Here is a 48499-nt window from a genome sequence, read left to right as displayed (position 1 = left end):
TAATCCGCAAAGGTCAACAGACCCATAGAACATTAAACAGGATTGTGCATGCTTCGCTTAATACAAACACTACTTGCCACCAGCCTACTATTTACAGGTTTTATGGCGCAAAGTTACGAAATTGAAGATTTAGGCGGTGGCCTCCACCCTTTATTGACGACAGACACCGCTCGGTATTTTTAATCACTCCACAAGGTGCAATAGTTACCGACCCACTAAATAAAAAAGCTGCCACGTGGTTAAAGGAGCAAATTAAAACTCGCTATAACGTACCCGTTAAATACGTTGTATACAGCCATAATCACAGCGACCATATTTACGGCGCAGAGGTATTTAAAAGCACGCACACTACCTTTGTTGCGCACAAACTTACCGCGCAAGATATTAAAAACACGAAAATAAAAACGGTTATGCCTAACCTTACCTTTGATGACGAACTAATACTTACCCTTGGCGGCTCAACTTTAAAACTTAACTACCACGGCCCTAACGATGGCCGAGGCTCGGTAAGTATGCTGTTCGAAAAACAAAAAATATTATTTGTGGTCGACTGGATAGTTATTGGCAGAATGCCATGGCAAAAACTATGGAGCTACGATATTCAAGGTATGATTAATTCAACCCAAGCGGTTTTAAATTACGACTTTAATACCTTTGTGGGCGGCCATGCCGATATGGGTAATAAAGCCGATGTTGCACGTTATTTAAGTTATATAGAGCAACTGTACAACCAAGTAACCGCCGCAGCGCTTGCAGGGCAAAGCCTAGAGCAAATAAAACAAAACGTTAAGCTCGATGAGTTTTCAGATTTAAAGCAATATAAAGCATGGCTGCCACTTAATATTGAGGGCGTATACGAGCGCCTTATGGAAGAGTCGGGCATGGGCTGGCGCAGCGATTTATAAATTGTATGTGTATGCACTTGTTGCTTAAATACAAGTGCATACGTATTCACATTGAATTAACACTGCAAGCTTGTGATAGTGCACTTTTTGTATGCTAAGGCGCCACCATGAAATTAGTTGCTTTACTGTTTAGCTTATCAATATTTGTAGTGCATACCAGCTATGCAAACACGGCCAAAGTGCAAGTAAGCAAGGGCCATATTGAGGTGATCGACAATATAGAATCACAGTTTGTAAAAAACCGTTTTTTAAATGTATGGTTACCGCCAGGTTACAGCAAAAACACCACCTACGATGTACTTTACATGCACGATGGCCGCATGCTGTTTGATGCCAATAGCACATGGAACAAGCAAGAGTGGCGCGTAGATGAAGTAGCCGGCTCATTAATAGAGCAAGGCAAAGTACGCCCATTTATTGTGGTAGGCATTCCAAACGCCGTAGAAAACCGCCACAGCGAATACTACCCACAGCAACCGTTTGAGGCCTTGAGCAAACAAAAGCAAAACGCCCTATACCAGTTAGAAAAATACCCAGGCCACAAATTATTTGCCTCTAAGGTTTACTCAGACAACTACTCACGCTTTTTAGTTAAAGAAGTTATTCCTTATATAGAGTCTAACTACAACGTAAATAAAGGCGCGCAGCACCGCTATATTGGTGGCTCTAGCATGGGTGGGCTTATATCGTGGTATACACTACTTAATTACCCTAACGAATTTGCCGGCGCTATTTGTATGTCGACCCACTGGCCAGGTATTTTTAGCCACGACGACGAAGTATTTGCCGAGTTTAAAAATTACATTGCCAACAACATCGCCAAGCTGAGTAACCAAAAAGTATACTTTGATTATGGCGACAGCACTTTAGATGCCATGTACCCTAAGCTACAAGCGCAAATTGACGCGCTATTTATGGCGCAACAATACCCAGCAAAGCTATGGCAAAGCCAGTATTTCCCGGGGGAAGATCACACCGAAAACGCATGGGCAAAGCGCCTACACATTCCCCTTGAGTTTATGTTTAGAAAAACCAAACAAGCTGCCCCCGAGTAATCATTTATACCAATTCGTTTGATTAAGTGATCTATTTTGAGGATGGGTATTATAAGTAATACGCCCTTTCAGTAATCACAAAAAAGTGGCTTAACGTTCATTGCGTTAAGCCGCTTTTTTAATGCACTTTTAAACCTAATTAACCAAATAACTAACTAAAATCGACCACCACTTCATAGCGCCCTGGCTTGTCGTTTACATCGTAAACCCAGCCGTGGCGTTTTATTATTTTTTCGCTTAATTGCAGGCCTAGTCCGTACCCTATGCTGGCGTGTTTTGCTGAAGGCGAGCTCGCTTTAGGGGCCTCGTCCTGCTTACTACAATTAACAATAGTCACTTTACTGCCTTGCTGCGTAATATGTACTTGGCCAAATTGGGTATGTTGGTAGGCATTACGAATTAAATTAGTCAGTACAATGTGGCACGCAGTAGCATCGGTTGTAATAACGCTCTCTTGCTGGGTGTTTAAAACCACCTCAACGTGCTTAGCATTAAGCAGGTAATTAAGCTCGTTACTCAGGGTCGTTATTTTATCACTAAGGTTTACAGGTTCTGGACTACTTTGCTGATCTTCGTTGCGACTTAGCCATAATAACGTATCGGTTAAATCGCTCATGGTTAAACCGGCGCGCTCTATACGCTCAAGTGTAAGCTGCTGTTTATCACTTAACGGGGCTTTTTCGCTCAGCCGATTGAGTAACTCAACGTTACTGCGAATAACCGAAATTGGCGTACGCAGCTCGTGGCTGGCATAGCTTAAAAAGCGCTGCTCACGCTCTACGCTTTCATTTGCCGAAAGTAAGCTGCTGCGTATTAATGTGGCTAAAGTGTTTAGTTCGTTATATGTAAAATCGGGCGGTGTTTGCTGCAGATTAGTTTGGTTTAACGATTTAGCCCAGCCCCTTAACGACTCCACTGGCTTGGCTATTTTTTTCATTACCATAAACAAAAAAAACGCAAATAACACAATGGCAGCAATGCCTGTAATGGCAATCCAAAGCATGCGTTGTTCGGGCTCTATATTAGCGAGCAATTGTGGTTTGTCTTTTTCGAGCATAATGCGCGATATATAACGCGGCTCGCCTTCGGGGTTTGGATAATACACCACAAAAAATAAATTTTGCGGCATAGAAAACATCGAAGGCCTGTCTTTTGTTTTATGTAAAAGCCCCACCTCTGTTGGTTTTTTAAAACGCTGCTGAATTGACGCAGGCATGTCTTCCCAGCGGCTTGCTATATTAAATCCCACCAGCTCTTTTGTTTCCCCTGGCTTTACTTCTGTGGTTTGCGAAAGCTTTAACATCACCCCGTTTAAGCCTTTATCTAGCCCATCAATAAAGTAATTTACACTTAAAAACGAAAAGCCAATGGCCATAGCAGAGCTAAGCACCACCATACTGGCAAAAAAGTAGAGCCTTAAACTAGGCCTTATTTTCATTGTGGTTGCCCTTCATTTGCTGTTATTGCAAAGCCCACACTAGGAATGGTTTCAAGTGTAACTTGGTGTGTGGTTGCTTCTAATTGCTTACGCAAATGATGCACATGCACTTTTAAACTGTTGCTGTCGGGCTGCTCTTCGCCCCATATAGCTTGCATAATGCTACTGCGCGTAACAGGCTGCGGCGCATGGCGTACTAAGGTTTCTAGCAATTTAAATGCAATGGGCGATAACTTTAATGTTTGCCCCTCTACATCGGCACTGCGCTTTGCTAAATCTAAATTTAAATTAGCTAAGGTGAGGCGTTTTGCCTCACCACTTTTGCGCTTTGCCAGCACTTGTACCCGCGCTACTAGCTCTTTCATGGCGAAGGGTTTTACTAAATAGTCGTCGCTACCGGCGGCAAAGCCCTCTAGTTTGTTATCGAGGCTATCGCGTGCGGTCAACATTAATACCGGAATATCTTTACCTTGTTCACGCAATGTTTTGCACATTGTTAAGCCGTCCATTTTGGGCATGTTTACATCTAAAATAATCATTTGATAATCATTAATTTGCAGTAAATTTAAGCCCAAAACGCCGTTGCTTGCATGGTCACACTCAATGTCTTCTATATCGAGGTAATCAACAATTGTTGTTGCCAGGTCTATGTCGTCTTCAACCAGTAGTACGTTTATCATTAAGAGGCAGCTCCTTGGGTGCGTTTACCACTTAAAAAGTCTAACACATTGGCAAGTAAGCGCTTAATGTCTATTTGAATCATTAATAATGCCGGAATAAGGATTAATGTAATAACCGTGGCAAACAAAATACCATAACCAAGTGATGCCGCAGCAGGGATTAAAAACTGTGCCTGCATTGAGGTTTCGCTTAATAACGGCACTAAGCCCGCATAGGTGGTAATTGAGGTAAGCATTACCGCGCGCAGGCGGCTTGTACACGACTCTACAATGGCATCGTGCGTGCTCATGCCTTCATCTTTTACCAGCTCGTTAAAGCGCGATACCAATAATAGGCTGTCGTTTACAACCACCCCACTGAGCGCCAAAATACCATTTAAAGAAAGTATGCTGATGGTTAAGTCGTTCCACCAATGGCCTAAAATAGCCCCCACAATACCAAAGGGAATCGCCACCATAATCAACATAGGTTGAATGTACGATTTAAGCGGAATCGCCAGCAATACGTAAATAACTAATAACGCGGCTATAAACATAGTGGCCATTGAGCCTGTTGTTTCGTCTTGCTCTTCGGCTTCTCCGGCAAAGTGAATACTTAAGTTAGGAAATTGCGCGTTAAGCTCAGGTACTAAGTCGCGGCTTAAGTTAGCAACTAATTCGTTAGATGCCACAATGTTTTTATCTACTTGTGCGCTTAAGTAAATTGCACGTAGGCCATCAATGCGGGTTATTTCATCTTGCTGATATTCGCTACTTATATTGGCTACGTTAACCAAAGGTACTACGGTGCCATCGGGTAACCTAATACGCGATTGCATAATATCGGCTGGTGTTTTACGGGCGTTTTCTGGGTAACGTACACGTACTTTTACTTCGTCTTTATCGCGCTGGTAACGCTGTACAATTGCTCCACCAAAAGCTTGTAAAACCTGCTCTGATAGGCTCGCCGTATCCATACCTAAAGCGCGCCCTTGTGCATTTAAGGTAAATTTAAGCTGTGGCTGACCTGGGTTTAAATTATCGTCTATGCCATTAACACCAGCAGTATTTTGTAAGCGCTCTTTAAACAGTGCGCCTGCGGCCATTACGGTTTCGTCATCCCACGCTTTTAACTCTACTTTAAAGTTATCGACCATTTTACGTGTAGCCAATACTTGTAGCTTTTTGCTGCCCTCTGGCATACCGGCAAGGCGCTGCCATTCTTGTGCAAATTCGCTTGCAGTAAAGTCGCCCTCGTTTAATAGCTCAACACTTACCGTACCGCTAGTATCGCTACTGCTCACTAATTGTAAGCTCGTTATTTCGCTCTCTTGCGAGTCAAACTTATCCATTAAATTTTGCTGGGCTTGTAGTGCACTTTGCTCAAGCGCTAACAAGTTTTTATTAGTTTGCCCATACGCTGCATCGTTTTGCATAACAAGTTCAGCGGTTACGGTATCGCCGGCAATACTTGGGAAAAAACCTACTTTTACTGCACCGGTCATAGGCATGCCAACAACCAGAATAAAAAAGGCCACAAATGCGGCAACAATGGCGTATCTAAATCGTAACGAGTATTCAATAACGCGGCGGTACACTTTATCGCTAAACCAAGTTAGGCCGTTGTCGGCGCCGTGCTGCACCTTTGACCACAAGCCACTAAGACCCGACTTTAACTGGCGTTTAGTGCTTACGTGGGCTAAATGCGACGGTAAAATAAGTTTTGATTCAACAACCGAAAGCAGTAAACAAATCGTCACTACGGTCGCAAACTGTGAGTAAATTTTACCTAAATTGCCAGATACATTCGAAAGCGCAACAAACGCAGCTACCGTGGTTAATACCCCAAATATGGTGGGGACAGCTACCTTCATGGTGCCTAAAATCGTGTTATTAAGGGTGTCGCCGTGTTTTTTGCGAGTGGTGTAAATACTCTCCCCTACAACCACGGCATCGTCGACCACGATCCCCAGCGCCATAATAAAACCAAAGGTGGTCATTTCATTTATGGTCAGTGCGGTGTAGCTGTCGGTCATAAAGTACAGTGTGCCAAAAAATACAAATGGCAAGCCACCTGCAACCCATAGTGCAACGCGTACATTTAAAAATATCGCTAAAATAACAAACACCATAATAATACCGGTTACGGCATTTTTAGTAAGCAGCGATAGGCGCTCGGTGATCATGGTGCTTTTGTCGTGCCAGCTTTCAAGCTCTACATTTTGCGGTAATAAGCCCCGCTCGTGCCATGTATCAATTACGCTTTGTGCTTGCTCAACTATGGTGGTTATATCGCTATTTTCATCCATTAAAATTTCAATGCCTACGGCATTTTTCTGGTTATAACGACTTAGTGAGTTGGTATCTTCTGCGAATGTGTCGGTAACGGTTGCTACATCACCTAATTTAATTTGTGTGCCTGATTGCGTTGTAAGTAACACTATATTGGCAAAGTCGCGCTGCCAGTAAGCTTGGTCTGCCGCTTTTAGGCGCATAATTTTATTGCTATCGCGCAAGCTAGTAGAAAGCGGGCTCGATGATTCGTTGTTAATCACCTCGCTTACATCGCTAATAGTTAAACCGTAGGCTTGTAGTTTGCCTTCGTCGATTTCTACCGACATCATAGGGTCAAGCACGCCCGATTGCTCTACATCGCTAATGCCCGATTTAGCTAATAAATCGACTTTTAGTTTTTCACCTAGGTTTTGCAACGTATGGCGGTCGGCATCACCAAATAATTGTAAAGTTAATGCGTGATCTTGCCTGCGCGCTTTGTCGATCACCGGCTCTTCGGCATCTGCCGGAAAGTTATTTATGGCATCAACTTGGTTTTTAACATCGGTGAGTAGCTCATCAAGCGAGTAATCGGTTTTTTTCTCAATGCTTACATGACTGCCGCTGGCATCGGATGTAGAGGTAATGCGCTTAATACCGGGTACGGTTTCAAGGGCTTCTTCTACTTTTAGGGCGATGCCTTCTTCTGCTTGTAAGGCATCGCCACTGTCGTAAACCACCGATACTGAAATAGTATCTGGCTCAAGGCTTGGAAACGCCTCTTTACGCAAAGTAGAAAGCGACATTATGCCCATAACTATTACGCTAATGAGTAATAAATTGGCGGCCACTGAGTTGTTAGCAAACCAGCTAATAATGCCGTGCAAAGGGTTAGTATTATTAGGTAGTTGCGGTGCTTGATGCGGGCTCATTATGGCATCTCCTCAACAATTGGGTTTACTAACATATCGTTTAAGTAGCTTACGAGTGGGCGAGCCACCACACGTAAATTAGTGTGTCCTTCAATAGGAGAGATATAAACGTAATCACCGCGCTCAAATAGTTTTTGCGCTTGAATGCTCATTAACGTGTTTTGCTCGTTTACGTACCAAATTAAGCCCTCTTGCGATACTGCTGAGGCGGGTAATTTAATTACGTTGTTAAGCGCTTTGCCGGCAATTTGTACCGCTAAAAATGTACCTGGTAGCAATGGTGTTGCTTGCTCAAAAGGTTTGTCTAGCGCAACCACTACACTGCGCTGGCGTGAGCTATCGTCAAGATGCTGCTCAAAACGAGCAATGTAACCTTGCCACTGATTCTGTGTTGTTACATCACTTAAAATAACCTCGCCCGACTTATCGCTTGCCAGGTTTTGCCATTGGCTTAATGAAAGCGGTACGCTAATTTCTACTTTGTCGGTGCTGTTTAATGTAGCCAGTGTATCGCCAATGCTTACGTAAGTGCCTAAATCTACATCGCGCGATAAAATAACAGCATCAAACGGCGCACTTATATGGGTGTTTTTTTCATCACGCTGCGCAGTTTGTAGTGCGTATTGGGCGTTATCGGCCGTTGCTTGGGCGGCTTCTAGCTGTAGCGTTCTAAATACTAAAGGTGAGCTTGGCGCTTGTGTTACACCCGAGCGCTGCCATTCACGCTTTGCTTGGTTTCCTAAGTCTTGCTCTTCTTGTAGGGCAAGTTTGGCATCTGCCAATGTGGCTTTAGCGCTCGCGACTGCTTGTAAGTATTCGGTGTTATCTATTTGTGCAAGCACTTGGCCCTTTTTAACTACATTACCGGTAGCAAATTGCTCGCTCATATTGGTTATTTCGCCCTTAACTTGTGCTTTTAAGCTAAGTGCCCAGTGTGCTTTAGCCTCACCGTGGCCGCTAACATAGGCTTGATACGTACTTGGCACAGCATTTATAACCGATACATTGGGTGCCACAGATTTAGCCGGTTCTGGCTTTGGGCCATTTGCTTGCTGCGCCATTTTTTGGCCGTTATATGAAATAGCAAGCCCTATACAAACAATGGCAACAAGAGTTACAACAACAGGTACTGGCGAAATTTTCATGACGATACTCCAAGGCCCAAGGCAAGGCCTAAATCTATACGGTTAGTTAAAAGGGTGTAATTTATTTGGCTAAGCTGAGCTTGTAGGTCGTACACCTGCTGCTGCACGGTTAGTAGGTCTAAAATATCAACCAAACCTTGCTGGTATTTGCTTTGGTAGTTGCTATAACTGCGCTTAGCACTGGCAAGTGCTTTACTAATTTGTAGCTGCTGCTGTGTTAATGATTGCTCTTGGCCTAGTGCGTTTTCTACTTCGTTTACGGCGCTAAGTAGCGTGTCTTGGTATTCCCAAAACGCCTGTTCGGCATTTAATTTTGCAATATCAACTTGTGCACGAAGTGCCCCGCCTTGAAACAAGGGCGCACTTAAACTGCCTAATAAGTTCCATACTGGGCTGGTTAATAATGCTTGGCTGGGTGTAGTTGCTAAATCGCTAAGCGATGCCGAAAGCGTAATGCTTGGCAGTAAATCTTTGTAAGCTACATCCACTAAATAACGTTTAGATTGAATATTGTAATAGGCACTTTGTAAATCGGGGCGACGCGCTAAATCTTGCTCTGGTAACGCGCTTAGCGGCTCAATAACCTCAGGTAAAACAGAGGTAGTAGGTAAGTTTTCAAGTTTATCAGCGCCCACTAATAATACTAAAGCGCGTTTAGCTTGTGCTATTTGCTCTTGGTAATCGGCAATAGTGGCTCGGGTTGAAGCGGTATTTGTACGCGCGGTATCAAGGGCTTCTAAATCACCTAAACCATATTGGTAACGCTCAACAATACTTTGCTCGTTATTTTCTAAAACCGTTAAGCGCTGCTGCTCTATGTTAAGTAAATCTTGCTGCAAAATAATGTTTAAATACGTGCGCATCACGCTGGCTACTAAGGTGTCTTTAGCGCCTTGGTAAGTGGCCTGATTACTGGCTATGGTCATGTCTTGCGCGGCTACGTTATCAGCAATTTTTTGCCATACGTCGGCTTCCCAGCTAACCCCTAGCGATGAGCTGTACTTTGTGCCAGTTGTTTCGTTGTGCTGAGCGTCAAAATCGGCATCTACACTAAACCACTGGCTTGCTGCGGTAACATCGCGCTGCGCATAAGCAAGTTTTAGCGCCACATGCACTTGGTTAAATGAAGGGTTATTTGCAACGGCTTGGTTAATAAGCGAATCAAGCCCCGCTATATTCACTAAATCAGAGATATAACTTACCTCGGTTGCATCATCTTGTGTGTATTGCCAATTTGCATGCTGCTTTAGCGATTGCTCGGTGCTATTACCTGTATAGCTTGGCTGGCTACTACACGCAGCAAGCGTGCAGCTAAGTGCAAGCAATAAAACCGTTGAGCGCTTTTTAAAATAAACCATTTAACTGTGCCTAATTTACATCATTACACACAGTGTATTAGGGCAAGGGTTAAGGATGGGTTAAAAGGGGTTAACTTACTTTAGACAAATTAGTATTTGCCTCGTTTAGCCAAATTACGTAGCCTTTGGCAAAAATACTCACTTAAAACTCATATGCATAAATTAATTTTTACCCTTTTTTTAATACTCCCCACGTTATTGCAGGCTCAAGTAACCTTAAGTGATAAAACCATTATATACAGTGGCCAAATCAACAAACAAAATAACAATACGGCAGCTGAGCTTTTAAAAACTAACCCTACAATTAATACATTTACGATTACCAGCGGCGGCGGAAACATAGATTTAGGGATGGACTTAGCCGAATTAATTTTGGCGCATAAGCTAACAGTAAACATAAAGCAGTTTTGCTTTTCGTCGTGTGCTAATTATGTGTTGCTTGCTGGCCACCCTACTACAATTGAGCCCAATACAATTATTGGCTGGCATGGGGATGCAGCCTCAGCTAAGTGGTTAGATAGTGATATTGATGCCATGGTAAAGCATTTAAAAGAGCCACAAAAAAGCCAAAAGTGGCAGACATTACGCGCCCATTACGATGAGGTAATTGCTAAAGCAAGCTTGCGCGAAAAAGCTTTTTACACAAAGCTAAATGTAAATCACGACCTACTCACAGTAGGGCTAAAACCCAGTTTACGCAGCGCCGCCATAAAGCAACGTGCGCGTGGCTGGACGTACTCACCTAAGGTGCTTAACTATTTTGGAATTAGCAATATTAGCTATAATAATTGGCAACCTCGTTCAGCTAAAAACTTTCCGCTGCTTATTATTAGCGACTTAAACTAATAACCATCCCCCTCTTTACTAATCTCATTTTTACTCACAATAAAGCCCTGTTAATAGCAGGGTTTTGTGTTTTAGCTGCCTTATAAGTACTTTGTGGATACTCACTATTAATATGACAAATACTTTACACACTTTAAAACCTAATTGATATGCGTTATCATTCGCAACATCATTAACTTTTAATATTAACAATAATGAACAAGCTAATTAAATTTACCCCAATATTATGCGCGCTTGCGTTGGCTGGTTGTGGCGGGGGCTCTGGTAATACTGCTCCACAGTTTTCTCAACCTAATTTAAGTTTTACTGTAAACGAAGACACCACTTTTTCAGGCCAAGTAACAGCCACCGACGATGACGCCTTAAGCTATACGCTTGCCAATGCACCAAGCAATGGCATCATAGCAGTTGAAGCAAACGGTGAATTTACCTACACACCATTTAGTAATTATTTTGGAGAAGACACAGCAACCATTAGCGCAAGCGATGGCAGCTTAACGGCAAATGTAGTGATACGTTTTAGCGTAGAAAATGTTAATGATGCCCCGCAGCTCCTCACTACTAATGTATTTGTTACCTCTTCAACCACCACTCAAGGGGTTATTACTACACAAGACTTAGATGGCGACACCGTAACTATTAGCTTAATAACACCACCGAGTAATGGCGTAATGAGCATAAATAGCACCACGGGTGAATTTACCTATGAGGCTCAATCTCTAAGCAGCATTGATGAGCAATTTGAAATTAGCTACACAGATGGTCTAATTAGCGAGCCGTTAACTGCAATTATTTCACTAAGCCCTTCTTATGTAACTAACGAAGATAAACTTAATTATTATTACAGCTCTAGTCTGTCGCACTTAAAACAAGCCGACGAGTTAAGCGCAAATATTGCCGATGAACTTTCTCGATATGAGGTATACGCAACCCAAGCTGCGGCCTATGCACGTGCAGGATTTTTAGATACTGCTAACGACTATTTAGCGCTTATAAACGAGCAAACAGCGCGTTCTTCGGCACTAAAAGATGTGGCACAAGCACTAGACGAAATAGGCCAAACAGAACAAGCAAACGATTACCGTGACCAAGCGGTGGCGGCCTACAACCAATACTTAGCTGATAAAGGCTTTGATAACATTGCCTCATCAGACGCATCAGCCCTTTATTCTTTAGTAAAAAGCTATTTAGCTGCTGATCAAGTTTCGCAAGCAAGTAATTTGTTAAATACAATTTCATTATACGCAGAGCAAGTACGCGAAGACGAATACACCTCAAGCTATGGCTACTTTTTAAATGGCGTACGCTTATCAATAGATGACGCCCTACAAAGCTATGCGCAAAGCCTAGATGAAAGCGATTTAACGCAAGCCAAATTGCTTGCTAATAACTACGCGCAACTTGCAGTAAAAACAGGTTACAGGCTAGTACGTAGCGGCGAATACGAAGGCCAACCATACGAGCAATACAAAACGCTACATGGTGCATGGGCTGCGCAATACCTTTATAGAGCTGGCGAATTTGAAGCGGCAAAAGACTATACTAACCAAGTACTTGCCATGTATGGTTCAACGGGTTTTGATAGTAACTACGCATACTCTGCATCGCCTTATAGCGCCGCTACTTTAGATAACTACACTTACCCTATTCAATTTTTAGCAGGCTTAATTGAAGGCCTTTACCAAAGCGACGAAAACCCAGCAATAACGCTATCAGACAGCGAAACCGATATAAACAACGCGCAAGAGCAAGTGTATGGTTTTAATATAGCTAATCGCCTGCTTGGTGGTGAAGATATAACGAGTGCCGCAGCTCAAGCTCGCAGCTTTTTTACAGAAAATGGTGATTACAACGAATTTTTTAGAGCGCTAACATCGCTTGATAACGTCCCTGGCACAGGCCTAATTTTAAGTGAAGCCGGCAGAAACGATCTAGCACAGCAAGTATTTACCTATGCTGGCGACTTTATAGCCTCGGATGACTACATAAGCAAAGAATCATCAACCACGCTTTTAACCGGTTCCAAGGGCTGTAAATTGTTAGTTGATTTAACTGCGCAAGTCGGTGGTGATACAGCAAATGCCGCTAATAAATGCTTAACCATGCTTAATACGCTCAATGCAGGCGATATACGTACGCTAAGTAATACCTCATCAATTGCAGCTCATAATCAAGTAATAGTATCGCTTATTAAAGGCGGCTTATCGGAGCAAGTAGCTGGTGTACACAATCAACTACTTAGCTACATTGCCCTAGATGAAGATACCGAAGACAGGTTTGAAGCCCGCTTAGAAACCTTAGGTTACTTAGTTAATGCAAACCAAACATCACTGGCAAGTACCACTTTAAATGATGCTATTACTGAAATAACCCCTGAGCTAAATGCATTAACAAGCGATCAGCTAGAAACTATTTTAGCCGCTGTTAAAGCCGAAGTAATTGGCTTAGAGGAAGCTCAAACAGGTGAATTTGAGCGTTATTCTATGCTTTCAAGCATGGGCACTAACGCGGCGAATATTAGCGATTTTTCAGCAAACTATAGCAATGCAAAAACACAAGCTAGCACGCTTTTAAATACACTTGAGCCTCTTATTTTAAACTTTGCCGATACAATTATTGCCGACAACATGGAAGATTTAGTAAACAGTTTTACGCTAATTAACGATACCACTAAAGCACAAAGCTTAATAAATAATGGCGTTAATGGCGAAGCCGATCAGCTTGAGCTTTACATAGGCATGACCAACTTAGTCGCCTCTCGTGATGACTTTAAAGGCATAGCTATTGCCAGCGTAGATACAGACCACGACGGCTTACCTAACTTCTTTTTACCTAACACCAGCGATGAAGATATAGCCTTAGCTGGATTAATTGCCGACCAAGACGCCGATAACGATGGCGTAATTGATAGCGAAGACACTACCCCACTAGGTATTTAACTAAGAGCCGTAATAAATGCAGACACCGACTACCCTCGCGTGTCTGCTTTTGCTTTCTCAGGGTGTATACGCCGCAGAGCAGCAACAGCAGACCGAACCAAAAACACAGCCATGTAACGACCTTAAAAATGAGCAAAAAGAGCGTTGTGAAGCACTTGAGCACATTGAAGTAAAAGGCCAGTACATAGGCATAGAAGTACCCGAAGTTATTGGGCGTTCTTACTTAAATCGTGACTTTATAAATGCCACACCTAAAGGCAACGGCGATATAAACGAGCTTATTGCATTGCTCCCTGGTGTACAGCTAAGCAACGAGGCTTACTCTATTGGTAGTTTGGCAGAAATCAGCGCACCAGAAATATCAATCTCAGGCGCGCAGCCATGGCAAACTGGCTTTTCATTAGATGGACTAAACTACAATAACCGCATAGACCCGGGTAGCAGCAGCCGCTTAAGCTCTTCATCAAACGATGTATCGGGCGGCGTGCAAAGCATGAATGTAAACTCCGATGTAGTTGAATCAATCACAGTGTACGACCATAACATTCCGGCTGAGTTTGGTGGCTTTTCGGGTGGCATTGTTGATAGTAAAACCAAAAGCGTATTTATCAATGACAGTTTTAGCTTTGGTGTGCGGGGTAATCAAAGTAGCTGGGGGAGTTATCACTTTATAGAAGCCGATCAAGACAGCTCTCAGCAAAATGTTGATCAAAGCACACTTGAAACGCCTAAGTATGAAAAAATCAGCTATAACCTGCGTGCTAATAAACAAATTAATAAGCGCCATGGCGTAATGATGAGTGTTAGTTACTTAACCAGCGACATCAGCGATTTGTCGTTAGGGGAAGTTAAAACGCAAAGCCGTAAAAACATAAATGCCATTGTTAAATATGGTTATCGCAATGGCTGGGTAGACGCATTAGATTTAACTCTAATGTATTCACCTTACGAAGTAGATGACTTTATAACCGACGCCAAAGACAGCGACTTCCATTTAGAAGGCGGCGCCGTAGGCGCGGTCGCATCACTTACCCAGCACTTTGATTTTGCAACCTGGCGCAGTAACCTTAATTTTAGTATGAGTGATAGCAGCCGAGAAGGCCCAGCGCACTTTTATAACTGGCTGCAAGCTAAAGGCAAAGATTGGGGACAATATGCCGACCAAGGCGATGCGCAAACGCGCTACTCTCGCCAAGGAGGCTATGGCGCTTTAGATAACACCCAATACACCACCAGCTGGAAAAACACGCTAAATTTCAATTCATTTGAATTTGCAGGAACTGAGCATAATATTAAGGCCGGTATAGAGCTTATTCGCCAAGAAGTAGAGCGCGAACGCATACAAAATAGCTACAACTACGACTCCCCTATTATATGGTCTAGCGCTAGTACACCACTTAATTGCAGTGGTTACACGCTTGACTGCCAAGCGCTTGAAACCACTATATCTATTGACGAACTTGCAGCGCAGCTAGGGGGCGAAATTGATTTTAACAACCAAGATCACATAACAGCGTACAGCAACAATGTAACAGCCACCGCGCAGTATTTTAATGGCCGCTTAGTAACCCCAGCAGAGTATATAAATGTAGCGTTAAATCGCGCCTCGTTTTATGCAACAGATAGCATCACCTTAGGGCAATTAAGCTTAAATTTAGGTATGCGCTATGAATACGATGACTTTTTAGCTAATCACAATATTGCGCCACGTCTATCCCTTGGTTACGATGTATTTAACAACAACCGCACTATTATTAGCGCAGGGGTTAACCGCTATTACGACTCAGCCATTATTGGTTATAAAGTAAAAGAGCAGCAGCGTTTTTCATACCGAGAGTACCGCCCAATTGAAAACGGCTACCTTCAAGGGTGGCTACCGTCTAACTACACCGGCGCGTTTAAATACCGCTTTGATGATGTAAATACCCCCTACGATGACGAACTCGCATTAGGCATTGCGCATTCATTTGAAAAAGCAGGCAATATATCTCTCAAATATGTAAAACGTAAAAAGCATCAGCAATTTTCTCAAGTTACCGATGAAGAAGCAGCTAGTGATGGCTATAAATACATTTATATGACTAACGAGGGTGATGGCAGCTCAGAGCGCTACTCTATCTCGTGGAGTGCACAATTTGGTAAACACTCTTTATGGGCCAATGCCTCCTATGCTGAAAACAAAGTTTCAAACGACGAATACAGCGCTAGTGCAGAAAATACCCCCCTTGATGAACTCGTTTATTATCTCAATGCACAAGGCGAAGGCGAGCTTGTAACGCTTGGGCAGCTAGAGCAAATACGCACCAACTTTGGCACCCCAGTGTCAGGTGCGCTTGGCTGGAATGTTGATTGGAACAGCTCATTTAGTACAGGCTTAAATGTTACCTACAGTGACAGCTACACCAGCGCGGTAAGTACCGGGGCTAGCGAAAGTATTGGGCTTGAGCAAAGCTGTACAAGTTGCCCTGTAGAATCAAGCTTAGTTGATGTATACGAAGAGCAAGAAATACGCGCCAGAACCATGCTAGGGCTAAGTTTACGCTATAGCCATAACCTCACAAAAACCCAATCTATTGACATAAGAGCGGATATTTCTAATTTATTAAATGCCCGCACTTACACAGTAAACGAAGGAGCATCAGGTATTGAGCCCGGGCGTATGTTTTGGGTAGGAGTTAGCTATAACTATGATTAGGTTATTAAGCATTTTTTTACTGTGCTCATTTAGCTTAAACGCCAAATCAACAAGTAGTAACGATTTACGCTCACTTTATAGTAAAGGCCAAGCTCATTGGCCTGCTATTCAAACCAGTGACGGAAGAAGCGTTGAGCCCATGTCGCTTTTGCCTGTAGCATCGCCTAAACCTGAGCACGTTGCACTAGGCGATAAGCTTTTTCACGATGTGCAGCTTTCACGTAATAATACCGTTAGCTGCGCAACCTGCCATGAACGCGACAAAGGCTTTCATGATGGCCGTACAACAGCCATAGGCATTGACGAGCAAATAGGCACGCGTAACACCCCCGCTATTTTTGGTATTGATCAATGGCAACATTTTTTTTGGGATGGACGCGCAAGCACCGCTGAGCAGCAAGCGCTTATGCCAATAGAAAACCCAATTGAAATGGACTTAGATCCAAAAATAGCTTTAGCCCGAGTAAATAAAGATAAGAGTTACCGAGCATTTAATAAAAGCGCTTTTAATAGCAGCACGTTAACCACTGAGCAAATGGCTAAAGCCTTAGTTGCGTTTGAGCGCACATTAGCAGCGCCAAATAGCCGCTATAAAACTTTTTTAACGCAGCTTAATAAAAATCCACAGCAAGCAGTTAGTAGCCTAAGTGATAGTGAGTTAAATGGCCTGCACCTATTTAGAACTAAAGCTAAATGCATGACTTGCCATAACGGCGCACTACTTAGCGACAACCAATTCCATGGCACAGGGCTGCATTATTACGGCCGCCGTTTTGAAGATAAAGGCCGCTACGATGCCACCCACAACCCTGAGCATATTGGCCAATTTAGAACCCCATCGCTATTAGGGTTAATGCAAACATTCCCGTGGATGCATAACGGCTTATTTGACGATTTGGCCGGCATTGTCGCCTTATATAACCATGGCGGAGTAAGGCCCAGACCACGAAAAAACCAACTAAACGACCCACACTTCCCTAAAACCACCGACCTGCTTATAAAGCTTAATTTAACCAAGCAAGAACAAGCCGACCTAGTGGCATTTTTACGCATATTATAAATAGTAAGCAACTCACCTAAAGTGCGCGCGAGTAGCTTAGCGATATAAAATCGAGGCCTGGGTTAGGCTTTTTAATACCAGCGTTTGAATAATGAAAATACTTAAGCGACACGCTGTGTTGCTCAGCCTCACCAAATTTCATGGCAATGCCTAGGCGGTCTTCAAACTGGTAATGTGTGCTTATGTTTTTTCCCGCAAATTTAGTGTCGTCTAATAGGCTTAAACCAATACCAAACTCGGCAAAAACGCGGTTCCCAGCAATACTGCCAATAGGATAAAAAATAACAGGCGAAAGCGATAAGCCTAAATTAGCGTCGTAGCGTTTTGGGTCATCGTATTCAAAAAAGTTAGCATTGGCTTCTAGGTAAATCTCTAGCTCTTCAAAGCCTTCTATTTGGTAATCTAAGGCATATTGATAAGCCACCTTAATCCCTCGCACGTCTCCTTCACCTTGAATATAGCTCATCGAAAAGTAATCTTGTGCAGCCGTTGCAGCGCCTGCGTATAGCGTTATAGCTATTAAAAACAATTTATAAAGTTTCATGTTATTCACCTCAAGCAGCTCTATTTTTATTGCAATTGCTTGACCTAAACACAGCAAATTTAGCTGCTATAGATTAAGCAATGATTCAATGAGGTGCATACTAATTGCATTTAACTATTTTGATAATTGCAATTTAAGTGGAATAACTTTCTTCAATATATTGATAATTAAACAGTGCTTGAGCGCACGCTAACGTGTGTTGTTAATCGCTTATATTGCTGCTTAAAAAGCTGCCAACCCACAATACCCGACAAGGTATTACCGCATGCCATACCGATAAATAACCCTGTTAAACCGTAAAAATACGAGCCTAACCAAAGTAGTGGTAAGTAACACAAAAATAGCCGCAATATGGAGATAAATAAGGCCGTGGTCGCAAAGCCCAGCGCGTTACATACCGATACCGTGATCATACATACACCCAAAGCCGCGTAGCTCAGGGGCACAAATGCAAAGTAATCTGTTAGGTTAGCTACTATTTCACTATTATTGCTAAGCGCATTTGCAAGCGGGTTAGCCACACCTAGCATAATAACCGCTAATAAAATTTGTATGCCAATTACAAAACCGCACGCAAGTTTTACTACGCTTAATATTTGCCTAAGCTCGCCCCGCCCTTTTAAATTTCCAACAATGGGGGGCAGCGCCATGGTAAGCGCTAAAATTAAAATAATCGCAATATATTCAATACGGTTTGCAAGCCCCCAAGCTGCTACAGCGAACCCACCATACGCGGCAATCAGTGCAGTTACTATCATGGCTGAAATAGGCGGAATAAACTGTGAAAGTAAAGCCGGTGCCATCATTTTTGCAATGGCTTTTATTGCCTGCTCGGTGCGGTTTTTTAAAACATCAAAGGTTACAAGTTCTCGTTTAATAAGCGTGTAAAACACCACTGCTAAGCCTATTGCAAAAGCAACACAGCTTGCCCATGCAGCACCCGCTAAACCCATATCAAAGGTAAACATAAACAATGGATCGAGCGCTATATTTAACACACTGGTTAGCACCATAATTCGCCCAGGCAATAAGGTTTCGTTATGGGCACGGCAAATACTGTAACCAAAATAAAGCAGCGCTCCAAGCCAGCAGCTTATTAACCAAGGCAACCAGTAAAGCTCGGTTAAATTAAATAACGAAGGCGTTGCACCCAGCGCTAAAATTATAGGCTGCTGAAAAAGCCACAATGCCAAGCACAATAGCGTTACTATTACGGTGCCAATAAGTACGATTAAACTACCTAAGTAGCGTGCATAGTTAACTTTATTTTCCCCAAGTGCAGTAGAAATGGTCGCAGTTGCCGCAATACCTAAGCCTACTTGTACTCCCACAATTACCTGGAAAATAGCAATACTAAAGGCAACTACAGCGAGCGGCTCAGCGCCTAGCTTAGCAATAAAAATACTATCAACCAGCTGGCTTCCCATAATAGAAAACAAGCCAACCAACATAGGCCAAGTTTGCTTAAATAAATACTTTAAAAGTAATGATGTATTACGGCTCATAAGGCAGGCTCACTCTAAACTTAAAAATTTAAACGAGAAAAATACCGAAAAAAAAGGCGCTTATAGTAAGCGCCACAGGAAAAGTCACAATGAATAAGCTGCTAGTATATTTACACAACTAAGTATTGATAATATAGTTGTTTAAATAATCAGTTTATTGAAAAATTTGATAATGAACATTGCCCATTTAAATCTGTTTGTCAGAATCGCAACAACACACAATATTAGCTTAGCTGGCAAGGAGTTAGGTTTGTCGGCTGCGGTTTCTAGTGCCCAAATGAATAAGCTTGAAGAAACGCTCGGCGTTAAACTTATTCATCGTACAACCCGAAAAGTATCGCTAACCGAAGAGGGCCAAGCTTTTTTACCCCACGCCGAGGAAGTGCTTGCCAATGTTGAAATGGCACGCGCCTCGGTAGGTATTGGCAGTGTAACTCCACAAGGAAAATTGCGCATTACCGCCCCTGCTTCGTTCGGGCGTATGCATATTATTCCTGCATTGGCTGGATTTATTGAGCAATACCCCGACCTGACAATTGATTTACGCTTAAGCGATAGCATTATTGATATGGTCGGCGGCGGTTTTGATATAGCAATACGCGACGCCGCCCTTAACGACTCAACCCTTATAGCCCGAAAGGTTGCCCGCGATAAACGCTTAATTTGCGCATCGCCTAATTACCTTGCAAAACACGGCACCCCAACAACACCACAAGATTTAAAAAATCATACCTGTGTTAATTTACATGGTTTAACTACGTGGTCGTTTATTACACCCGAGGGCACACAAAACATTAAAACCAATAACGTATTACAAGCTGATAACGGTGAAGCGGTGCGCGATGCGTGCGTGCAAGGCTTAGGTATTACGTTAATGTCGAGCTGGTGTGCCTATAAAAAACTACAAAGTGGTGAGCTGGTACAAATTTTACAAGACTACCCACTTGCATCCGACACCGCTATTTGGAGTGTTTACCCAAGTTCGCGTTTATTAGCGCCAAAAGTAAGGGCCTTTATAGACTACTTTAGCGGCTACTTTGGTGACGAACCCTACTGGGAAAAAATATAATTATTTAACTGTAAAATATAAAAGCACAAACCTAGGTTTGTGCTTTTTGCGCTTTAAATATATGGAGCTTTATTGGTAAACCTTGGGCAAGTAAAAACAGCAGTTGCTAACTTGTACTTTTATACTTCGTATTTAATCGTGTAAGTTTATTAAATAACTTAATAACAACTCCCAATAATGTTAATTAAAAGCTAGCCATGCATCTCAAACATATCAATAACTCTTTTAAAACTTTCATTTTATTTGCACAATTTATTGCCATACTAAAACCTTCGTATATAAATCGTTTTGGGGTAAGTATGAGAACAATTAAACGAAGTCGTTTAAAAGCGCCTAGCGTTAACACTACAAAAACTAAGCTCGCATTTTGCCTGCTTAGTGCCACGGTACTTTTAACTGCATGTGGCGAGCAGATAAAAAGCGAAAGTACACCTGCCTCCCCAGAAGCTAAAAGCGCTAAAAACACACTTATTAATACCGATGATTTTAATATTAAAGCCATGGTAAAGCTGCCACAAACTGTTGAGTGTACGCTTGAAAACGGCTTACAAACCCAGTGTGCCCAGGTTGTTTTAAAATATCAGCCCGACAACATTGAAGTCGGCCCTTTTTGCCCAGAAACACTCGACGACGTAGGTGGAATTTGGGATTGGGATGGCACCGATGCGGGGCTATATAGGTTAGATAAAGCATTTTTAACCATGCTTAACGAGCAAGGTTTTACCTTTTACGATGAAGACGGCAAAGTGCATATTGTTGATAACGCGACCATTCGCCCAACCGTTGAACATGCATGTATTAATGTATCGGTAGATGAAAGCGTAGAAATTACCGCCCTTTTACCACTGCACCCTGTTATGTCTGAGCAATCAACAGCGTTGGGCACTGTATCTAAAGTGGGTATAGCGCTTGCGGGTGTGCCTATTTTTTCGGATGCGCCAAGTGTGCAACATACAGGGCATTTACCCGCGCTTGATACCTGCGCAGGTCATATTGATCCGGGCGGTTGGTACCACTACCACGGCACCGCTAGTGATATAGACAGCGTATATAAACACGAACATGTAAACGCCAACTGTAATAATTTAACGCAAAAGCCAAGCGCCCTATTTGGTTATGGCTTTGATGGCTACCCAATTTACGGAAGCCAAGAAATTGATGGTACATCCCCAACCGAGCTTGATAGCTGTAATGGCCACACAGGCCCCGTGGGTGAAAGCGGCATAGTTACTTACCACTACCATGCAAGTAATACATTCCCTAACTTACCTAAGTGCTTAAAAGGCGTGGTTGCACAAAACAACTTTACGACCACAGCACAAGCGGGTGTAGGGGCTAAGCCACCTGAAGGCACTAAATTAACTCGCCATGAACCACCTGGCGGTGGCGGTCCAAAGGCGGGTGGCCCTAACGGCGGCATGTTGCCACCGGGGTTTGCTGAGGCAGCTAACAAACTAGGCGTTAGCGAAAAAGTGCTTATGCAAGCAATGCAAAAAGCCGGCGGCCCTAATGCCGATTTAACGGTTGTAGCAAAGGCACTTAACGTAACACCGGAGCAACTAAAAGCAGCCCTACCCGAAAAACCTAAACGCTAATTAACCTGAACTCTGGTTAGAGATTTACTAACATATTGAACCATAATGATATTTAAGTTTATTTTCTCTAGCCAGAGATTTTCAGTGAAAATAAGGTAAATTTACGCGTCAATAGCTTGCCTATTGCAAGTAATTTAAACGCGGTTAGCACTGAAAATAGCTGCTCGAGATAGATTTATTATCCAATAATTCAGGCTAATTATAAATTACGGCTAGTGTTAAAAGCACTTGCTGTAACAATTAGTTACGCAACTTATAGCCTATAAAAGTTCCTAAAATCGTCAAAAATGTGAGAAAACGTTGGCTTGTGTCAAGAACAGTAAACGTTAGTAAAAAGCTGTAAACACGCCCCTGTTATCGGTTACATGTCAGTTACCATTCAGTTTAAAGCGCTAGTATTGAACCCAGTTATGTAACAACATACACGAGGCACTAGTATGAAACTGACTCAATTACTCCCTGCTCTACTTGCCATAAGTGCAGTATCTGGCGCTGCATATGCAGCACCCAATGAGCGAGAAAACGCAAAAAGTTTTAATAATGAGCGCGCAAAACGCATCGAATACAAACGAGATGAGCGCCGCGATGACAAAAAACAGCGTATAGAATATAAAAAAAACGACCGTAAAGAGCGCAAACAAGCCAAACGCGAGCACCGCAAAGAGCAAAAGCGCAAAGTTGCCCATTACAAACAGCAGCAACGCACTCGTAATTATTTTAAACATAATCGCCACAACGTAGTGACCTACCGGCCTGGGCATTATTTTAATCATTTACCGCGCAATAGTGCTTCAATCAGATTTAATGGCATTACGTTTACATTTAGTGATGGTATTTACTACAGAAAAGCAAAAAGAGGCTACCACGTAGTTAAGCCACCAAGAGGCTTAAGAATACGCTCACTACCAAGGCATTATTCACACTTTAAACGCCATAATACCACTTACTATACCTACCAAAATGTATATTACGTGGCAGATAATAATGGTTATAGAGTAGTTGATGAGCCTAAAATAGTGGTTAATCAGGCTATTAAGGTAGGCAGTGCTAAAAATTATGATTTAGGGCAAACCTACGACACCCTCCCTATTTCAGCAGAGGCTGTCACGATTAACGATCAACAATATTTTAAGTACCAAGATATTTATTTTTTACCGCAAATAAACGGTGACGAAATAAAATATTTAGCGATAAATTTAGGGTAAACAATTTAGCTCAAACGCAGGGCAAGCTGCTTTATGCATCTTGCTCTTTTGACATTAAGTCGGCCATTCTTTGGTTAATTTCTTGCTCACTTAAATCTTCTTTATGGGTGCCTATGGTCCAAATATGCCCGAATGGGTCTTGTAGGGTGCCGGCTCTATCACCATAAAACTGGTCGTGCACTGGGCGTACTTCTATAGCGCCAAGTTCAATTGCCTTTTTAAATACGCTGTCTACATCCTCTACGTAAAGCATTAAACTAACCGGTGTGCCACCAAGTGCATTGGGGCTTTTAAATGACTCATCCGGGCATGAGTCCGAAATCATAATATGCGAGTCGCCAATTATAATTTCAGCATGGGCTATACCGCCCTCTGGCAGCGGCATTTGCATTACTAACTGCGCATTAAATGCATCACGATAAAAACAAATAGCTTGCTGAGCACCTTCTATAATTAAGTACGGTGTTACCGAACTAAACCCTTTGGGAATTGCTGAAACAGTCATAACGCTCTCCATTATTTTTTATGGGTGTATGCATTTAGCCTATAGGTTAAAAACACTTCTTTCAACGTGTTAACTCATTTAAGTTACTATAAATAAATTAGCCAATTTGTGGTCAATAACTATACTAGCTGTAATATATATCTTACTTTTACTTGCTTAGGACTTTTATAATGTTAGCTAAAATTAGCCTAGCCGCTAAAAAGTATAAAGTTCTGAAGTATTTAGTTTTAAGCTGGTGTGCTTTATTTGCCCACCAAAGCGTGGCTAAAGTTGTGATTGCCATTGTAGGTAAAACAAAAAACGACTCCTTTTATCAGCAAGCCTTTAAAGGCTGCTTGCACTTTAGTAGTGAGCACCCAGAAATAGAATGCAAGTACGATGGACCAAAAGACTTTCAAGACATTCGTAGCCAATCTATGGTCATTAATAGGTTAGTTGATCAAAAAATAGATGGGTTAATTGTAGCAACAACCGATTCTCAGCATTTGGTCACTCGTTCATTAATGGCGCTTAAAAGTAAAAACATTCCTGTTATAACGTTTGATTCTGATCTGCTTGAAAAACACCAACAGTACCGCCTAGCCTACGTTGGCAGTAACAACTTCGACTTTGGCGTTGCCTTAGGCGAGCAAGTAAAAAAACTGACCAACAAAGCAAATAATACGCTTTGCATGCAGTCGGGGCACCATACAACCCCTAATTTAAACAAGCGTATTGCTGGGGTTAGGTACGCGCTGTCTGATCAAGCGACAGCGCACCTATCAGGTAAAAACGGCTGGCGCGAACATAGTCGCTGCCCCTTATTTAGTTTAGGTAAGCGCGAAGAGTCACTAAAGCAGTTAATGCATTTATTAAAAATGGACAACCCACCCATTTTTTTAGCTGTGGCGGGGTTTGCACAATTTAACCCTCATTACGTAAATGCCTTAGCGCCTTTTAAGCAACGTATTGCCGATAAAGACATTATTATTGTTTCTGCCGATACAGAAGAAATACAGCTCAATGTGTTAAGCAGGGGCCTCTCTTCGGCTAACATAGGGCAAAACCCTTTTGAAATGGGCCGCTTGAGCACCAAGCTAATGCACGACTACATTTTATATAATAAAAAGCCTGCGCAATCTCACTACTACACCGACTTTCATTACTGTACACAAAGTAACGCCTCACAGTGCACTGTTAATCATTAAAATTTTACCCCATTAACTGGGGGTATGCCCTTTTAAGTACGATGCAGCGCACTTTAGCCAGCGTATTATTGCTCTAAGTTTAAGCGTTGGTGCCACGCTGCAATGCTTTCATCGGGGTATTCATCAAACTGTTTATCATTCTTTTGGATATGCGGGGTAACCCAATTAGCCTTACTGGCAAGCATTAAGTGGGTGCGCTCTGGCGGTATGGGTAATTCGCTGTCTATTGCCCCAGCAAAGGGATGAACTTGCTCAGGCCATCGCGAATCATATAACCACAAGTTACTGCTGCAGTGCTTACAAAAATGGCGCTCAGCGGGGCTGGTTTTATCACCCACTTTGGCATGATAAACAGTAATATGTTCACGCCCTGTAACCTCAAGCGTGCTGTATTGTGCGCTCAAATTTATAACAAACCCGCCACTGCCGGCCGTTTTACGACAAATAGAGCAGTAACATAAGTTATAAGGATAAGGGTGTTTAGAGCTCACACTAAACGTTACTTTGCCACAGTGACAAGCGCCTTTAAGCTTCATAATAAATCCAATTAGTTACTGTTTAGAGTTAATACCATAACCAGTTAGCCATAAAAAAACCACACCCTTTACTGGGTGTGGTTTTTATTTGCTAAAGCGTTTTGTTCTAACGCTGCCAAAATCTTAAATTGCGCAATGTTTCAATAAATTTATCTGCAGAGTGCATGTTTAAATCTATCCAACCATCGTCGGCTTTACCATCAAGCCCTGCGGCTTCAAATAATGCCATGGCATCTTTTGTGTAGCCTATGTATTTCATGTGCGCGAACGCATCGCTCACAAAGTCTTTTGCCTCAGGAATACCAGCAAGCTTCTTAGCGCCCTCTTGCGTTGCAAGTACCATCACCGCATCGTAAAGCACCGAAGGGCCGCCATTAATTACTTGATCCGCTGCTACATGCTTACCTTTACTACAACATGCACCCCCTACTTGTGCGGCAACAATTTCGTAGTTAGCACCTTCAGCGTCTAAGGCATTTGTAACCGAATTAAAAATATCAGCATCAAAGCCATCGCTCACTAAAATACCTAACTTACGACCTTTAAAGGTATCTGGCGCATTTTTTAAAATACTTAGCGCATCCGATACAGGTAAATCGTTACGCGTTGGCATAGCAGCTTCAGCCGGCTCTGGCATATCTTGCAGGCGCAGGCCTTTTGCAACTTCTTGCGCTAATGTGTTATCTACATTTAATAAGTGCGAAACCACACGCTCGCGAATCGGCACGTGCTCTACTTTTGAAAGCTCAAATACAAACGCATATTGAATGTGCGCTTGCTCTACTTCTGTTTGGCTTAAGTAAAATTGGCGCGCTTGGCTGTAGTGATCGCTAAATGTTTCTGAGCGATAACGCAGCTTATCTCCACCGCTTACTTCTGGCTCGCTTGAGCTTTTAAAGCCATGCACTGGGCATTCACGGGGGTTATGCTCATCGCCGCTCCACGAGTTTGGCTCGTAGTTAGCACGCCCTTTAGGGTTATGCATTGCCATGTGGCCATCTTGTTGAAAATGACGCATTGGGCATTTAGGCGCATTAACCGGAATATGCGTAAAGTTAGGACCGCCTAAGCGTTTGGTTTGAGTATCTAAATACGAAAAGTTACGCCCTTGCAGTAATGGGTCGGGTGTAAAATCAAGCCCAGGTACAATGTTCTGAGTACAAAAAGCAACTTGCTCTGTTTCTGCAAAAAAGTTATCAACTACACGGTCAAGCACCATGCGGCCCACAATTTTTAAGGGTACTTGCTCTTCAGGTATAAGCTTGGTGGCATCAAAAACATCAAATTCAAATTCATCAGCAAATTGCTGATCAAACACTTGTACACCTAGCTCCCACTCTGGGAAGTCGCCTTTACCAATAGATTCCCACATGTCTCTGCGATGAAAATCAGGGTCTGCACCATTAAGTTTAAGTGCTTCGTTCCACACTACTGACTGCATACCGGCTTTTGGTTTCCAATGAAACTTAACAAATTTTTCATCGCCATTTGCATTAATAAATTTAAAGGTATGAACACCAAAGCCTTCCATAAAGCGTAAAGAGCGCGGTATGGCTCTATCTGACATGGCCCACATAATCATATGAATTGACTCAGGCGATAAGCTCACAAAGTCCCAAAAGTTATCGTGCGCGGTTTGCGCTTGTGGAAAACCACGGTCTGGTTCAGCCTTAGCTGAGTGAATTAAATCAGGAAACTTCATCGCATCCTGAATAAAAAATACAGGTATGTTGTTACCCACTAAATCCCAGTTTCCTTCTTGGGTGTAAAATTTAACAGCAAACCCGCGAACATCACGTGCTAAATCGGGAGACCCTTTATTCCCTGCCACAGTTGAGAACCGTGCAAATACCGGTGTTTTTTCACCTTTGCGCTGAAAAATATCAGCACAGGTTAAATCTTCAAGCGTGTCGTAGGTTTCAAAATAACCATGAGCACCGTAGCCTCTGGCATGTACCACACGCTCTGGAATGCGTTCGTGATCAAAGTGAAACAGCTTTTCGCGCATTACATGATCTTCTAATAAACCTGGGCCGCGCTTGCCTGCACGTAATGAGTTTTGATCGTCGCTAACAGGGCACCCTTGCGCGGTGGTCATCGTTGGGTATTCATCAGAAGCCTTTTGATGTAATTCGCCACCATGCCCTTTATTGCCTGAGTATTTAAATGATTCAGCCATGTTTAGTCCTTCATACAATTTGATTTAATGGGTCGATAGTTTTTATGAGCTTTAAAACTAAAAGCGACTATGCAAATGCAAAATAAAGACCAGCCATCCAACCTAGTAAAAAAAGGGCTGTACAGACAAAAAAGTAGTATTTGAGGTAATTTATAAAAGAAAAAATTACACAGGCGTGTAACTTTTTCAGACAAAAAAAGAGCACTTAAAAAGTGCTCTTAGGTTTAAGCCTTAATCTTTATTCTCGTTAACTAAAATAACTTTACGATGTGGGAATGGAATTTCGATATTGTTTTCATCAAGGGCTTTTTTAATCAGCTCTGGCACCGTGTATAAAATTTCGAAGTAGTGCTCGCCTTTACAAAAAGGTCTTACTAAAAAGTCTACCGAGCTGTTGTTTAGTGTTTCTACTTCAACAAAAGGAGCTGGGTCTTTTAGTATGTGTGGATGAGCCTCGAGCACGCTATCAATAACTTTGCGAACAGCGTCGGTGTTTTCATCGTATGCCACACCAAAGTGCATATCTACGCCGCGAATAGGATGATGCGAGTGATTAATAATTTGCGCTCCCCAAATTTGGCTATTTGGGATAATAACTTGCTGATTATCGAACGTTTGCAAAATAGTTGTAAACATATCAACCTCGGTAACTTTACCAAAGCGCCCTGCGGCTTCAATAAAGTCGTTTACTTTGTAAGGTCTAAATATAAGTAACATTACACCTGCAGCTAAGTTAGACATAGCACCTTGCAGCGCTAACCCAATAGCTAAACCTGCCGCACCTAATAGCGCAATTATTGAAGCTGTTTGCACACCAAAGCGGTTTAACACGGCAATAAATACAAACGCTAAAATAACATAGCGCGCCATACTGCCTAAAAAGCGAAACAGCGTGTCATCAAAGTGAGTGTATTTATGGCATAAACTAATAATCATATTACGCACTTTACCCGCAAGCCATAAGCCTATTAGTAATATAACAATTGCCATTAGAATATTTGTTGCCCACATTACTGCTGCCGGCAAATACTGATTTACATCAATATTATTTATTATCTCGTCCATTTTATTGTCCCTGTTAGACTGGTTGTAAATACAAAAGCACATTAAAGACTTTATATTAACTTTTTATTAACTTGCCTACGAGTTTTATATTGTAATTTTATATAAAGCAGCTCTATTACGTTTTAAATTTAAATAATCCTTTAATACAAATTACCTCTGGTTTTAAAAAGTAAATTTACCGATAATTGCACCTGTAAATCTCGTGTAGCAGTTAGGTTACTGCTCGCTAAATATTAAAAAGGACTATTATGAAAAAACATTCCCTTCTACTTATGGCCTCCGCACTCACCTTCTTTGTAGGCTGCACAACAACTGTCCCAGTTAAAAATTTTGAGGACCATCCAATTCCAAAAATTTCTTCAACGAATAGCGATCTTCAACAGATCGAAAAAGGGATAGTTAAAGCCTGTATAAAACTAGGGTGGGAGTGTACACCTGCATCTGCAGGAGTAATTAATGGTGTTTTGAACATTAGAACTCACCAACTAACAGTTGCAATTAACTTCGATGAAACTGCTTATAGTGTTAGTTACGTTAGCTCTAAAAACCTTAATTACAATGGCAAAAAAATTCACCGTCAGTACGTAAATTGGGTCACAAACTTAATACGTCACATCGACGCTGAAATGATCTAACTTATTATTGTTTACGGTTGTAGCCTACCTACTTGGGCTACAATAATTCTTTAATTTAGGCATGACACAAAATAAACCGACTACTTAGTGAACAATTCAAGATTTTCATTCGTATAGTTTTACCTATAAACAAAAAAATTAAGTTATTGATACCCAATAATTAAAAATTTCTCTTTAATTATTCAATCTCTAATTTTACTCAGCCCTTACATTTGTAAATAAAGCCAATGTGTTCTAAACCTTTAAGAGACACCTTGTTAAGGAGCGTTGTTATGCCAACAACAAATACGATTAATAAACACTCTGAATTTGCCCGCTGCATTGAATGCAATAAGGTAAACACATTTGCGGCTTTTCACTGGCTAGCACTGGCATTTAAAGACATGACCCGTGCGCCCATATTGAGCCTTATTTACGGGGTAATATTTACCCTTATTCCTGTTGCTATTGTTTACTGGGCAATGTTTACAGGTACATATTTAGTAATACTGCCTGCAACCGTGGCGTTTGCATTAATAGGCCCAGCCTTTGCGGCAGGCCTTTACGATGTAGCATGGGAGCTTGAAAAAGGTCATAAACCCACACTTAGCCACTCTATAAAGTCGATGTTTAGAAACCCAGTAGGCGAATGGGGCTTTGCAATAATGCTAATGGTTATCATGATTGCTTGGATGCGTTTAGCCGCGCTTGTGCATGCTTTATATCCTAGCCACGCCAATCCCACCTTTGAAGAGTTATCGGCGTTTTTAACGTTAGGCAGCATAATAGGAGGGGTATTACTGGTGACTGTATTTTCGCTTTCTGCTTTTGCTCCACAAATAATGATGGAGCGCCGAGTAGATATTATGACCGCTGTAATAAGCTCTATGAACGCTGTAAAAACTAACTTTGCCGCTATGGTGGTATGGTCAATTTGTATATTTTTATTGGTAGCTGTTGGTTTTGCTACCGGCGCCACGGGCTTTATTGTAATTATGCCTTTGCTTAGTTACGCCAGTTGGCATGCTTATATTGCAGTTATTAAAACCAAAAAACCTCGTGGTTACGAGTAGCAACCAACCATTTAAAGTTCCAACCACACTGACTAAAAATAGCGCCAAAAGGCGCTATTTTTTTATCAACCTAGCAAAGCAAGCTTTGCTTAAAATACCCAAATAGCATGTAAAAAGGGCTGATTTTCTATTTTATTAGTCCCTAACTTGTTGTACCAATAGCGCCACTCTACCCCTACCATTAACTGCTGCGGGTTTAAATTAAAGTTTTGCCCTACATCCCAATGCACAGCGGGTTGAGCAAGCAGCCACTCATTAACTTTATTGCCTAGTTCGTCATCACGCCCAGAAATATATTCTACGTGGCCGGTAAAATAAAATGCTTGGCTAGCTAGTGTAAAAGGTGCACCCCATGCAAGGTCTATAAAAATGCTGTTGTCTTGCTTGGCTAGCTGATCTTTTTGCACACCGCCGTTGGCATCAATGTAACCTGCAAAAGTGGTTGTTAAAAAATCAAAGCCTGGGGCATCCCAGCTGAGCTTTATGCCTGGGGTATATTTCATTAACCCCTCTTCACCGGCGTTTATACCAAACACTAAACCTGTGTCTTTTATTGCACCATAACGCACAGAGGTATCAAAGGCTTTTGATAAGCTAAGTGTTGTGTACCACTCGCCATATATACCCGTATCTTGAAAACCATCACTAAGGCTGTCGTTTAAAAAGTCGATAAAAAAGTAGTTATCACCTAAGTCATGCTCTGAGGCATGCTCTATGGTGTAGGTGCGTGTAAATGACGACTCCCCGGTAAAGGGATTTAAGGCATCGCCAAAATTTGTGTGAAGCTGTGTGACGCTCCAATTTTCTGCTAGTGCTGAGTGAGACAAAAGCAGTATAGATGTTGTAAACAGTGTTTTTAAAAAATTCATGATTTATTTACATAACCCCAATTAAAATGCGGCGGGAGTATATCAGTGAGCATTCACCAACTAAAGAGATTAAATAAGCACAAAGGCTGATTTTTAAAATCTAAGCAGTAAAGCCTAGTAGCGCGGCTTTAAAAGAGCAGCGTTAGCCCTTTATAAAACACCTGAATTAATCATTACGCAGGTAATAAATAAGCGCCTTTATATTTTGTATACCCTTGCTTAGCTTATTTACTGGGTTTTATTTAGAGGTTGTAGCGCGTGTAATATTAAGGTGAGCTTTAAAGGCAATTTAATAACGGCGTGAATTGTAAGGCTAGGTACTTTAGGTAGATGTATTACACAGACTACGCCTCATTGAGCATAAACAAATTTCAACTCAATCGATAAACAGCCACAGCTTTTTTACTACTGTGCACAATTTACAAAAATAAGTGCATAAAATTCATATTCTACGTCTCTCCTTTTTTAACCCTACGTTCCCAAGTAAAAATAAAGCATTAAATATCAACAACTTAAATGAATAAACTTGGTAGGCATAGGCTTTGCTTCATGTATTGCAAGTTAAATGGTAGCAATGGCTACATACAACAAATTACACAACGGGAGACATTATGAGTAACTCACAACACCCAATTGAATTTACAGCCCCAGGTATGGATAACGAATCAGCAAAAAAAACAATTGAAACACTCGATAACCGACTCGTAGCGCTTTTAGACTTACAACTTACTTTAAAGCATATTCACTGGAATGTAGTAGGCCCAAGCTTTATTGGTGTGCATGAAATGTTAGACCCACAAGTCGATGCTATTCGCGAAATGACCGACACCATCGCAGAGCGTATTGCTACATTAGGCGGTACGCCACAAGGTACACCTAAGTCAATTGTAGATCGCCGCACATGGGAAGAATACTCATTAGGTAAAGCCTTTGTAGTAGAACATTTAGGTGCATTGGACAAAGTATACAGTGGCGTAAACGCCGACCACCGCAAAGCCATTGGCACGCTGTCTGAATTAGACCCAGTATCAGAGGATATGATCACCAGCCAGCTAGGTGACTTAGAGCAGTTTCAATGGTTTGTACGTGCACACATTGAATCCTCTGCAGGTAAACTAAATCATTAATTTATTACCCACTTTGCCATACAAGGAATGTTAATAAGAGTTAAAGGACTAATAAAGATACAAGGATACGTTACATAAGTAGGTACAGGATGAAGTGCAAACTACAAGGACCCGTTGCTTATTACATAAAGGATGTAGTAAATGCACCAAGGATGATTAAAGCTTGCTAACGGATTTGGTAAACCTACAAGGATTGTTAAAATACAAACGCCTAGTATAGGCATGCTAAGCGTTTGTATTTTTTATCACTTTAAAGCTTAAAACTATCCCAAGGACCAGTAATAGCCAACGTTTTAGTTGGCATGTATACGTTTACAAACAAGGTTTGCCCGTCAGGTGAAAAACACGCCCCAGCAAGCTCTGTTTGCGCATGCAATTTAGCAAAGTTATACACCTCTCCTTTAGGTGTTACCCCGCGTAAATGGTTATTCACCGTATCTGTGTATTGATCCTCACATACAATTAAATGCCCGTTAGGTGCTACCGTTAAATTATCACCAAAGTTGTATAACGACTCGTTTGTACTTTCTACAAATAGTTGTATTTTACTAGGCTCATTTTGCTCTAACTCAGTGCCTTCGTTTTTTGAAGGTGTGTACTTCATTACCTGACCTAACTGCTTTTTGCCCCCATTAGTACAGCAAAAATAAAGCTCATTTTTACCCCAATGTATTCCCTCTCCTCGTGCAAATAAGGCTGCACCTTTTTTATAACCTTGCTTACGTAGGTCATCATTTGGGCTTTTAGGGTTTGTGAGCGTTATCCATTCAACTAAAAGGTCGCTGTGTAGTGGCATGGCCGGTGAATCCCAATTTCGGCTATCAAACTGAGGCTGGTTTTTAATTACCATCGCTTGCAATGTGCCGCCTTTATTTAACTTATCGCGATGATGAGGAATAAACCGATAAAACAAACTATCGCCTCTATCTTCAGTTAAATAAACAATACCAGTTTGTGGGTCTATTGCGGCGGCTTCATGATTAAAGCGGCCCATATCATATAATGGCTCTGGCTTAATTAAGCCTTTGGCGCTGGCTGGTATTTCAAAAATGTAGCCGTGAGATTGAGACAAGCCATCGCTTTTATCCATAACGGTTTCTTCGCAGGTTAGCCAACTGCCCCACGGCGTTACACCGCCTGAGCAGTTTCTTATTGTGCCACACAGCGATAAATACTCTTGCTCTCGTTTTTGCTCTTTTAAGTTATAAATTATATGGCTAGTGCCCCCAGGCAAAGCTACACCATTTTTAAATGAATCATAGGCTAAAGGGGTTTTGTGATTACTAATTAAATCAGATGCTTTATTAATGTGTTTAGGTTGTAACTCATGGTTACGTATAAGGGCTACGCGTTCGTTATCTAATGCAATACAACCCATGCCATCGGCACGGTCGGGTACGTCTAAACCATCATCCATTTTATCGCCAAGTGCCGATATAACCCGATAACTAAAGCCTTTAGGTAAATCTAATAAGGCCTGAGGGTCGGCTATTAATGGGCCATAAGCAGGTAACTTTGTTGTTACTTCAGGTAAAGCAACGTTACCCATTGCGCTGCGCGATAAGCCAATAAAGGCAAGCGAGCCTGCACTAAATAAAAACTCTCTTCTAGAAACCATTATTTTATTCCCGTGTTTTTTATTAAATCTATAGTAAAGGAAATAACTCGCTAGAAGTGCGGCGCTTTGCTAAATTCATAAAAATGTAATAATGTAACATTCCATCCGTACCAGATATCAGTTAATTCAACTTTAAATAATTGCCCTCACTGTTTAATAGTAGGATAGTAAGTTACTCAAATAACAACGGCTTAATTAGGAGTATCATGATCAAAGTATTACTAGCAACCAGCTTAATGGCCTCTTCATTCGCAGCTTTAAGTAATCCACTCACCGTTGAAGAACAACGCATCAGCAAAGCACAAACAGCTATGCCCACTGTGTTAAACGCCTTTAATAAAGAAGTAACCACCTTTGAGCAACAGTTTAAAGCGCTCAATAACTTTAAAGAGGCAAAGCAGCTCATTCAAACCTATAGTTTTGAGCTGTGGGAAAGCGCTAAGCAACGCATTATTAAAACTAACAATTACGACGACCGAGCACTTTACTGGGCGCGCTTGCTTTCAAGCAAAGTAATACGTACAACCGAAGCTAACGTTGAGCTATCTGACGCGCAAATTAATACGCTGCTAAGCATGCTTGAAGAGGGCAGCCGAGGCCGCACCGATTTAGCTTTTTCATCAGGCAGTGATAAAAAAATTATACTTACCGGATTTGACCCTTTTTTACTCGACAAAAATATCAACCAAAGTAACCCATCTGGGGTCGCCGCATTGTTACTCGACGGCCAAGTTATTAATTACAATGGCGTTAGCGCCGAAATTAACACGGTTATGGTACCAGTACGCTACGAAGACTTTGACCAAGGTATAATAGAATCACTCCTTGCCCCCTACTACGCACTTAACAACGTCGACATGGTTGTAACGGTTAGCATGGGCAGAACCGAGTTTGATTTAGAGCACTTTCCTGGTAAACGCCGCAGCGTAACCGCGCCAGATAACGCCAATATTGTCTACGGTGGTACGCAAACAAGCCCTGTTATTCCCAAGCTAAATGGCCGCCCACTACCTGGTAATGAGTTTGTAAAATTTAGCCTACCAGTAAGCGCCATGCAAAACGCCAAAGGCCCATATAAAGTAATCGACAACCGCGAAGTAACTACACTCGATAAAACCTTTAAAGCGGGCTCGTACGGCGCGCTTAAAAACAGTGTTGCAGTAAATGGCGGCGGGGGTGGTTATTTGTCTAACGAAATATCGTATCGTAGTATTCGACTGCGTGACGCGCTAAATTCGAGCATTCCTACTGGGCATATCCATACCCCGCGTATTCAACAATTTGAACCCGAAACAGAAGCCAACATAGTTAAACAAATTAAAGCAATGCTCACGCAAAGCTTAGTGGCATTATAATAAAGCTAAGTAATTAATATACATAAAAAAAGGGCAATATTAATTGCCCTTTTTTACTTTTTAAGCGTTAGCTCTTCGGGTAGTTAGATGGGAAAAACGCACGTTTGGCTTCTTCATCAAACTCTTTTTTAAAGGCGACATCGGTGCCAATTTTGCGTGCACGCGCAACCGCTGGGCGGCTATCAATGCTTTCAAACCAACGTTTTAAATTAGGGTATGGCGCTAGGCCTTCTTCACCAAGTACTACTGGCGCTTTATCAATCCAACCCCAAGCAGATACATCAGCAATAGTGTATTCATCACCCACTATAAAGTCGCGACCTTCAAGGTGTGCATCAAGCACTTCGTAATGGCGCTGCGCCTCACGCAAGTAGCGGTTAACGGCGTAATCAAGCCCTTCAGGCGCCATGTGTCTAAAGTGTACGCTTTGCCCCGAATACGGCCCAAGGCCAGATGCTATAAACATTAACCATGAAAGCATTTCGGCGCGATTCTCTGGCTTACCTGCTAACTTACCGTGTTTTTCACTTAGGTACATTAATATAGCGTTCGAATCAAACACACGAGTTTCACCATCAACAATGGCAGGTGCTTTTGCGTTAGGATTGATGGCTTTAAACTCAGATGTGTGTTGCTCACCTTTTAAGGTATCAAGTGGCACAAGTTCAAACGGCAGCCCTGTTTCTTCTAAAAACAAAGCAACCTTCATTGGGTTAGGTGTATGGTGAAAATAAAATTTGATCATAAAACGCTCCTAAAAGTAGTAGCTACAATTAAACCACAACTTGAGCAGTCGTTCAAAAAATAGTTAACTAAAGTACTTAACCAAACAGCTCACTTGTATTAACCCTGCACCAATATAAGCAAATATAAAGCGTGCTTCTTCTTGTGCCTGTTTAATAAATGCCACGGCAAAAGTAACTACAATAATAATTACACTTAATGCTAAGCCATATAAAAAAGAGCCACAAAAGTGAGGTAAAACAGCAAGTAAACACGCAATAATTACTGCGCCATAAAAAGCTACAAGCATACGAACGTTAAACAATATCCCAAGCAATGCAGTTATAAACGCAGACGCATATAAAATTACAACCTCCCTAGGCCACGCGTAACTTAGTGGATGTTTAAAATTAAAGTTTGTAGAGTTTAAACTAGTAACCGCAGACGAAGTCGCGTGTATAAGAATACTAACTAATAAAGCGCCGATAAAAAATGCAGCAAATGCCGAAACAGCACCGCCGCCTGTATACCCTGCCTTCTCTTTTTCTATCACTATAACAACAACACTCAATGCCGCACTGAGCTGAAACCATTGCCAGTAATCGTTACTAAAAAGGGGGATTGCTGCAAAGCCAATAACGGGAACTAATATTTTGGCTTCTTCGTTTTTGTGTAATAAATAAAAAGCCATAATAGCTATATAAAACAGTGCCGTTACATCGGGCATAAAATCTACTTCCTTTTAAATTTCAACACTATTTCTACATTTAGGGAATGCACTACAGCCAAAGAACGTATTTCCTATATTAGTACCTTTCTTTGCTTTACGTAGTATCATTTTCTCACCGCAACGTGAGCATATCTGAGTTTCTGAGCGTTCTTTTTTTGGCGCCTACTTATGTTCAATAATTGTTTTTACATGGCTTACATGTTGGCGATTTGTTTTAAAACTTGGCTTTAATTTTCCGCTTTCAATTGTATTTACTATATCGTTTTTAGTATTAGCACTAAGTACTCGCTCGGTTTTACTTTTAATGTACTCAATACTGCCGCGTGCAAACCTAACATTTTCAGGTAGTTTAGTTTTAAATGTGCTGTCGCCAATAAAAATAATAACCGAAAATAATGCGTTACTGTTTATACCTAAACACGACTCAAGTGTTTTTAAATGCTTGTAGTTTTGATGCAGGGGGTTTTGAAATTTTGATGAATGTTTAAAAATTTTTTGTGTCCACATTTTTTGATTTGCTGAACCAAAAATCCAACCTTTCATGTTTTTAGTTTCCACCACAAACACACCAAACTCAGACACAATAATATGATCAATTTGCGTAGTACCATTTTCGATGCCGTTTTCAAAAGTAGGCAGCGTCACATTTTTAATTAACGTGTAATCTGCCTTATTTAAAAACAGTTTAATTAGCACATTAACTTGCCACTCTCCTATCGCTCCTTTAAACCAAGGTGTTTTAAAAACCCCAATACAAATAAACAGCGGTATAAAATACCAAAGCGGGCCTAATAACGTGGCCAAAATCGTAGAAAAATCCATATTTAGTTAATCCTTTAAGCTATACAAATGGCATAATAGAGCCGCGAAATTTAACAAAAATAAACTAGCAGTACACGTAATAATGCACGTTCAATATTAAACACATTTAAGCATTGTTTTTAATACGCCCTTTCTAAGGCATGTTCATTAACATGTTCAATTAACTCAGGGAAAAATGCTAAAAATACCGCTTCTAATTCATGGTAGTTACGCGTTATATCCTCAGCAGCACCTGCAAAGTTATTAGTAAAACGAATGCGTTTGGCTATGTTATCAAGCGCAAGCCCTACCCCTTCTATCGTTTCGTATTCTTTAAACCAATCGTTTGTAGTCATGCTGGTTACAACGTGCTGCATGCGCGGTGGCATAACTGCTATGCGCTCATTTAAAAGTGCGTAGCTGCTGCGTTTAAAATCATATAAAGGGTGTTTATTAAATTGCTGCCAATGCCTAATTAAAAAGTGATCAAACAGCACGTCAATCGCTACGCCCGCAAAGCGCTTTCGCTCGGGCGAAAAGTACTGTTTAGTGGTTTTTACTAACGGGTGTGAGTCGGTAAATTTATCCACTAAGTAATGGTTTTCTAGTGCACTTTTAACGCTATTGGGCAGGTATTCTGCGTGCCTGCGTCCACCAAAATCACCTAATAAATTGCCAAAGTGTGAATCGGCAGTTGGTTGTGCAAAGTAAAGGTGAGCTAAATAATTCAACGTAATCCCAATGGGTTTAAACAAACTTAATTTTGCCAAATAGTAACGCACATTTAAGCGAAACTCACACGAGTGTTTAGCGCGCTCCCTGTGTAATTACCTAACACTTTAGTTTGAAAATTATACAAACACTCTGTAAAGCCGTTGCACTCAATTCAGCATTAAATATTTAAAATAGAATTATCAATCACTTAAAATTTAAAAATCGCTGGAATATATATTGCTACTTAGCGTATTTAGCACTCAAACATGTATAGCTCTTTTTATTAGCGAGCAGTTTAAAGGAGCATAAAACATAGGTTAAATCAGTTATGGATATAGCTATATTTTTTAAGTCGTTACTATTACTGGCCTTTTTTTTAACGCTAGGTAATTTAATTAAGTACACATTTTTAAGGGGCTTAATTGTGCCCTCATCGTTAATTGCTGGCGTATTAGCTCTTTTATTAGGGCCACAATTACTCGGTGAGCATATTAATTTTTCGCTCCAAGGCACTAATTTATGGATAGATGAAAAGGTCACAAGCATATGGAAGGAGTTACCTGGGTATTTAATTGTAGTGGTGTTTGCAGGTTTATTTTTAGGTAAAAAAATACCTACAATTAAACAATCGCTAAACCAAAGCCTACCCAATTTAAGCTTTGGCTACAGCATTGCCATAGGCCAATATGTGGTGGGTATGATCACGGCATTATTAGTACTTGCCCCTTTATTTGATACCAACGAAGTTGCCGGCGCACTCATTGCGGTGGGATTTCAGGGCGGGCATGGCACCGTAGCTGGCTTGCAATCCACTTTTGAAAGTATCGATTTTGCAAAAGGTATGGACTTGGGGTTAGGTATAGCAACAATAGGCCTTATAAGCGCCATCGTGTTAGGGACTATTATGTCTAATCGCACCGATGGGGGCGACCAAGAACTTGAAATTAGCCACGACGAAAAAGTAGAGGTAAAAGACCGCCCGTTTGGCCTGCACTTTGCTATTTTAGGCACGGTTGTTATTGTTGCTTGGCTTATTCTTAGTGGCTTACAAGTAGCCGAAAAAAGCCTTTTTGCCGATTCATCGGTAAAAATACTTGAGTACATGCCTTTATTCCCCATTGCGATGATGGTGGGTTTAGTGGTGCAAATAGTGCTTAATAAATCAGGCATGGGTAACTTAATTAGTCACTATCAAATAAATCTGCTTTCTAACCTCTCCCTCGATTTACTAATAATTGCCGCACTGGGTGCACTTAACTTATCGGTACTTGCTAAATATTGGCAAAGTATTTTAATTTTAGGCGCGGTGGGGGTTGCCTATAGCGCAGCTATTTACTTTTTCTTTGGTGGGTGGTTTTTCCCAAAAGATTGGAAAGTGAGAGGAATTGGCGAGCTTGGGCAATCTATGGGCACTACGGCGGTTGGACTGTTAATGCTAAAACAGGCTACCTCAAACCCAAGCGAGCATATTCGCCCCTTTAGTTACAAACAACCACTTTATGAGCCTGTGGTTGGCGGCGGTATTGTTACTGCCCTTGCACTTCCTGCCATTGCTAATTTTGGGCCGTGGGCATTTACTATTATTATGGCAGTTATATTAGCGTGTGTAGTGGGTGGTTTTGCCTTTTATAAACGCCGCAAACACAAAAGCGAGTAGCCTAATTGCGCTATAAAAAAGCCGCTACAACTTTTGTAGCGGCTTTTTTATGCATTGGTTTTTTACTTGTACCAGTAACTAATTACTCGACTTAACCCAATTTCCATTATCATTTTTACTGTAGCTATTTTTAACCGCAGACCAAGCTACTTTATGCGCTGTGGTTTCGCGGTCGTCGTCGTTTTTTCTATCGCTTGGGTCCTCGTAGGTATCCCACGCGCTATTAAACGCCTCTTGATATATCTCTTGGGCATGTTTAGGTAAGTTACTTTTTACCGACTCCGGTAACTCGCTTGTGTTTTGATAAGGCATAAATAATCTCCGTATTACTTAATTACGCCGCACGCAACACGTTTACCGCCGCCACCTAATTTCTTGGGTTCGTCGGCATAATTGTCGCCCCCTTTGTGGATCATCACTGCGTGTTGTTTAAGCTGCTCAAGCTTGAGCCTTGGCGCTAAAACAGGCGATTTAGCTTCGCCGCGCTCATTTACAAATAACGCAGGTAAATCGCCTAAGTGGCCATTACTCCACGGTTCATCGTGGTGTTTAGCGCTGTTAGGATCAAAGTGCCCACCAGCAGCACCGGCAGGTACAACTTTACCGTTTTTTTGCTTTGGCTCGCAGCTAGCATATTGATGAACATGAAAGCCATGCTGCCCAGGCGTTAAGCCTTTAAGCGCTGGGGTAAATACCACCCCGTGCTCATTTTCTGTCAGTGTAACGGTGCCAAGTAACTCACCTTGCCCCGACTTACTTACTGCATGCATATCAACATCTACATTCGCCAATGCGCTATTTTGTAGCATTGCAGCGGTAAATAATATGGCGCAAGCTGGTTTAAAAATACGTGTTACGCTTTTTTTAGCGGTTGAATCAAACTGTAAACAATTCATCGTGATCTCCTCATGTAGTATCAGGTTTGTAAATAACTCGACTGCTCAGTTATTAGGTACAATCTCTATACCAAGCTCACTGTAGACAAAAAATTTCACCTGCGCTAAACGTAACGCATTGATTAAAAATAAAATAAAAAAGGCTAGATAATTAACCACTACACATACTTAAAATTCACTGCGTGTTTTTGCTTAAGCGCTGTACAAAAACTAGTGCAAATTTACAAAAGAAATGACAACTTTACAGGCTTAACACGCCCACCCGCCTAATGCTAAGTACCGCTCAAAACGGGTAAAAAAACAGCTTAAACACTTAATAGTGCATTAACTAATACCGCGCTAAGCCAATAGCACAGCGCGTTTAATCAAAATACGCGCCAATGCACACGCTAAAATAAACCATGCTCACCACGCCTGCTGCGCTATCGGTATACTAATTGCTGAATATACTAGTGTTATTAAACGGGTTATAGATGACCCTATCGCTATTAAACAATCGAGGGAATTATGAGTAACAAGCAACTAATTAAAACACTAGGTATAGGCCTAGCCGCCGCATCAGCTGGCATGCTAACCAGAAAAAGTTTACAAAAATCGTGGGAAAAGGTAACCAACGAGCCCGCCCCAAAAGACAAGCCAAGCGAGCATACAGATCTTAAAGAAGCCGTTACATGGGCGGTGGTATCTGGCATTGGTGCAGGCGTGGCAAGAATGGCCGTACATTATGTGCTCGACAAACGTAAATCTAAGTAAGCCAATAGCTATTCAAGTACAACGTAAAAAAGCATAAAAAAGGTGAAACTAAGTTTCACCTTTTTTATTACTTTAAACTAATTAGCTTTACGCGGTAGACACACTACTCGCGCCTGCATTTTTAAGTATTTCTTCAATCGCGCTTTTGTTATCGCTGTCGTACTTAACACCAATTAATATAGAGCCTTTTTCAATGGCGTCTTCGTAAAATTTAACTTCGTGCTCAGGAATAAACGCCCCAATAGCAGCGCCTAAACTTCCGCCAACGGCAGCACCTGCACCGCCCGCTGCAAATGCAGCCACTAATGGGCCTGCTACTAATAAACCTGTACCACCGGTTGCCACGGTACCTACGGCAGTAAAACCGCCAACAATTGCAGCTATAATACCACCAGACGCTGCACCAACAATGCCGCCTTCAGCCGCTTTGGTTCCCTCGTCTAAGGCAAAGTCTTCCTTTGCGTATGAGTCATTGGCTACAATGCTTATATCAGCTTCATTAATACCTAATGCTTCTAATCTATAAATAGCCAGTGTTGCTTGTGATGCGCTTTCAAATAACCCAGTAATAACCGTGCTCATAATAACTCCTTTATTTATTTAAAAAATACAGCTATTACTAAGCAAAACCTAAACCACTTAAATTATTACTATTAATCAATGAGTTAAATAACAAACCTAAACTACTGCTTTCATTTACACAGTAAATATTGCTAACCGTTGTAAAAAACTCCTACCACATAAATAAATGCACTAACGCTAAGCGCTTTTATATAACGCGTTAAGAAACTCAATTACTTAGACCACGTAATTTCGGCTAATTGATTAGTAGCCGTTTGATGAATAATTAAGCCGTTATTGCCCATACGCATGTGCCTAATTAAGCCAGAGTAAACCCCTTCTTTACTCGGAATTTGCCAGCTTTGCATGGTTTGAGTTTTTAAATCAAACCTAACCAGTGTTTCGGGGCGCTTAGCTGACTCATTAAACCAAATAGCATTATCGGCATATTCAATGGCATACGGGTGGCTGTTTTCGCCGCTGGGGTTATCCCACTGCGTTATTTTACCGTTTTTGGGGTTATAGCGGCCAAGTTTACCCATGCCAGAGTTTACATAAAACACCATATCATCAGGCGTAATAGCAAGGCGCCTAGTATGTGTTTTAACACCTGGAAGTTTTATTTCGCTAAGCTCCATAGTGTTTTTATCAACTTTAACCAAACAGTTACTGCCATTACACGACACCCAAGGCGTCCCGCTAGAATCAAGCTTTATACCATAAGGCCGCGAGCCTTTAGTGGGTAAAGTAGCCAGCTTAATATCACCGCTTTTAGGGTTTAGCCTGCCAATCATGTTGCTGTGCTGCAGGGTAAACCAAAATATACCCGCATCATCAAACACGCCTGTATGCGGGTCACGGGCGTTTTTATCAGGCATTTTATACACTTTAAATTTTTCGGTTTTTAAATTTAAATACCCAACCGTGCCATTTTTATTACCTAAAAACCAAGGGGTTTGGTTTTTATCAAGCGATACACTGTGCGCATACGTACCACTTGGCAAGGTGTACTCTTTCATTTCACCGGTTTTAGGGTTTAACCTACCTAAAATATTGCCCCACTGGCCAACCCACCAAATAAGCCCGTTTTCACCTTGCACAGGGTCGCGAGCGCGTTGCCCAAGCGTAGGCACTTGCCAGTATTTAAAGCTTAGTTTTAAATCGCCTTTAACCACCGTTGACTCGCGCTTATTATTAACAGGGTAATGCTTGGCCAAATACGCGCTAATATCTTTACTAAGCGCAGTACCCTCGCCTGTATCTACCATATAACTTATAAGTGTTTGCCAATCCGCTTGGCTATAACCCGCACTGCGCTCAAGGTTGTTTAAACTATGGCAACTGGCACATAGCTGCTCGACTAATACCCCAGGCTCGTTACTGAATACAGGTAACGGCGCAGCTAAAGCCCCTAGCGCAACCGTTGCCACAACGTGTTTATTAAATAAAAATAGATTTTTACGCATAACGCCCTCCCTTTTTTAATATTAAAGCATAGGGCGAAAGTGTTTACTATATGAGCACTTTTAGCTTTTAGCTTTTAGCTTTTAGCTTTTAGCTTTTAGCTTTTAGCTTTTAGCTTTTAGCTTTTAGCTGAATAGTGTCGCTTTTATTTTAGGTGTGGGAATAGTAATTTAGGTACGTTTTCCTGCTTAAAAAACTAAAACAAACTCCCTCTACATGTAAAACCAAATAGTGCCCGCTTTCGGCCAACGCGCTAGCAAGCTAAGCGCCTACAATAAATAACATTGTATTTAACTTTAGCTGTGGCTATTACATTGGCTGGGTGTTGGGTTTCGCTTCGCTCAAACCAACCTACGGTTGTTGCATAGCTACAAGCTTGCGTATAATGCCCGCACTCTGGCTGTATCTATTAGCCGCTAATTTGGATTTTAATAATGAAAAAACTCTCTGCAGTGCAAGTAAAACAACAAGCACTTGTGCTTAACGTTGCCGATAAACTAGAAGCGCAAGGTCGCGAAGAAATCCCTGGTATGTTGCAGTGCTGGTTTGATGTGGAATATCACTTATTTCCAAGTTCACTACTGCTTTGTTTTCAGTTTGAAAACGAACAAGCTTTAGCAGCCGCAGAGCCTGATTTATTAAAATGGCAAAAGCGCTTAAGCGCCGCAATGCTTAAAAAAGGCGTGATTTTAAAAGATATGCGTAAACATTTAGTGTTTACTTTAAAAGGCCCTGATGACTAAAGAAGGGCTAGAGCAAAGCTTTGAAGCGCAATAGTATATAAAAATAAGTTTAAGGGCATAAAATAGAGCAATAATATTGCCCTTTTTAAATGGGGTTATAGAGGCAGGTTTTGCATTTTTCCTTAATCACAAAAGTAGAAGGGCCGCCCCCTACCGAATACTATAATTGTTCGTAATCGAATTAAGTTAAGCCTGAGATAAAATTTTCACTGAAACTTTTTTATCAACTGATTTGCATTATTTATATGTATTTGGCACTTTTCTGTAGTTAATAAACTTTCATCTAAAGATTTGCTTTTATCTGCATTTTCAAATGAATTAATAAAATCAACCTGCGCACTATAAAATCGATTACTTAAGTCAGAGTTTGACTCTAACTCAGAGCTTAAATAACTATTTAGCTCATTATGCAACTTACTATATTCTTTTATTTTTTCGAGAGTCGCCTTCTTATTTAAATTTTCACAAAGTATTAAGCCCGCAGAAGTTTTTCCAGCAAGATGAAAGTCAATACTTAGCGAAGCAATTAAAAAAACACTAAGCATCATTTAACACTCCTTTTTAAATATATAAAAATAAATTTTTATAAACTCTGATAATATAACCAGAAACATAACAAGCAATAAAAGCCACTAAAAAAAAGGAATATAGCTATCATTGGTAGTATAAAACTCAAACATAAGGCTATCCCATTATGAAAGTCAGTATGCAGTATGAGGTTAAATCTTGACTTCAGACATCAAACCATCTCGAAGCTCTTCCCACTGTAATTCAACCTTATTATTTTCAATAATTAATGCATTTAATCTATCAACAGCTTTTGATACAGCCGAATAATACCTAACATTAAAAACATTTGCTAATTAAAATCAAAGTGTCTAGACAAAGCTCCATAATAAGCGGAGCCCTCGACACCATCAGTTGTGTTAGTTGAATATGATATTGCAGTAAACCCAGCTGCTAATGAAGGAGTTAAAACTTGCATCATAATTATTCTCTTATATTTTTATTTAACTTTATCACTATTAAGATTTAGGTGTTCATCAACATCAATAACTTCAAAACCTTTATCCCAACGACAAATTGAAGTCCCCTCTAAGCTCATTTCTTCTCGATTACTAGAAAAGCTAAATAAAATGGCCTCATTATTAATATCAGCGTTAAGGCAACTTAATTTACTGTTAAATTCATTAATAGGGTTTTTTCCTATTAATGTCGCTCGCCAAATAATAAATTTTTTTCTATTAATAGTCGTGGTAATGTATTGATTAGTAAATATTTCTTTGAATGTTATGCTGGGTTCATCGGAACGAATCGTTTTTTCAGGAAATCTAAAACTACCATCGGGGTCTGTATAAACAAAATCTCTACGTGGCTTACCATCTGAGAAGCTAAGACTACGTAAAATCAATTGATTGCCAATTGGCTCACCGTTATTTTTTAAACACCCGAGTACTTCAGGAGATATATGTACTTTGTGCGCACCAAATTGATCAAAAAAGGGCTGGATTTTCCAGCTGAAGCTTTGAATTTTGTCAATGACTGACACAATAACCTCTTGAAATATGATTGTTTTGGGAGGAGTAATGTGTAATTTATTATAAAGATTACCCACAGTCCTTGTCGATATTAAAATATTTTATAGGGTATTAAATAATATGCAATTAATTTTCGCTACTCTAACTGCTGCTGATGTAGTCTTTTAAGCCTCTTAATTACTTTAATGCTAAATTTTAAATATTTACTTTTGAAAAAGAGTAATAAAATTAAGTACTATAAATAAAACAGAAAGTTCTAAGCCATTAAAAGAAAAACCATCTCTCTGCTCGGTAACAATACCTATTATATAAATAAGGGATGAAATTATAGCACTACAAGCTAACAGGCTATAAATCTTTAGAACCAAGCATTTACCAATTGATAAAAGTACACCAAACAATATACATATTCCAACAAAAAAACCTATTACCCGCTGACCTAGCTCATCTACTGCGCTGTAAGGCCATAACATTATTAATATAGTGAATGCTAATGATGAATAGCTAAAAACACTCGCAACAATCGCCGCAGCACAGATTGAGCTATGTTTTAAATTGGAAATTTGGTCACTTGCTGACAATGCTTCAACCTTCACTTTCTAGGCTCTCAAGGACACCAATTGCAATACCCTTAATTTACCCGTTATATGCAGTTCCTGTATAGTCAGGCTTGGGCTCTAATCTTGACTTCATACATCAAACTACCTCGAAGTTTTTCGAACTGTAAGTTGACCTTATCATCTTCAATTATTAACTTATTTAGCCTGCATACCGTTTGGGATATGGCTGAATAGTGTTGAATATTAAAAATAATTTCTAACACTTTTAAATTTTAAAACTGTGGCCAAAATTAGTTGATCACTACAGAAGTCCATTGTAACTAGATATGACGAAGGTACCTTATACACTCTTTCTCAGAAGAAGACGTCCAACCACTATCCAATACCTGAATAAGAAAGTTTTTTAGAGCTTTATTTAGTGATAAAGCTTGCTTAATAAGAGGATACCTACCTGTTCTAATCATTCCTACATAAGCTAGTGCAATATCATCAACATCAGTGAAATATTTATCATTCAATTCAAAAAAAACAGCCATTACCTTATCTAATTCATACGTACACTCAGTAATTAAAGCACTTGCCATTTTATTCTCATGAGTAGATAAGACATTAGTAAAGCGAGGTATAAAACTTCTTGCAAATTTTCCATCAGGACCTGCAAGCTCAATATATGCTTGATCAGATATAATAGAGCCTAAAACACCTCCAACTACAACACCTACAGCTACACCAATAGGCCCAAACCAGATACCAGCAGTCGCGCCCCCAGCAGCGCCCCCAGCGAAACCTCCCCCAATGTTGGTTGCTTCACGCCCTGCAGTTTTAATTTTATTATTAGAACTACTAATATTATAAACGGCGATGCATATAGAAAGTACCCATAAACTTCGTCCGGCTTTGCCTAAATTGCTTGCTTTGGCACTAACCTTAGGATTTGCCTTCCCTGCACTTTGAACTATCTTTTTATAAATTGATGAAGCTTCTGATTCGGTAAGCTCAGCGAAACTTTTACCGAACTGGCTTTTTGCATATTTATCTAATAACGTCTCTAAATTCAGACCTTTTGCCTTTAACTTAACTACTTTAGCTTTACCAATATCACTAGTTTTACTGCGAGAAACAGTCATTATTTCATTCCGCATCTCATTTGCAGCTACAGCTGCCTGTTTAGGCGTAATGACTCCAGCCTTATAAGCATTAACTAATTCCAAGGACATTTTTTTTGTCTGTTCCATATATAGTGCTCTTACTTTTGAGTCATTTATGAAACGACTACCAAAGTTAATCGCAGCTATTTCCATTTGCTTAATACTAATTTCTACATCTTTATCAGAAATAAACGAGTCCATGTTTGAAACCTTAATCTTTTATTGTTAAATAACTTGGTGATAATTTATTGGAGTAACGAACACCATTTGAAGGTATTATATGAGAGAAGTGTACTTTTTTTTTGTCTGCAATAATTAAATTATTTATCGATTCCCCCCAAAATTTAAATTCAATATTTTGATCATTTCTAATTATTAAATCTTTCAAAATCCCTGGCGAATATGGCTTCATCAGTTCAACACTTTCAATAACTTGACCTATTGAATCAACTAAAGTAATGTACAATGCCTCCTCGTATGGAGAATCATCTGAGGTAAAAAAAATATATGTGCAATTTTTTCTTCTAAAAATTCTTTCTACCTTTTCTCCATATAATACCTGTTGGTTTTTCAGGCTATCTAAGCGCACCTGTAATTTTTCTTTGGTTTTATTTTCTGAGAAAGCTGTAATTTCTTCCATAATTAAATCCGTTTAACATTAGATATTAATAATATTATATTTTTCTTTGAGTAATGTATACTTCTGAGCAAAGTTGTTAAGATAAATTAAAAACTGCTTTATAGGAAATATAGAGTTTTTCTGTATTTTTATCAAAAAAAGGCTTGGGGTCACCCATTAGAAAGTTCCGGTCAAGCAGGCAGCTGTGTTTTCTTAATCTTTTTATTCAAAAACCAAGTG

At 40.8% G+C, this 48499-nt stretch carries 41 protein-coding genes and 2 pseudogenes; 17 read left to right on the top strand and 26 right to left on the bottom strand.

Going from position 1 to position 48499, the window contains the following annotated elements; genetic code table 11:
* The first annotated feature begins 48 nt into the window (after positions 1-48).
* Together B4F91_RS07210 and B4F91_RS07205 are read left to right on the top strand one after the other, a co-directional pair.
* Positions 49-905: pseudogene (locus tag B4F91_RS07210) on the top strand (MBL fold metallo-hydrolase).
* Between the two features lie 107 nt (positions 906-1012).
* Positions 1013-1960: an alpha/beta hydrolase gene (locus B4F91_RS07205; RefSeq protein ID WP_286938837.1), complete on the top strand. Its 948-nt coding sequence runs from the start codon at positions 1013-1015 to the stop codon at positions 1958-1960.
* A 151-nt stretch (positions 1961-2111) separates the two neighbouring features.
* Here the strand turns inward: B4F91_RS07205 and B4F91_RS07200 are convergent, their stop codons facing one another.
* The 5 genes from B4F91_RS07200 to B4F91_RS07180 are packed head-to-tail and all read right to left on the bottom strand — an operon-like array spanning position 2112 to position 9766.
* Positions 2112-3398 (bottom strand): sensor histidine kinase, encoded by a 1287-nt coding sequence (locus B4F91_RS07200; protein WP_286938836.1) that lies wholly within the window; start codon positions 3396-3398, stop codon positions 2112-2114.
* Positions 3395-4078, bottom strand: a complete 684-nt coding sequence (locus B4F91_RS07195; protein ID WP_029772931.1) for a response regulator transcription factor — start codon at positions 4076-4078, stop codon at positions 3395-3397. The genes B4F91_RS07200 and B4F91_RS07195 overlap by 4 nt, the downstream gene beginning before the upstream one ends.
* The gene (locus B4F91_RS07190; RefSeq protein ID WP_286938835.1) at positions 4078-7263 is read right to left on the bottom strand and encodes an efflux RND transporter permease subunit; all 3186 of its coding nucleotides are present in this window, start codon (positions 7261-7263) and stop codon (positions 4078-4080) included. The genes B4F91_RS07195 and B4F91_RS07190 overlap by 1 nt, the downstream gene beginning before the upstream one ends.
* Positions 7263-8408 carry an efflux RND transporter periplasmic adaptor subunit gene (locus B4F91_RS07185; RefSeq protein ID WP_004588879.1) on the bottom strand — a complete coding sequence of 382 codons (1146 nt, stop codon included), beginning with the start codon at positions 8406-8408 and terminating at the stop codon, positions 7263-7265. Before B4F91_RS07185 ends, B4F91_RS07190 begins: the two co-directional genes overlap by 1 nt.
* Positions 8405-9766 carry a TolC family protein gene (locus B4F91_RS07180; RefSeq protein WP_288635501.1) on the bottom strand — a complete coding sequence of 454 codons (1362 nt, stop codon included), beginning with the start codon at positions 9764-9766 and terminating at the stop codon, positions 8405-8407. Before B4F91_RS07180 ends, B4F91_RS07185 begins: the two co-directional genes overlap by 4 nt.
* Positions 9767-9919: 153 nt before the next feature.
* Here B4F91_RS07180 and B4F91_RS07175 point away from each other — a divergent pair, with 153 nt between their 5' ends.
* The 4 genes from B4F91_RS07175 (at position 9920) to B4F91_RS07160 (ending at position 17306) form a co-directional block, all read left to right on the top strand.
* On the top strand, positions 9920-10612 hold the full coding sequence (locus tag B4F91_RS07175) for a hypothetical protein (RefSeq protein ID WP_235207540.1): 693 nt from the start codon (positions 9920-9922) through the stop codon (positions 10610-10612).
* A gap of 194 nt (positions 10613-10806) precedes the next feature.
* The gene (locus B4F91_RS07170) at positions 10807-13551 is read left to right on the top strand and encodes an Ig-like domain-containing protein (protein ID WP_096042266.1); all 2745 of its coding nucleotides are present in this window, start codon (positions 10807-10809) and stop codon (positions 13549-13551) included.
* Positions 13552-13567: 16 nt separating this feature from the next.
* Positions 13568-16246, top strand: a complete 2679-nt coding sequence (locus tag B4F91_RS07165; RefSeq protein WP_286938831.1) for a porin — start codon at positions 13568-13570, stop codon at positions 16244-16246.
* The gene (locus B4F91_RS07160; RefSeq protein WP_286938830.1) at positions 16239-17306 is read left to right on the top strand and encodes a cytochrome-c peroxidase; all 1068 of its coding nucleotides are present in this window, start codon (positions 16239-16241) and stop codon (positions 17304-17306) included. Before B4F91_RS07165 ends, B4F91_RS07160 begins: the two co-directional genes overlap by 8 nt.
* A 16-nt stretch (positions 17307-17322) precedes the next feature.
* On the opposite strand, the gene B4F91_RS07155 is transcribed toward B4F91_RS07160, so the two are convergent.
* Together B4F91_RS07155 and B4F91_RS07150 are read right to left on the bottom strand one after the other, a co-directional pair.
* The gene (locus tag B4F91_RS07155; protein ID WP_024033246.1) at positions 17323-17850 is read right to left on the bottom strand and encodes an acyloxyacyl hydrolase; all 528 of its coding nucleotides are present in this window, start codon (positions 17848-17850) and stop codon (positions 17323-17325) included.
* Positions 17851-18017: 167 nt separating this feature from the next.
* Entirely contained in the window at positions 18018-19355 is a 1338-nt protein-coding gene (locus tag B4F91_RS07150) for an MATE family efflux transporter (protein WP_286938828.1), read from the bottom strand.
* 172 nt (positions 19356-19527) lie between these two features.
* Between B4F91_RS07150 and B4F91_RS07145 the strand changes: the two genes are divergently transcribed.
* The 3 genes from B4F91_RS07145 (at position 19528) to B4F91_RS07135 (ending at position 23224) form a co-directional block, all read left to right on the top strand.
* The gene (locus B4F91_RS07145) at positions 19528-20424 is read left to right on the top strand and encodes a LysR family transcriptional regulator (protein WP_039972407.1); all 897 of its coding nucleotides are present in this window, start codon (positions 19528-19530) and stop codon (positions 20422-20424) included.
* Positions 20425-20723: 299 nt separating this feature from the next.
* A complete protein-coding gene (locus B4F91_RS07140) occupies positions 20724-22019 on the top strand; it encodes a YHYH protein (RefSeq protein WP_286938826.1) in 1296 nt (431 codons plus the stop codon).
* A 437-nt stretch (positions 22020-22456) separates the two neighbouring features.
* Entirely contained in the window at positions 22457-23224 is a 768-nt protein-coding gene (locus B4F91_RS07135; protein ID WP_121637922.1) for a DUF6515 family protein, read from the top strand.
* Positions 23225-23255: 31 nt separating this feature from the next.
* On the opposite strand, the gene B4F91_RS07130 is transcribed toward B4F91_RS07135, so the two are convergent.
* Entirely contained in the window at positions 23256-23729 is a 474-nt protein-coding gene (locus B4F91_RS07130) for a VOC family protein (protein WP_286938824.1), read from the bottom strand.
* Positions 23730-23899: 170 nt separating this feature from the next.
* Between B4F91_RS07130 and B4F91_RS07125 the strand changes: the two genes are divergently transcribed.
* Entirely contained in the window at positions 23900-24916 is a 1017-nt protein-coding gene (locus tag B4F91_RS07125) for a substrate-binding domain-containing protein (RefSeq protein ID WP_029772924.1), read from the top strand.
* Between the two features lie 65 nt (positions 24917-24981).
* On the opposite strand, the gene B4F91_RS07120 is transcribed toward B4F91_RS07125, so the two are convergent.
* From B4F91_RS07120 to B4F91_RS07110, 3 genes are all read right to left on the bottom strand, one after another.
* Positions 24982-25452, bottom strand: coding sequence for a GFA family protein (locus B4F91_RS07120; protein WP_286938822.1), 471 nt, complete (start codon positions 25450-25452; stop codon positions 24982-24984).
* A gap of 106 nt (positions 25453-25558) precedes the next feature.
* Positions 25559-27631: a catalase gene (locus B4F91_RS07115; RefSeq protein WP_286938821.1), complete on the bottom strand. Its 2073-nt coding sequence runs from the start codon at positions 27629-27631 to the stop codon at positions 25559-25561.
* Between the two features lie 231 nt (positions 27632-27862).
* Positions 27863-28696, bottom strand: coding sequence for a mechanosensitive ion channel family protein (locus B4F91_RS07110; protein ID WP_004589490.1), 834 nt, complete (start codon positions 28694-28696; stop codon positions 27863-27865).
* A 248-nt stretch (positions 28697-28944) separates the two neighbouring features.
* On the opposite strand from B4F91_RS07110, the gene B4F91_RS07105 reads away from it, so the two are divergent.
* Together B4F91_RS07105 and B4F91_RS07100 are read left to right on the top strand one after the other, a co-directional pair.
* A complete protein-coding gene (locus B4F91_RS07105; RefSeq protein WP_286936426.1) occupies positions 28945-29331 on the top strand; it encodes a hypothetical protein in 387 nt (128 codons plus the stop codon).
* A gap of 272 nt (positions 29332-29603) precedes the next feature.
* Positions 29604-30383, top strand: a complete 780-nt coding sequence (locus B4F91_RS07100) for a DUF2189 domain-containing protein (RefSeq protein WP_004589488.1) — start codon at positions 29604-29606, stop codon at positions 30381-30383.
* A gap of 89 nt (positions 30384-30472) precedes the next feature.
* Here B4F91_RS07100 and B4F91_RS07095 read toward each other — a convergent pair whose 3' ends face one another.
* Entirely contained in the window at positions 30473-31252 is a 780-nt protein-coding gene (locus B4F91_RS07095) for a nucleoside-binding protein (protein WP_055252763.1), read from the bottom strand.
* Between the two features lie 611 nt (positions 31253-31863).
* Here B4F91_RS07095 and dps point away from each other — a divergent pair.
* Positions 31864-32379 carry a DNA starvation/stationary phase protection protein Dps gene (gene dps / locus B4F91_RS07090; RefSeq protein ID WP_004587573.1) on the top strand — a complete coding sequence of 172 codons (516 nt, stop codon included), beginning with the start codon at positions 31864-31866 and terminating at the stop codon, positions 32377-32379.
* 250 nt (positions 32380-32629) lie between these two features.
* On the opposite strand, the gene B4F91_RS07085 is transcribed toward dps, so the two are convergent.
* On the bottom strand, positions 32630-33997 hold the full coding sequence (locus tag B4F91_RS07085; protein WP_286937799.1) for an alkaline phosphatase PhoX: 1368 nt from the start codon (positions 33995-33997) through the stop codon (positions 32630-32632).
* Between the two features lie 206 nt (positions 33998-34203).
* Between B4F91_RS07085 and B4F91_RS07080 the strand changes: the two genes are divergently transcribed.
* Positions 34204-35352: a hypothetical protein gene (locus tag B4F91_RS07080; protein WP_286937800.1), complete on the top strand. Its 1149-nt coding sequence runs from the start codon at positions 34204-34206 to the stop codon at positions 35350-35352.
* A 67-nt stretch (positions 35353-35419) separates the two neighbouring features.
* Here the strand turns inward: B4F91_RS07080 and B4F91_RS07075 are convergent, their stop codons facing one another.
* The 4 genes and pseudogenes from B4F91_RS07075 to B4F91_RS07060 all read right to left on the bottom strand — a co-directional run bounded on the left by B4F91_RS07075 (position 35420) and on the right by B4F91_RS07060 (position 38337).
* On the bottom strand, positions 35420-36097 hold the full coding sequence (locus tag B4F91_RS07075) for a glutathione S-transferase family protein (protein WP_286937801.1): 678 nt from the start codon (positions 36095-36097) through the stop codon (positions 35420-35422).
* A gap of 63 nt (positions 36098-36160) precedes the next feature.
* Positions 36161-36802, bottom strand: a complete 642-nt coding sequence (locus B4F91_RS07070) for a hypothetical protein (RefSeq protein WP_286937803.1) — start codon at positions 36800-36802, stop codon at positions 36161-36163.
* A 15-nt stretch (positions 36803-36817) separates the two neighbouring features.
* Positions 36818-37627: pseudogene (locus B4F91_RS07065) on the bottom strand (NERD domain-containing protein).
* Positions 37628-37746: 119 nt separating this feature from the next.
* On the bottom strand, positions 37747-38337 hold the full coding sequence (locus B4F91_RS07060) for an ACP phosphodiesterase (protein ID WP_286937804.1): 591 nt from the start codon (positions 38335-38337) through the stop codon (positions 37747-37749).
* 311 nt (positions 38338-38648) lie between these two features.
* On the opposite strand from B4F91_RS07060, the gene B4F91_RS07055 reads away from it, so the two are divergent.
* Complete coding sequence (locus B4F91_RS07055; protein WP_273609400.1) at positions 38649-39977, top strand: sodium/glutamate symporter; 1329 nt, start codon at positions 38649-38651, stop codon at positions 39975-39977.
* Positions 39978-40055: 78 nt separating this feature from the next.
* On the opposite strand, the gene B4F91_RS07050 is transcribed toward B4F91_RS07055, so the two are convergent.
* Both B4F91_RS07050 and sodC read right to left on the bottom strand, forming a co-directional pair.
* Positions 40056-40289, bottom strand: coding sequence for a ChaB family protein (locus tag B4F91_RS07050; RefSeq protein WP_096740150.1), 234 nt, complete (start codon positions 40287-40289; stop codon positions 40056-40058).
* Positions 40290-40303: 14 nt separating this feature from the next.
* Positions 40304-40873 (bottom strand): superoxide dismutase family protein, encoded by a 570-nt coding sequence (gene sodC / locus B4F91_RS07045; protein WP_096042283.1) that lies wholly within the window; start codon positions 40871-40873, stop codon positions 40304-40306.
* A gap of 507 nt (positions 40874-41380) precedes the next feature.
* Between sodC and B4F91_RS07040 the strand changes: the two genes are divergently transcribed.
* Positions 41381-41626 (top strand): DUF4235 domain-containing protein, encoded by a 246-nt coding sequence (locus B4F91_RS07040; protein ID WP_004587585.1) that lies wholly within the window; start codon positions 41381-41383, stop codon positions 41624-41626.
* Between the two features lie 87 nt (positions 41627-41713).
* On the opposite strand, the gene B4F91_RS07035 is transcribed toward B4F91_RS07040, so the two are convergent.
* The gene (locus tag B4F91_RS07035; RefSeq protein WP_004587586.1) at positions 41714-42208 is read right to left on the bottom strand and encodes a hypothetical protein; all 495 of its coding nucleotides are present in this window, start codon (positions 42206-42208) and stop codon (positions 41714-41716) included.
* A gap of 212 nt (positions 42209-42420) precedes the next feature.
* Positions 42421-43653 (bottom strand): virginiamycin B lyase family protein, encoded by a 1233-nt coding sequence (locus B4F91_RS07030; RefSeq protein ID WP_286937806.1) that lies wholly within the window; start codon positions 43651-43653, stop codon positions 42421-42423.
* A gap of 432 nt (positions 43654-44085) precedes the next feature.
* Between B4F91_RS07030 and B4F91_RS07025 the strand changes: the two genes are divergently transcribed.
* A complete protein-coding gene (locus B4F91_RS07025) occupies positions 44086-44394 on the top strand; it encodes a hypothetical protein (RefSeq protein ID WP_004587588.1) in 309 nt (102 codons plus the stop codon).
* A 206-nt stretch (positions 44395-44600) separates the two neighbouring features.
* Here the strand turns inward: B4F91_RS07025 and B4F91_RS07020 are convergent, their stop codons facing one another.
* The 5 genes from B4F91_RS07020 to B4F91_RS07000 form a co-directional block, all read right to left on the bottom strand.
* On the bottom strand, positions 44601-44942 hold the full coding sequence (locus B4F91_RS07020) for a hypothetical protein (RefSeq protein WP_256851115.1): 342 nt from the start codon (positions 44940-44942) through the stop codon (positions 44601-44603).
* 458 nt (positions 44943-45400) lie between these two features.
* On the bottom strand, positions 45401-45943 hold the full coding sequence (locus B4F91_RS07015; protein WP_286937808.1) for a DUF6795 domain-containing protein: 543 nt from the start codon (positions 45941-45943) through the stop codon (positions 45401-45403).
* A 192-nt stretch (positions 45944-46135) separates the two neighbouring features.
* The gene (locus B4F91_RS07010) at positions 46136-46513 is read right to left on the bottom strand and encodes a hypothetical protein (RefSeq protein WP_131679650.1); all 378 of its coding nucleotides are present in this window, start codon (positions 46511-46513) and stop codon (positions 46136-46138) included.
* Positions 46514-46812: 299 nt separating this feature from the next.
* Complete coding sequence (locus B4F91_RS07005; protein WP_024033274.1) at positions 46813-47841, bottom strand: hypothetical protein; 1029 nt, start codon at positions 47839-47841, stop codon at positions 46813-46815.
* 10 nt (positions 47842-47851) lie between these two features.
* Positions 47852-48280 carry a hypothetical protein gene (locus B4F91_RS07000; RefSeq protein ID WP_286937810.1) on the bottom strand — a complete coding sequence of 143 codons (429 nt, stop codon included), beginning with the start codon at positions 48278-48280 and terminating at the stop codon, positions 47852-47854.
* Between the last annotated feature and the right edge of the window lie 219 nt (positions 48281-48499).

Origin of the sequence: Pseudoalteromonas sp. UBA6610 (genome assembly GCF_002433295.1) — a bacterium.
Classification (GTDB): Bacteria; Pseudomonadota; Gammaproteobacteria; order Enterobacterales; family Alteromonadaceae; genus Pseudoalteromonas; species Pseudoalteromonas atlantica.
Note: the sequence above shows the minus strand (reverse complement) of the source record. Positions and strands in the feature narration are given on the sequence as shown.

What these genes read in the sequence shown, in the direction of transcription:
- B4F91_RS07205 (WP_286938837.1), top strand. Translation starts at nt 1,013, where the DNA reads ATGAAATTAGTTGCTTTACTGTTTAGCTTATCAATATTTGTAGTGCAT.
- B4F91_RS07200 (WP_286938836.1), bottom strand. Translation starts at nt 3,398, where the DNA reads ATGAAAATAAGGCCTAGTTTAAGGCTCTACTTTTTTGCCAGTATGGTG.
- B4F91_RS07195 (WP_029772931.1), bottom strand. Translation starts at nt 4,078, where the DNA reads ATGATAAACGTACTACTGGTTGAAGACGACATAGACCTGGCAACAACA.
- B4F91_RS07190 (WP_286938835.1), bottom strand. Translation starts at nt 7,263, where the DNA reads ATGAGCCCGCATCAAGCACCGCAACTACCTAATAATACTAACCCTTTG.
- B4F91_RS07185 (WP_004588879.1), bottom strand. Translation starts at nt 8,408, where the DNA reads ATGAAAATTTCGCCAGTACCTGTTGTTGTAACTCTTGTTGCCATTGTT.
- B4F91_RS07180 (WP_288635501.1), bottom strand. Translation starts at nt 9,766, where the DNA reads ATGGTTTATTTTAAAAAGCGCTCAACGGTTTTATTGCTTGCACTTAGC.
- B4F91_RS07175 (WP_235207540.1), top strand. Translation starts at nt 9,920, where the DNA reads ATGCATAAATTAATTTTTACCCTTTTTTTAATACTCCCCACGTTATTG.
- B4F91_RS07170 (WP_096042266.1), top strand. Translation starts at nt 10,807, where the DNA reads ATGAACAAGCTAATTAAATTTACCCCAATATTATGCGCGCTTGCGTTG.
- B4F91_RS07165 (WP_286938831.1), top strand. Translation starts at nt 13,568, where the DNA reads ATGCAGACACCGACTACCCTCGCGTGTCTGCTTTTGCTTTCTCAGGGT.
- B4F91_RS07160 (WP_286938830.1), top strand. Translation starts at nt 16,239, where the DNA reads ATGATTAGGTTATTAAGCATTTTTTTACTGTGCTCATTTAGCTTAAAC.
- B4F91_RS07155 (WP_024033246.1), bottom strand. Translation starts at nt 17,850, where the DNA reads ATGAAACTTTATAAATTGTTTTTAATAGCTATAACGCTATACGCAGGC.
- B4F91_RS07150 (WP_286938828.1), bottom strand. Translation starts at nt 19,355, where the DNA reads ATGAGCCGTAATACATCATTACTTTTAAAGTATTTATTTAAGCAAACT.
- B4F91_RS07145 (WP_039972407.1), top strand. Translation starts at nt 19,528, where the DNA reads ATGAACATTGCCCATTTAAATCTGTTTGTCAGAATCGCAACAACACAC.
- B4F91_RS07140 (WP_286938826.1), top strand. Translation starts at nt 20,724, where the DNA reads ATGAGAACAATTAAACGAAGTCGTTTAAAAGCGCCTAGCGTTAACACT.
- B4F91_RS07135 (WP_121637922.1), top strand. Translation starts at nt 22,457, where the DNA reads ATGAAACTGACTCAATTACTCCCTGCTCTACTTGCCATAAGTGCAGTA.
- B4F91_RS07130 (WP_286938824.1), bottom strand. Translation starts at nt 23,729, where the DNA reads ATGACTGTTTCAGCAATTCCCAAAGGGTTTAGTTCGGTAACACCGTAC.
- B4F91_RS07125 (WP_029772924.1), top strand. Translation starts at nt 23,900, where the DNA reads ATGTTAGCTAAAATTAGCCTAGCCGCTAAAAAGTATAAAGTTCTGAAG.
- B4F91_RS07120 (WP_286938822.1), bottom strand. Translation starts at nt 25,452, where the DNA reads ATGAAGCTTAAAGGCGCTTGTCACTGTGGCAAAGTAACGTTTAGTGTG.
- B4F91_RS07115 (WP_286938821.1), bottom strand. Translation starts at nt 27,631, where the DNA reads ATGGCTGAATCATTTAAATACTCAGGCAATAAAGGGCATGGTGGCGAA.
- B4F91_RS07110 (WP_004589490.1), bottom strand. Translation starts at nt 28,696, where the DNA reads ATGGACGAGATAATAAATAATATTGATGTAAATCAGTATTTGCCGGCA.
- B4F91_RS07105 (WP_286936426.1), top strand. Translation starts at nt 28,945, where the DNA reads ATGAAAAAACATTCCCTTCTACTTATGGCCTCCGCACTCACCTTCTTT.
- B4F91_RS07100 (WP_004589488.1), top strand. Translation starts at nt 29,604, where the DNA reads ATGCCAACAACAAATACGATTAATAAACACTCTGAATTTGCCCGCTGC.
- B4F91_RS07095 (WP_055252763.1), bottom strand. Translation starts at nt 31,252, where the DNA reads ATGAATTTTTTAAAAACACTGTTTACAACATCTATACTGCTTTTGTCT.
- dps (WP_004587573.1), top strand. Translation starts at nt 31,864, where the DNA reads ATGAGTAACTCACAACACCCAATTGAATTTACAGCCCCAGGTATGGAT.
- B4F91_RS07085 (WP_286937799.1), bottom strand. Translation starts at nt 33,997, where the DNA reads ATGGTTTCTAGAAGAGAGTTTTTATTTAGTGCAGGCTCGCTTGCCTTT.
- B4F91_RS07080 (WP_286937800.1), top strand. Translation starts at nt 34,204, where the DNA reads ATGATCAAAGTATTACTAGCAACCAGCTTAATGGCCTCTTCATTCGCA.
- B4F91_RS07075 (WP_286937801.1), bottom strand. Translation starts at nt 36,097, where the DNA reads ATGATCAAATTTTATTTTCACCATACACCTAACCCAATGAAGGTTGCT.
- B4F91_RS07070 (WP_286937803.1), bottom strand. Translation starts at nt 36,802, where the DNA reads ATGCCCGATGTAACGGCACTGTTTTATATAGCTATTATGGCTTTTTAT.
- B4F91_RS07055 (WP_273609400.1), top strand. Translation starts at nt 38,649, where the DNA reads ATGGATATAGCTATATTTTTTAAGTCGTTACTATTACTGGCCTTTTTT.
- B4F91_RS07050 (WP_096740150.1), bottom strand. Translation starts at nt 40,289, where the DNA reads ATGCCTTATCAAAACACAAGCGAGTTACCGGAGTCGGTAAAAAGTAAC.
- sodC (WP_096042283.1), bottom strand. Translation starts at nt 40,873, where the DNA reads ATGAATTGTTTACAGTTTGATTCAACCGCTAAAAAAAGCGTAACACGT.
- B4F91_RS07040 (WP_004587585.1), top strand. Translation starts at nt 41,381, where the DNA reads ATGAGTAACAAGCAACTAATTAAAACACTAGGTATAGGCCTAGCCGCC.
- B4F91_RS07035 (WP_004587586.1), bottom strand. Translation starts at nt 42,208, where the DNA reads ATGAGCACGGTTATTACTGGGTTATTTGAAAGCGCATCACAAGCAACA.
- B4F91_RS07030 (WP_286937806.1), bottom strand. Translation starts at nt 43,653, where the DNA reads ATGCGTAAAAATCTATTTTTATTTAATAAACACGTTGTGGCAACGGTT.
- B4F91_RS07025 (WP_004587588.1), top strand. Translation starts at nt 44,086, where the DNA reads ATGAAAAAACTCTCTGCAGTGCAAGTAAAACAACAAGCACTTGTGCTT.
- B4F91_RS07020 (WP_256851115.1), bottom strand. Translation starts at nt 44,942, where the DNA reads ATGATGCTTAGTGTTTTTTTAATTGCTTCGCTAAGTATTGACTTTCAT.
- B4F91_RS07005 (WP_024033274.1), bottom strand. Translation starts at nt 47,841, where the DNA reads ATGGACTCGTTTATTTCTGATAAAGATGTAGAAATTAGTATTAAGCAA.
- B4F91_RS07000 (WP_286937810.1), bottom strand. Translation starts at nt 48,280, where the DNA reads ATGGAAGAAATTACAGCTTTCTCAGAAAATAAAACCAAAGAAAAATTA.